Origin of the sequence: Streptomonospora salina, from assembly GCF_014204715.1 — a bacterium.
Classification (GTDB): domain Bacteria; phylum Actinomycetota; class Actinomycetes; order Streptosporangiales; family Streptosporangiaceae; genus Streptomonospora; species Streptomonospora salina.
Genome location: NZ_JACHLY010000001.1, coordinates 1,450,315 through 1,507,985 on the forward strand (window position 1 = coordinate 1,450,315; position 57,671 = coordinate 1,507,985).

The following is a 57,671-nucleotide window of genomic DNA, read 5'->3' on the forward strand; positions in this document are numbered from 1 at the left end:
CTGCTCCAGCCTTTCCTTGGTGTCGGCGTCGATGAGCGCCCGGAGGACGCCGTCCAGGTTCCCGTCGAGGACCTGGTCGAGGTTGTAGGCCTTGTAGCCGACACGGTGATCGGAGATCCGGTTCTCCGGGAAATTGTAGGTGCGGACGCGCTCGGAGCGGTCGACGGTGCGCACCTGGCTCTTGCGCTCGGCCTCGGCCTCGGCGTCGGCGCTGGCCTGGGCCTCGGCGTAGAGGCGGGAGCGCAGGACGCGCATCGCCTGGTCCTTGTTCTGCAGCTGGCTCTTGCCGTTCTGGCACGAGACCACGAGGCCGCTGGGAAGGTGGGTGATGCGCACCGCGGAGTCGGTGGTGTTGACGCTCTGGCCACCGGGGCCCGAGGAGCGGAAGACGTCGATGCGCAGGTCGTTGTCGTGGATCTCGATCTCGACGTCCTCGACTTCGGGCACGACGAGGACGCCGGCGGCCGAGGTGTGGATGCGGCCCTGCGACTCGGTGACCGGCACGCGCTGCACGCGGTGCACCCCGCCCTCGAACTTGAGCTGGGGCCACACGCCCGTGCCGGGATCGGGGGTGCCCTTGTTCTTGAAGGCGATGGTGACGTCCTTGTACCCGCCGAGGTCGGAGAGCGTGGAGTCGATGATCTCGGTCTTCCACCCCTGGCGCTCGGCGTAGCGCAGGTACATGCGCACGAGGTCGCCGGCGAACAGCGCGGACTCTTCGCCGCCCTCGCCGGCCTTGACCTCCACGATGATGTTCTTCTCGTCGGCGGGGTCGCGCGGGATGAGCAGGTGGTGCAGGCGCTCGATCAGCTCCTCGCGCGTCTGTTCCAGCTGCCGGGCCTCGTCGGCGAAGGCGGAGTCCTCGCCCGAAAGCTCGCGTGCCGTGCCGAGGTCGGACTCGACCTGCATGAGTTCGCGGTAGGCGGCGATGACGGGTGTGAGCTGGGAGTAGCGCTTACTCAGGGCGCGCGCCCTCGCTTGGTCCGCGTGCACGGCAGGGTCGGCGAGCTGCTGTTCCAGTTCGTAGTACTCGCCTAGGAGGTCGTCCAGCTTCACGTTCGAATATCCAGCTTCCGTCGATGGCCGTCGGTGGCGTCGTGGCGGGGTGCGCGTCCGCTGCCCGGCGGCCCGGGAGCGGCCCCACCGGGTCGGACAGGGCCCACTACGAACAGCGGCGCCGGTCGCGCGGCCGAGGTTCGCCCCCGGCTGCGCGTTCCGACGCCGCGTGCGGAAGCTACTTGGCGCTGCGCTTGCCGAAGCGCTTCTCGAAGCGGGCGACCCGGCCGCCGGTGTCCATGATCTTCTGCTTGCCCGTGTAGAACGGGTGGCAGGCGGAGCAGATGTCGGCCCGGATCTCACCCGATGCGGCGGTGCTGCGGGTGGTGAAGGTGTTGCCGCAGGTGCAGGTGACCTGGGTCACGACGTAGTCGGGATGGATGTCGGCTTTCACTTGGATCTCCTCGCTATTGGCGGTCGCCGGGCGCACTCGGCAGGGCGCTGGGCTGCCGTTCTGACGGCGTGAACCGGTACCGCGGCGGTCGATATACCAGTTTGCCAGACCTTCGAACAAGAACCGACCAGCGGCTATTCCGATCCCGTCGTGCGGCAGCCGGATCCCGCGGCCGCAGCGGTCCGGCGGGGCGCCCCGGGGGGGGATTCCCGCAGTACCGCCGGGCGGCCGCCTCGCTGACGGGTGCGGGCACCGGCCATCCGCCCCCGGCCGCCTCCATCGGTGATGGGGGTTTGTCGAGGGACCTGCGGCTGGGGAGGCATCCCCGGGAACCACAAGCATCGCCGCCACCACAGAGGTTGCGGCAATGGGGCGCAACCTCTGTGGTGGCGGCGCAGAAACCGGCCGAAACCCGGAACACGACACGGCGCCGCCTCCCGGGCGGACCGGGAGGCGGCGCCGTGTTCACGTCCGGGCGCGTTCGGCGGTGCGGCGACCGCCGGCGCGGGGCGCCGGTACCGGGGAAGGCGGCTAGGACCGCCCCTTGCCTTCGGTCTCGTTGGAGCCGCCCACCGTGGTCTTCTGCACCTGCAGCAGGAACTCGGTGTTGCTCTGCGTGTCCTTCATCCGCTCCAAGAGCAGTTCCAGCGCCTGCTGGGTGTCGAGGGCCTGCAGCACGCGGCGGAGCTTCCAGACGATGTTGAGCTCCTCGCCCGACATCAGGATCTCCTCCTTGCGGGTACTGGAGGAGATGACGTCGACGGCCGGGAAGACCCGCTTGTCGGCCAGGCCGCGGCTGAGCTTCAGCTCCATGTTGCCGGTGCCCTTGAACTCCTCGAAGATGACCTCGTCCATCCGCGAGCCGGTCTCGACCAGCGCGGTCGCCAGGATGGTCAGGGAGCCGCCGTTCTCGATGTTGCGGGCCGCGCCGAAGAACCGCTTGGGCGGGTACAGCGCCGTGGAGTCGACACCGCCGGAGAGGATGCGCCCGCTCGCCGGTGCGGCCAGGTTGTAGGCGCGTCCCAGCCGCGTGATGGAGTCGAGCAGGACGACCACGTCCAGGCCCATCTCGACCAGCCGCTTGGCGCGGTCGATGGCGAGCTCGGCCACCGTGGTGTGGTCCTCGGCCGGACGGTCGAAGGTCGAATGGATGACCTCGCCCTTGACCGTGCGCTGCATGTCGGTGACCTCTTCCGGCCGCTCGTCGACGAGCACGACCATCAGGTGGGTCTCCGGGTTGTTCTCGGTGATCGCGTTGGCGACCGACTGCAGCACCATGGTCTTACCGGCCTTGGGCGGCGAGACGATGAGGCCGCGCTGGCCCTTGCCGATGGGCGCCACGAGGTCGATGATCCGCGTGGTCTGGATGTTGGGCTCGGTCTCCAGGCGCAGCCGGTCCTGCGGGTACAGCGGAACCAGCTTGGAGAACTCCTGGCGGTTGCGCGCCTGCTCGGGAGTCATCCCGTTGATGGTGTCCAGGCGCACCAGCGCGTTGAACTTCTCGCGCCGCTCGCCCTCGCGCGGCTGGCGCACCGCGCCGGTGATCGCGTCGCCCTTGCGCAGGCCGTTCTTGCGCACCTGGGCCAGGGAGACGTAGACGTCGTTGGCGCCGGGCAGGTAGCCGGTGGTGCGGACGAACGCGTAGTTGTCGAGGATGTCGAGTATCCCCGCGACCGGCAGCAGCACATCGTCGTCGCTGACGACGGGCTCGGAGTCCGGGCGGTCGCGGCGCCGGTCGCGGCGGTCCCGCCGGCGCCCGCGGCGGCGCCCGCCGCCGAAGTCGTCGTCGCCGCCCTGACCGGACTGGCCGCCCTGGCCGGACTGCTGACCGCCCTGACCGGACTGGCCGCCCTGGCCGCGGTTGCCGCCGCCCTGCTGCTGACCGCTGTCCTGGCTCTGCTGCTGGTTGTCGCCGCCGCCGGAGTCGTCGCGGTTTCCGCCGCGGTTGCGCCGGTTGCGCTGGCGCTCACGGCCGCCGCCCTGGCCGCCTTGGCCGGACTGGCCGCCTTGGCCGCCCTGGGAGTCGGACTTCTGGGAGTTGGATGTCTTCGTCACGCTACTCGCGGGGGTCGAGGGGTCGGTACCGTCCGAGGGCCGGTTCTGGTCTGCGGAGTCCTCACCGCGCTTGCGCGGGGACCTGCGGCTGCGAGCCGGCTTCTCGGAGCCGTCGGCCTGCGCGGACTCGGGTCCGCGCCCGCCCGGCTCGCTCTTGGCCGACTCGTTCTTGGCCGGCTCGCTCTTAGCCGACTCGCTCTTGGCCGGATCGTTCTTGGCCGGCTCGCTCTTGGCCGGCTTCGCCGCGGGTGCGCTCTGTCCGGCGTCGTCCTGCTGCCCGGCGCCCTTGTCGGTGCGGTCTCCGGACTGTTTGGCAGCGCCTTCGGACGGTTGCGCGGACACGGGACCGCCCTGCTTCGCCTCGATGGCGCTGATGATGTCGTTCTTGCGCATCCGCCCCGTACCCGTAATACCGAGACTCGACGCCAGCCGCTGCAGTTCGGTCAGCTTCAGCGCCGACAGGCCGGTACCGCCGGAACGGCTGGGCGACCGGGACTGCGTGCTCTTTCTGGACGATGTCGCGGCGTCGCCGGCATCCGCAGCGGACGCGGCCGTCTCCTGCTGCTGCTTGCTGACCGCCGCGTCCGTGTGGAATTCGGTGGTGTCGCTCACTAAGGGTCCTTCCCAAGGAGCGGGCTCTGGCCGTCATCGTGTCGCTGACGGCCGGCCCGGTGGTGCGAACCGGCGGGGGCCGGGTCGGGCATGCCCCACGCGGATGTGTCGGGAACCGTGGATCCCTACCCGATCGCGGCGGGCTCTGGGTACAGCCAGACGTGAGGGCGATGAGTCCGGTAGTGCCGCCCGTGAACCATTCTGCCGCCCTCGTCGGGCGAGTCGGCGGCACACTCAGGGTGGACGGATTCACGGGAGCGCCGCGAACTCAACACAGTGTGAACCGCGTGCAGTGATCGCATGGCCAAGACCACGTACACCTTGGACGCGGGAAACACTGTGGCGGATGAGCACACGCCCCGGATCGGGGCATCTGGTGCTTCACCCAGCCTAACATCACCGGAGCCCACAGCTATTCCTTGACACAGGTCCATGAACGGGGAGTTTCGATCCACGCTCCTGCCGGATCGATGGCTAAGGGGCGTATGTGCCAATGCTTACCCGCCCGCCGTCGGACTGAATCAACCAGGTCGTCACTGATTTCCGGCACACCCGGCGATTCCGCGGACGTAGCGGCGCCGTCCGCGGGACCGGCGTCGGCCAGCACGAGCACGGTGGGGCCTGCCCCGGAGACCACGGCCGCCAAGCCGTCGCGTTCGCGCAGTTCACGGGCGATACGCAGGCTCTCCGGCATCGCCGGCCGACGGTACCGCTCGTGCAGCCGGTCCTCGGTGGCCTCCAAGAGCAGCTCCGGATGGCCGGAAACGGCCGCGACCAGCAGCGCCGCACGCCCGGCCGTGAACGCCGCGTCGGCGTGGGGCACCGTCTCCGGCAGCAGGCCCCGCGCCTGCTCGGTCGACACCCGTTCGTCGGGGACGCACACGATCGGGCGCAGCCGCGCCGAAGCCGCCACACCGGCCGCGCACCAGTCCTCGCCGCCGCGCCAGGCGACGGTGAACCCGCCGTAGACGCACGGCGCCACGTTGTCGGGGTGGCCCTCGATGTCGGCGGCGAGCCGGAATACGCGGTCGCGGTCCAAGCGCAGGTCCTGCGGGTCCCTGCCGCTCAGCAGGGCGGTCGCGGCGATCACGCCGGTGACGATGGCCGAGGCCGAGGAGCCCAGTCCGCGCCCGTGCGGGATGCGGTTCCTGCAGTGCAGCCGCAGGCCCGGCATCGGCTCCCCCGCCTGTTCGAACACCGCCCGCATCGCGCGCACGATCAGGTGCGAGGAGTCCAGCGGTACCTCGCCGGCGCCCTCGCCCTCCACGTCGACGACCAGCCTGCCGTCACCCGTGATCCGGACGTCGGCCTCGTCGTAGAGGCCCAGCGCCAATCCGAGCGAGTCGAATCCGGGGCCGAGGTTGGCACTGGTGGCGGGGGTGCGCACATGCACCCCGGCGGGGCGCGTCTGGGGCATGCGGAAACTCTTTCCGTGGCTCGGGGCGTCGGGGGACGCGGACCCGCCGACGGCGGCGCACGGCCGCCGCGCGGGTGTCGCGGCGCAGCGGACCGGCGGGTCAGGCCAGCCCGAGTGCCGAAGCCGCCGTGGGGGCGTCGACGGGCACGGTCGTGGCGGTCGAGGCCCCGGCGATCGCCCAGTCGGGGTCCTTGAGGCCGTTTCCGGTCACCGTGCACACCACGCGCGTGCCACGCTCGATGTGGCCGGATTCGACCGACTGGAGCAGTCCGGCGACGCTCGCGGCGGAGGCGAGCTCGACGAAGACGCCTTCCTCGGCCGCGAGCATGCGGTAGGCGGACAGGATCTTGCGGTCGGTGACCGAGGCGATGCGGCCGCCGGACTCGTCGCGCGCCTGCTCGGCGTAGACCCACGAAGCGGGGTTGCCGATGCGGATCGCGGTGGCGATGGTGCGCGGCTTCTCGACGGGCGCGCCGTTGACGATCGGCGCCGCCCCGCTGGACTGGAAGCCGAACATGCGCGGGGCGGCGGTGGAGACGCCGCCGTCGGCGTACTCGCGGTAGCCCATCCAGTAGGCGCTGATGTTGCCGGCGTTGCCCACCGGCAGGCAGTGCACGTCGGGGGCGTCGCCGAGCGCGTCGACGACCTCGAACGCCGCGGTCTTCTGCCCCTGCAGCCGGTAGGGGTTGACCGAGTTCACCAGCGCGACCGGGTAGTCCACCGAGAGCTTGCGGGCGAGTTCGAGGCAGTCGTCGAAGTTGCCGTCGACCTGCAGCAGCTTCGCGCCGTGCACCAGCGCCTGGGCGAGTTTGCCCATGGCGATCTTGCCCTGGGGCACCAGTACCGCGCAGGTCATGCCCGCACGCACCGCGTAGGCGGCCGCGCTGGCGCTGGTGTTGCCGGTGGAGGCGCAGATGACGACCTTGGCGCCGTCCTCGGCCGCCTTGGTGATGGCCATGGTCATGCCGCGGTCCTTGAAGGAACCGGTGGGGTTGAGGCCCTCGACTTTGAGGAACACCTCGCACCCGGTCAGCTCGGAAACGCGCTTGGCCGGAACGAGCGGGGTTCCGCCCTCGTTCAGGGTGACGACCGAGGTGTTCGCTGTAACGGGGAGACGGTCGCGGTACTCCTCGACGACTCCCCGCCACGCCCGTGCCATGCTCACGACAGGGCCCTTTCGAGAGAAACGGGTGGATGCATCAGCCGATGCCGCGGGCGGGAGCGCGCCGCGGCGCGCGGTTCCCCTGCGGGTGTGCGCGTCGGCCGCGGCCGACGCCGGTCGGAACCGGACGCGCGGCCGCGGCACCGCCACCGAGTCTAGATCCCGGCGGGGACCGCGCGTGCATCCGACGCCCACTCGTCTCAGCTGTTGGGACGGCGTTTTCGGGGCGCCGCCCCGCCCCCGCGCACCGGGCGCACCGGGCCCGCCGCAGGACGGCCCCGCACGTGCCGGACCGGCGCGCGGAGGCGGGATCAGACGTCCTCGGAGAACGCCTCCACACGCATGAGACTGGCCACCGAACGCACCATGTCCAGCTCCCGCAGCCGCTCGACGGTCTCGGCCAGCGCGGAGTCGGGTGCGGGGTGGCTGACCAGCACCAGCTGGGCGTCCTCGCCCGAACCCTCCTGGCGGACGTTCTTGATGGAGACCCCCATCTCCGCGAAGACCTCAGCGCAGCGGGCCAGCACACCGGGACGGTCGGCCACGTCCAAGGAGATGTGGTACCGGGTGACCGTGTGGCCCATGGAATGCACAGGCAGCCCGGTGTCGTGGGCGCCCTCGCCCGCCGACGTGCCCGCCAACCGGTTGCGGGCCACGGCGACCAGGTCGCCCAGCACCGCGCTGGCCGTGGGCCCACCCCCGGCGCCGGGGCCGTAGAACATCAGCCGCCCTGCGGACTCGGCCTCGACGAACACCGCGTTGTAAGCCTCGGTGACCGCGGCCAGCGGGTGCCGGCGCGGCAGCATCACCGGGTGGACGCGCACGCCCACCGACGCGCCGTCCTCGGCGCGCTGGCAGATCGCCAGCAGCTTGACCACGCAGTCCATGGCCTTCGCGCTGGCGATGTCGCCGGCGGAGACCTCGGTGATGCCTTCGCGGTGCACGTCGGCCGCCGTGACGTTCTGGGTGTGGAACGCGAGCCTGGCCAGGATCGCGGCCTTGGCCGCGGCGTCGAAGCCCTCGACGTCGGCGGTGGGGTCGGCCTCGGCGTAGCCCAGGGTCTGGGCCTCCTCCAGCGACTCGGCGAAGCCGGCGCCCTGGGAGTCCATCCGGTCGAGGATGAAGTTCGTGGTGCCGTTGACGATACCCAGCACCCGCTGGACCCGGTCGCCGGCCAGCGACTCGCGCAGCGGGCGCAGCAGCGGGATCGCGCCGGCCACCGCGGCTTCGTAGTAGATGTCGACGTTGTTCTCACGCGCCGCGGCCAGCATCGTCGCGCCGTCCTCGGCCAACAGCGCCTTGTTGGCGGTGACGACGGACTTGCCCGCCTTGACCGCCTCCAGGATCAGCGACCGGGCGGGCTCGATGCCGCCGATGACCTCGACGACGAGGTCGATGTCGGGCCGTGTCACCAGCTCCGTGGCGTCGGTGGTGAACAGCCCGGGGTCGACGCCGGTGCCGCGCTCGCGCCCGAGGCGCCGGACGGCGATGCCGCCGACCTCCAAGGGTGTTCCCACCCGTGCGGCGAGTTCGGACGCCTGCTGGTCGACCAGCTGCACCACTTCCGCACCCACAACGCCGCATCCCAGCAGCGCCACCTTCATCGCCATAGAGGGGTGACTCCCACTTCTGTCACGTCGTGTCCGTCCGATTCGTCCGCCGCCGGCCCGGCGCAGGTACCCGGCCCCGTCAGCCTACGTCCAAGCGGAGGAGGTCCTCTTCGGTCTCCCGGCGCACGAGCGTCCGCGGGACGCCGTCGCGCACCGCGACCAGGGCCGGGCGCGGAAGATGGTTGTAGTTGCTGGCCATGGAGAAGCAGTAGGCACCGGTGGCGGCGACGGCGACCAGGTCGCCGGGGCGCACGTCGGCGGGCAGGTGCAGGTCGTGGACGATGATGTCGCCGCTTTCGCAGTGCTTGCCGACCAGGCGGGACAGCACCGGCTCGGCGCCGCTGGTGCGCGAGGCCATCGTGCAGGTGTACTCCGCGCCGTACAGGGCGGTGCGGATGTTGTCGCTCATGCCGCCGTCGACGCTGACATAGGTGCGGATGCCCTCGACGTCCTTGACGGTGCCGACCTCGTAGACGGTGATGCCGGCCGGCCCGGACAGGGCGCGGCCGGGCTCGACCGCGATGCGCGGCACGGCCAGCCCGTGGGCGTCGCACTCGCGCTGCACGATGGACAGCAGGCTTTTGGCGATGGTCCCGGGATCCAGCGGCGTGTCGTCGGAGACGTAGGCGATACCCAGTCCCCCGCCCAGGTCCAGCTCGGACAGCTCGACTCCGGTATCGCGGTGCACGCGGGTGAGGAACTCGGTGACGCGGCGCGCGGCCACCTCGAACCCGGCGGTGTCGAAGATCTGCGAACCGATGTGGGAGTGCAGACCGACGAGTTCGATGTGCTCGCAGGCCAGGACGCGCCGGACCGCCTCGGCGGCGGCGCCGGTGCTCAGCGCCAGACCGAACTTCTGGTCGTCGTGGGCGGTGGCGACGAACTCGTGGGTGTGGGCCTCCACACCCGTGGTCACGCGCACCAGCGCCGAGGGGGTGCTGCCGCGCTCGGCGGCGATGCGCTCCAAGCGCTCGATCTCGTCGAAGGAGTCGACGATGATGCGGCCGACTCCGGCCTCGACGGCGCGGGCGAGCTCGGCCTCGGACTTGTTGTTGCCGTGCATGCAGATGCGCTCGGGCGGCATCCCCCCGGCCAGCGCCACGTTCAGCTCGCCGCCGCTGCTCACGTCGAGCTTGAGGCCCTCTTCGTGCACCCACCGGACGACGGCCTTGGTGAGCAGGGCCTTACCGGCGTAGTAGACGTCGGCTTCGGCGTCGCTGAAGGCCTCGCGGTAGCTGCGGGCGCGCCGGCGGAAGTCGTCTTCGTCGAGCACGAACAGCGGTGTGCCGTATTCGGCGGCGAGGCGGCGCACCCCCGCGCCGCCGACGGTCAGTTCGCCGTCGGTGTCGTCGCGCCGGGCGGTGGCGGGCCAGACGCGCGGGTCCAGCCCCATCAGGTCGCGCGGCGGGGTGGGAGGGTTCTCCTCGGGCAGCACCTCCGCGTGGCGCGGTCCGGCGGGGTGGGCGTAACGGCTCATGGTGTCAGCGCTCTCGACGTGTCGGCGTTGTGGCGGCGTTCGTTCGGGGGGATCTCCGCGTCGACCGGGTTCCCGGGGTTTCCGGGACGCGCCGCGGCGCGCTCGCCGGAGTGCTCACAGCCTTGTGGGCGCGGGCACGCCGAGCAGGCGGAGTCCCGCGCGCAGGACACCGGCCGCGGCGGCGCACAGCCGCAGCCGACCGAGCTCCGACGCCGATCCCCCGCCCGCGGGTTCGCCGGCGGCCTCGACGGCGAGTCCGCTGGAACCCCGCCATTCATGGTAGGCAGCCGCCACACCTTCGAGGTATCTGACCAGCATATGGGGTTCGCCGCGCCGCCGGGCGGCGGCGAGGACCAGCGGACCGTCGTAGAGCGCACCCGCCAGGTCGGCGCCCGTCCCGTCCGGCTCCACCGCGGGACCGGGTGCGGCGGCCGCCGCTCCGGGGGCCGCCGCCTGCGCCTCGCGCGCCCAGCGCAGTGAGGAGACGGCGTGGGCATGGGCGTAGCGCAGCGCGAATGCGGGGTTGGCGCGGGTTCCCAGGGCCCAGGCGCCGGGGTGCTCGGCGGTGGGCACGGCGGGCAGTCCGGGGCCGGTGTCCTCTCCGGGGCGCGGGCGGTCGGCGGCCGCACGGCAGGAGGCCACGCGCGCGTCGGCCTCGCCGACGACCGCGAGCAGCCGCGCGGCGGGGGTGCCGCTCCCGGCGCCGTCGATGCGGGGATCGCGCCAGGAGACGTCGCCGGGAGCCGCACCGGAGGCGTCGGCGCCCGCGGCTGCGGCGGGCGCGTCGGGGACGGCCTGTATCCGGCGGCGCGCGTCCGCGCGCGCCAGCTGCCGGACCTCGTCGGCGGTGGCGGCGCCGTCCAACGGGGACAGGGCGGGGGCCGGCACGGGCGCGGTGCCCGCACCGTCCGGCGCGCGGCCGGGTTCGGGGACGGAACCGGCCCCGTCCAGGCGGCCCAGGCTGCGCAGGTAGTCCAGATAGCCGCCCAGGTACGCGGAGCCGTCGGCGGCGGCCGTGCCCGTCATCGCCGCCCGGGCGTCCGCGGCGACGTCGATCGCGACGAACCCGCCGCGTTCGACCCGGGCGCCGTCGATGCGGGAGGCGCCGCGCAGGAGTGCGGCGGCGGCCTCGGCCACCTGGGGCGCGCCGGTACCGAGGCGCCCGGCCAGGCGCAGCGGCAGCGCCGTCGCGTAGCGGGCGGCGCCGGCGGGCGCGGAGGCGCGCCGGGGCTCGGCCGGGGGGACGGTTTCCAGCGGGCACTCGGCGGCCGCGGCCACGGCGCGGCGCAGCAGCGCGTCCACGCGCCGGGGAGTCGCGCCTTCGGCGCGCCACCAGCGGTCGGAGGGGTCGAAACCGTCGTCGGCCACGGGTCAGCCGGCCTGTTCGGCCCGGCTGTTCTCCGCGAGCTCGCGGACCAGCCGGATGAGCTCGGTGGGGTCGAACGGCTTGGTCAGGTAGGCGTCGACGCCGAGTTCGCGTCCGCGCCGGATGTCGTCCTCCTGGGCGCGGGCGGTGATCAGCAGCACCCGCATCCCGCGGGTCGCGGGGTCTTCGCGCAGCCGCGAGGCCGCCACCCAGCCGTCGAGCCGGGGCATCATGATGTCCAGGGTGATCACATCCGGCCGGATCTCGCCCACGCGGGCGAGGCAGTCCTCGCCGTCAACAGCGGTGTGCACCTCGAAGCCTTCGAGCTGCAGGTTGACGGAGATCAGCTGCCTGATCACCTCGTTGTCGTCGACCACCAGTACCCGTGCCACACCATCACCCACGTGCGCGAGACTAGCGCCCCCGCGCCCGCCTCCGCTGGCGATCGGCCAAGCCCGCGGCTGTTGCACGATCCACCCTGCCGCGCCTGCTAGTCTGGATTCCGCACAGCGCCCCCTTAGCTCAGGGGATAGAGCAACGGCCTCCGGAGCCGTGTGCGGAGGTTCGAATCCTCCAGGGGGCACCGGCGCTTGCATCTTTCGACCAGCGGATTCGCTTATGCGGCCGCTGGTCTTTTCATGCCGTCCCGTGTCACCTGAGACCGGCTTTCGCGGATCTGTATGACCCCGCAGTGGACAGGACATTCGACGAAAATAACCGCGAATCGGGCGGAAATTCGACACGTTCCGCACCGCTTTTAGGTCAGCGACCTGTGGCGATTCGGGCAGATAGAACCCGAGACGCCCGGTTCGGACGTCCCGCTTCCGCGCCCGGCGCCGGCCGGCGGGGCGGACCGCGGCACCCGTGACGTCCGCGCGCTCCCGGATCGCAGCAGCCGACCCGACGCTCGCGCCGGGGACGACCGGCCGCCGCTGCGAACTCCCCGGCCGGTGCCGGCGGTACCGGACCGGTGCCGCGCACCCCAGCTCTCCGGTGTGGGCCACTCCTCCCGGCGGTGTGGCCAGGCTCTCGTACGCGCAGCGTGACTCTACACCTCACGTGAAAGTAGGCTTGCGGTCGCGCCGGATCCGCCGCGGCCTGTCGTACGCCGCCGCCCCCGACTCGCGGTCCGGCCGTGCTCGATCCCGCTCGTATACGGCAACGGTGCCGCTCACGGGCCCGCACCCGGTGCGGAGCCCCGGCGGGAGTCACGTCCCGACCCGCTATCGCATCCGACCACCGCACCCCGCTGTGTGCACGGCACAGGGGCGCATGCCGCCCTGCGCCGGACACGTTGTGTGCGCCCAGCAGAGATTGGTTCCATGCCTGCCCAGCAGACCCAGCGGACCGCCCGCATTCGCGGCGCGGCCCGGTCCCTGTCCGTGTCGCGACTGCGCACCGAGGTACTCGCGGGCCTCGTCGTCGCCCTCGCCCTGATCCCCGAGGCCATCTCGTTCTCGATCATCGCCGGCGTCGACCCCCGCGTCGGACTCTTCGCCTCCTTCACCATGGCGGTCTCCATCGCCTTCCTCGGCGGGCGCCCGGCCATGATCTCGGCGGCGACCGGGGCCATGGCGCTGGTCGTCGCGCCGCTGGCGCAGGAGCACGGCGTCGACTACCTGCTCGCCGCCACCGTCCTGGCCGGCGTCTTCCAGGTGGTCCTGGGGCTCCTCGGGGTGGCCAAGCTGATGCGGTTCGTCCCGCCCAGCGTGATGACCGGGTTCGTCAACGCCCTGGCCATCCTCATCTTCATGGCCCAAGTGCCGCACTTCGCCGGGGAGGGCTGGCCGGTCTACGCCCTCATCGCGGGCGGGCTGGCGATCATCTTCCTGCTGCCGCGCCTGACCACGGCGATTCCGGCGCCGCTGGTCGCCATCGTCGTACTGACCGGCATCGCCGTCGCCTCCGGGGTGAAGGTGCCCACCGTCGGCGACATGGGCGAACTGCCCTCCAGCTTCCCGGTCCCGTTCCTGCCCGACGTGCCGCTGAGCATGGACACGCTGCGCATCGTCGCCCCGTACTCCCTGACCCTGGCGCTGGTGGGGCTGATGGAGTCCCTGATGACCGCCAAGCTGGTCGACGACATCACCGAGACCCGCTCACCCAAGGGCCGCGAGGCCCGCGGCCAGGGCCTGGCCAACATCATCACCGGCTTCTTCGGCGGCATGGCCTCCTGCGCGATGATCGGCCAGACCATGATCAACGTGCGCTCCGGCGCCCGCACCCGCCTGTCCACGCTCATGGCCGGCGTGTTCCTGCTGATCCTGGTGGTGGTGCTGGGCGACGTCGTCGCCGTCATCCCCATGGCCGCCCTGGTCGCGGTCATGGTGTTCGTGTCCATCGCCACCATGGACTGGCACAGCATCGCCCCCGCCACCCTGCGGCGCATGCCCTGGACCGAGACGGCGGTCATGGTGGTCACGGTGGCGGTCGTGGTGGCCACGCACAACCTCGCGATCGGCGTGGTCGTGGGCGTGCTGACCTCGACGGCGCTGTTCGCCCGGGGGGTGGCAGACCTGTCCGGCGTCACCAGCGTGCTCGACCCCGACGGCGGCGTGCGGGTCTACTCGGTGCGCGGCGACCTCTTCTTCGCCTCCAGCAACGATCTGACCGCGGAGTTCAACTACACCGAGCAGAATGTGAACCGGGTGGTCATCGACCTCTCCCGCGCGCACATGTGGGACTCCTCGGCGGTGGCGGCGCTGGACCACGCGGTGGACAAGTTCGCCAAGCACGGCATCGACGCCGAGATCGCCGGACTGAACATCCCCAGCGAGGAACTGCACAAGGACCTGTCGGGCACGCTCAACTCCGCGCACTGAGGCGCGTGGTCGGCGCCGACCGCGGCGCCGACCACGGCACGCGTCCACGGCCGGGCTCCCCGCGGGGAGCCCGGCCGTTCGCCGTCGGCCGGTCCCGCGACCGCGTGCGGAGACGGGACCGGCCCCCGGCATCAGCCGGCGGCGGGCCCTCCGCCGCCCGCACGCGCATCGCCCATGCGGGAGCGCAGGGCCTGCTTGTCGATCTTGCCGACTCCGCTGCGCGGCAGCTCGCCGACGACGTCGATCCGCGCCGGGACCTTGTAGCGGGCGATCCGCTCTTCGAGGAAGCTGCGCAGCTCGTCGGCGCCGGGCGCGGCCCCGGGAACGGGCACCGCCACCGCCGCCCCGGCCTCGCCCCACACGTCGTCGGCGATACCGACCACGGCGCACTCGCGCACGGCGGGATGGGCGGCGAGGACGGCCTCGACCTCCGCCGGGTACACGTTCTCCCCACCGGTGATGTACATGTCCTTGACCCGGTCGACGATGCGGAAATAGCCGTCGCCGTCGACCTCGGCGGCGTCGCCGGTGTGCAGCCACCCTCCGCGCAGCGCCGCGGCGGTCTCGGCGGGGCGGCCGCGATAGCCCGGGGTGACATTGGGGCCCTCCACCAGCACCTCGGCGGGGCCCGGTCCGGTTCCGGCGGTGCGCACGTCGGTGAAGAACGCCGCCACACCGGCGCTTCCGGCCTTGCTCCCGCAGTCGGCCACAGGCAGCATCAGCGCACCCGGGGCCGCCTCGGTCAGCCCGTAGCCCTGCACGAACGCGAGGCCGCGGGCCCGGTAGCGCTCGATGAGCGGCGGCGGCACCGGCGCCCCGCCGCACATCAGCAGGCGCAGGCCGGACAGGTCCGCGCCGCTCCAGTGGTCCGAGCGCGCGATGCTCTCGTACATGGTGGGAACCCCGAACATCACCGTCACGCCCGCGTGCTCGATGAGGTCGAGGCTGCGTTCGGCGTCGAACCGCTCCTCCAGCAGCAGGCGCCCGCCTTTGAGCAGCACGGGCAGGCACAGCATGTTCAGCGCCGCCGTGTGGAACATCGGCGCACTGACCAGGGCGGTATCGGTACTGGCGAGGTCGGTGTCGACGACCGAGTTGACGCAGTTCCAGGTGACGTTGCCGTGGGTGAGCACCACTCCTTTGGGCCGGCCGGTGGATCCGGAGGTGTAGAGCAGCAGGAACGGATCGTCGGCTCCCACGGGCCGGTCGATCTCCCCGTCCGGCGCCGCGGCCAGCTCCCGCTCCAGGTCCGCGTCGCCTCCTGCTTCCTCTCCGCCGCCGGCGAGGAGGACGTCGCCCACCGGCCCGGCGTCGGCGAGCGCCGCGGCGTCGCCCCTGCGATCGGCGTCGGCGACGAGCAGGGCGGGGGCGCTGTCGGCGGCCAGCGCCTCCAGCTCGGTGTAGGCCAGGCGGGTGTTGAAGGGGGTGAACACGGCTCCCAGCAGTGCGGCGCCGAACATCGTCTCCAGAAACTCCGGCCGGTTGGCGCCGAGGTAGGCGACGCGGTCGCCTCGGGCCACCCCGCGCCGCTCCAGCGCGCGGGCCGTGCGCCGGGAGCGTTCGGCGAGTTCCCTGTAGGCGGTCGTGCGGCCGTCGTGCACGACCGCGGTGCGCGCGCCGGCCGCACGGGCGCGCCGAGCGGGCCAGGATCCGATGCCGTGGTTGCGCATTGCGGTCTCCCCGGAACGTGGGTGGCGGGTGTCGCCAGAGGCGGGCGGGCGTCGGACGGCTACCGGCGGATCACACCCGCCGGAGGTCGCGTTCGGAGGTCTCGGGGGTCAGCAGCACCGCCAGCGTCGCCAGCAGCGCCATCGCCGCGAGGTAGAGGCCCACGGCCGCCGAACCGCCCTGGGTCGCGAACAGGGCGGTGGCGACGATGGGCGCCAGTCCCCCGCCGAGCGCGTTGCCCACCTGGTAGCCGGTGGAGACGCCGCTGTAGCGGACGTGCGTGGGGAACAGCTCCGACAGCAGCGCGGACAGCGGGCCGTATTGGGCGGAGACGACGATGACGGCGAGGCTGCAGGCCAACAGCGCCCAGAGGAACGTCTCGCGCTCGAACATCGGGAAGAACAGCAGCACGAGCACGATCTGGGCGAATCCCCCGCCGATGAACACGCGCCGCCTGCCGAGCTTGTCGCTGAGCGCCGACCACCCCAGGACGGCGGCCAGTTGGACGGCGCTGGCGAGGATCACCACGACCAGCAGCGCGTTGCGGGAGTAGCTCAACTCGGTGGTGCCGTAGGACAGCGTGTACACGAGGACGATGTAGCCCAGGCCCGTGGACGCGGCGGTCGCGAACGCGGCGCGTACGATGCCCAGCGGGTGGCGCAGCAGGAGCTCCGACAGCGGCGCGGACCGCGGAGCGTCCTCGTCCTGCCGGCGCTGGTGCCGGTCCTCCTCGAACAGCGGGCTCTCGTTGACGCTCCGGCGGATGACGTAGCCGACGGCGAGGAGCACGACGCTGGCGAGGAAACCGAGCCGCCACCCCCATTGGGCGAACGCGTCGGCGGCCGTGGTCGAAGCGACCAGCATGACGAGGTTGGCGGCGATCGCCCCGGCGGGCACGCCGAGCTGGGGTGCGGCACCGAAGAGTCCGCGCCGTCCGGGCGGCGCGTGTTCGACGGCCATGAGCGCGGCGCCGCCCCATTCGGCGCCCACACCCAGCCCTTGGGCAAGCCGCAGCACGACGAGCAGGATCGGCGCGGCGGCGCCGATCTGGGCGTAGGTGGGAAGCAGCCCGATCAGGACCGTGGCCACACCCATGACCAGTAGCGACACCACGAGCATCCGCTTGCGTCCGAGGACCCGGTCGCCCAGGTGGCCGGCGACGATCCCGCCGATGGGCCGGGCGGCGAACCCGACGGCGAAGGAGGAGAGCGCGGCCAGTTGGCTGGCGAGTTCGTTGTCGGACGGGAAGAACTGGGGGCCGAAGACGAGGGCGGCCGCGGCGCCGTAGAGGAAGAAGTCGTACCACTCGATGCTGGTTCCGATGAAGCTGGCGAGCGCGATCTTGCGGGCCTCGCGGTGCCGAGTTGGGCTGTTTTCGGGAGGTGTGCTGGTCACGGCGTCTCCGTTCCAGACGGGGGGATGTGCCCCTGTGCGCGGGCCGATGCCGGGACGGAGGGCGGGGCGTGCCCTTTCGTCCCGGCGGCCGGATCCGCCGGGGTCAGCCGCGTGCGTAGCGGCCCAGGCCCGGACGGAAGGTCTTGTCGTCGAGGAACTGCTCCATGCCGTGGCTGCGCCCCTGTTCGGGGTCGCGGAACTGCGACTGCTCCAGCTTGGCGTAGAGGTAGTCCTCGGCCTGGTCCCAGTCCATTCCGGCGGCGAGCCTGTAGCCGGTTTTGGCGGCCTGGAGGACGACGGGGTTCATTCCGGCCAGGTGCGCCGCGAGCTCGCGGGTCCGCTCGCGCAGGCGCTCCCCCGGCACGGCCTCGTTGACCAGGCGCATCCGCTCGGCCGCCCGGCCGTCGAAGGTCTCGCCGGTCATGATGTGGTACAGCGCGTCGCGCTGGGGGACGACCGCCGCGAGCGCCCGGCTGACCACGCTGCCGGGCGGAATGCCCCAGTTGATCTCGGACAGGCCGAAGCCGGCGTCCTCGGCGGCCACGGCCAGGTCGCAGGCCACCAGCGGGGTGAACGCGCCGCCGAAGCACCAGCCGTTGACCATGGCCACGGTGGGCTTGGAGTACGTGGACAGCCGGCGCCACTGCCACTCCGCTGCGGTGCGCCGCACGCGCTTCTGCAGCGCGGGGTCGCCGGTGGCGTCGACGTCGCGGAAGTACTCCTTGAGGTCCATGCCGGCGCTCCAGGAGTCGCCCGCTCCGGTGAGGACCAGCACGCGGCAGCGCTCGTCGCCCTCCAGCGCGTCGAGGGTGGCGACCATCTCCTCGTTGAGGCGCGGGTTCATCGCGTTGCGCTTGTCGGGCCGATTGAGCGTCACCCAGGCGATGCCCGCGTCGAACTCGACGAGGACCGCCTCGCCCCAGGGCGGGGACGCGTCGCCGTTGTGGGCGGCCCGGTCCGCAGACTCCATGGCAAACTCCTTGATATAAGGGACCTTGAGATCTATGTAACAAGAACCTTGATACCGTGTCAATCATGATCGATTCCGCTCCTGCTCAGGTCACAGCCGAGGAATCCGAGCCGCGCATCATCTACCTGGTGAAAAGGATCGAGATGATCGCCCGGGCGCACCTGGACGGCGTCACCCGCGAGCAAGGGCTCACCACCCTGCAGTACACGGCCCTGAGCGTGCTGCGTGCCCAACCCGGGCTCTCGGCCGCGCAGCTGGCCCGGCGCTCCTTCGTCAGCCCTCAGGCCATGACCGAGATGGTCGGCGCACTGGAGGCCAAAGGCATGATCCGCCGCGAGCCCGACCCCGGAAACCGGCGCGTACTCCGCGCCTACCTGACCGACACGAGCCGCACCGCCCTGCACGCCTGCGACCGCGGCGCCGACCTCCTGGAGGAGCACATGCTGGGCGGCGTTTCCGCACAGGAGCGGGCCGCCCTGCGCCGGACCCTCGCCGCCTGCGCCGCGGAGCTCGACACGTTCGCCGGGGCCCCGGCCGCGCCCACCTGACGCCGGGCCGCTCCCGGCCCGCGGCCCCGCCCGCCCGGCCGGCCGACCCCGCTGGGATCCGGCCGGGCGCGGACGTGCGCCGGTCTTGTCCCGAGTGCCGGGCGCGCCGTATTTTCGTGGCACCCGCGGTCCCGGGGAGTTCAGCCGCTGTCACGAGAGAAGACGACATGGAAACCGCCCTCACCCCGCTGGAGTTCGCCCGCCGCACGCGCCGGCTGCATCCGCGGCGCGAAGCGGTCGTCGACCAGAGCGTGCGGCTGACCTACGAGCAGTTCTTCGACCGGTGCGACCGGTGGTCGGCGGCCCTGGAGCGGATGGGCGTGGGCAAGGGCGACCGCGTCGCCTACATCGCCCCCAACACCCACGCCCAGCTGGAGTCCTTCTACGCAGTCCCGCAGCTGGGCGCGGTGCTGGTGCCGATCAACTACCGGCTCTCCGCCGAGGACTTCGTCTACATCGTCAACCACTCCGGCGCCACGGTGCTGTGCGCCCACTCCGACCAACTCGCCGTGGTCGACGGCGTACGCGACCGGATGCCCGGCGTCGAGCACTTCGTCGCGCTGGAGGGTTCCGGCGAGGGCTGGCAGGACTACGAATCGCTCGTCGCCGCCACGCGGCCGGAGTTCACCCGGCCCGAGATCGCCGAGACCGACCTGCTGACGATCAACTACACCAGCGGCACCACCGCGCGCCCCAAGGGCGTGATGATCACCCACCGCAACGCCTACATGAACGTCGTCGGCACCCTGCTGCACCTGCGCATCGGGCTCGGCGAACGCTACCTGTGGACGCTGCCGATGTTCCACGCCAACGGGTGGACCTACACCTGGACGGTCACCGCCGCGGCCGCCGCGCACGTGTGCCTGCGCGCCATCGACCGCTCCCGCGTGTTCGAACTGGTCCGCGAGGAGGGGGTCACCTGGATGTGCGCCGCTCCCACGGTGCTGATCTTCCTGGCCAACACCCCCGAGGAGGAGCGCGGCGCGGTCCCGCCCGGCGTGCACGTCGTCACCGCCGGCGCCTCCCCCGCCGCCGACACCATCGAGCGGCTGGAGGGCACCTTCGGCTGGTCGGTCACCCACGTCTACGGGCTCACCGAGACCACGCCGTTCATCACCGTGTGCGAACCCCGGCCCGAGCACACCGGGCTGGACGTCGACGAGCGCGCCGCCGTCAAGGCCCGCCAGGGCGTCGAGCTGATCACCTCCGGTGAGCTCAAGGTCCTCTCCTCCGACGGCGGCGAGGTCCCTTGGGACGGCGCCGCGGTCGGCGAGATCGCCGTGCGCGGCAACGTCGTAATGGCCGGCTACTACAAAGACCCCGAATCCACCGAGAAGGTCATGGGCGACGGCTGGTTCCGCACCGGCGACGCCGCGGTTACCCACCCCGACGGGTTCGTCGAGATCCAGGACCGCATCAAGGACGTCATCATCTCCGGAGGCGAGAACATCTCCTCGGTCGAGGTCGAAGGCGTCCTGCTGCGCCACCCGGCCGTTCAGGAGGCCGCGATCGTGGGCGTGCCGCACGAACGGTGGGGCGAGACGCCCAAGGCCTCGGTCGTCCTGCACGACGGGGCCGCGGCCACCGAGGAGGAGCTGATCGGCTTCGCCCGCGACCGTCTCGCGCACTTCAAGGCGCCCACGCGGGTGGAGTTCGTGGACCAGCTGCCCAAGACCGCCACCGGCAAGATCCAGAAGTACGTGCTGCGTGAGGGCGCATCTGCGGTCTCCCGCCAGTAGTGCGCCGGGCCCGGCCGCGGCGGCCGGGCCCGGAACGACCGGTGCGGGCGGCCCGCACCCGCCCGCGGCCGCCGCACCGCACGGGTACGGCGGCCGCGCGGATCAGGCCTCGCCGGCCACGTCGATCACCAGCTTTCCGGTGGTGCGGCCCGTCTCCCCGGCGCGGTGCGCGTCGGCCAGGCGGTCCAGCGGAAAGACCTCGCTGACGTGCGGCCGCAGCCGTCCCGACTCCGCGAGATCGGCCACGGCCGTCATCCCGGCGTGGTCGGACTCCACCAGCATGGGCGCGGCGCGCACACCGCGCTTCTCGGCCTCGTCGAGGAGGCCTTCCGGCGGGATCGGCAGGATCGTCACCATCGTTCCGCCGCTGCGCAGCACACGCAGCGAGCCGAAGGCGGTGTCGCCGCCGATGGTGTCGAGCACGGCGTCGACCTCGCCGACCGCCTCGGTGAAGTCGGTCTCGCGGTAGTCGACGGGCTCGTCGACGCCGACCCCGCGCAGGAAGTCGTGCTTGCCGGAGCTGGCGGTGCCGAAGACGCGGGTGCCCAGGGCCGCGGCGATCTGCGTCGCGAAGTGGCCGACGCCGCCGGCGGCCGCGTGGACGAGCACGCTCTGGCCCTCCTCCAGGTGGGCGGTGTCGATCAGGGCCTGCAGGGCGGTCAGCGCCGCCAGCGGCATGGCGCCGGCCTCGACATGGGTCAGCCCGTCGGGCTTGTGGGCGAAGGAGCGCGCGGGGCCGGTGACGTACTCGGCGAAGGAGCCCGCCCCGTGGGGGTAGGGCAGCATGCCGAAGACTTCGTCTCCGGGCTCGAAGACGGTCACCCCGATACCGACGGCCTCCACCACGCCGGAGACGTCCCACCCCAGGACATAGGGCGGGTCGCCGAGGAACAGGCGGTCGGCCCGGTGCTTCCAGTCGGTGGGGTTGAGTCCGGCCGCGTGGACCCGCACCAGGATCTGCGAGGGGCCGGGCCGGGGGACGTCGAGTTCCACTTCGTGGAGCACGTCGGGTCCGCCGTGGGTTTTCTGGGACATTGCGCGCATGGTTGTGGCGGTCATTCGCTCAGCATCTCGTGCCCCGGCGCTGCGGCAAAACGGCTGGGCCGCGGGCGTGCGCGTGTCGCAGGCGCGGACGGACGCACGACGGCTCCCGCAACCGGGCGCGACGGCGGCGGAAACGGCGCCCTGCCGGCGTCCGTTCCGGCCGCCGGCAGGGCCCGGCGAGCGGGGACCGGTCCGGTTCCCACCCGGACCCGCCCCCGTGTCTGGCGTCCGCTCGCCTCACCCCCGCGTCACGGGGGCACGGCCGACGATAGATCCCCCCTGCGACATTCGGCGCCCGCATCCACAGAGCGGCCGTTTCGGGCGGGCGCGGCTCGGGGCGGGCGGCACCCGCCCGCCGCCGCGTGCATTCCTATCGCGCGGGCGTTCCGGTACCGTTCCACCGACCGGACCGGCCGCAGCACGGCGGTGTCCGGCACCGGAACGGCTGCGCAGGACGCCGCGGCGCGCCCGCTCGACTCCCGATGTTCGCTCGGGGTTGGCCCCCTGCTCATCCGCCGCCGGTACCTTCTGCGCGCAGTGCCTAGGGAGTGGAGTAATCGGTGGCAGAGCGGCTTGTCTTGCACATCGGAGTGCAGAAATCCGGAACGACCTATCTGCAGCAGATGATGCAGGACCGCACACAGGAGCTCGCCGCGCTCGGCGCGCTCTATCCGGTTCCGCCGCGGCGGCGAGCGGGCGCCACGCGGGTCAACTACCACGAGACCGCCACCTACGCGCTGCTGGGCGGCGAGTACTCCTGGGTGAGCGAGGAGCGCTCCGCCAAGGAGCGCGCGTGGTGGGAGAACCTGCAGAAGCAGGTGCGGTCGTGGGAGGGCACCGCGATCGTCTCCGCCGAGGCGCTGTCAGTGGTGCGCGCCGAGGCCGCCCGCACGACCGTCGACGCGCTGGGCGCCGCCGACACGCGGGTGTTCATCACCGCGCGCGGGCTGGGCAAACTGCTGCCGTCGGTGTGGCAGCAGCACATCCGCAACGGCAAGTCCAGCAGCTTCCATTCCTACCTGCGCCAACTGTCGCGCCAGCGCGACGCGGGCTGGGATCCGCTGGAGGAGGACCACTCCACCCACCTGTGGCGCGCGTTCGCGCTGGGGCGCCTCGCTCGGCGATGGGCCTCGATCGTGGGCACGGACAAGGTGACGGTCATCAGCAATCCCGGATCGCCCGCCGACCGGCTGTGGCACCGGTTCCTGGAGGCGGTCGAACTCGGCGACACCTCGGCGGTCCCCGCCCCCGACGACGCCACGACCGTGCACAGCGGGATCACCGCCCCCGAGGCCGAAGTGCTGCGTACGCTCAACTCCAACCTCTCCGGGGCGGAGTGGTCGCCGGACGACGCCCGGCGGCTCCGCGCCCGGATCATCGAGGGCTTCGCCCAGCGCTCCGAGCGCGGACCGCGGCTGGGCATCCCCGCACCGTTCCGCGCGTCGGTGGAGTCCTGGAGCCGCGCCGACATCGAAGATCTGCGCGAATCCGGGATCCGCGTCGTCGGCGACCTCGACGAGCTCGCCTACTCGGCCGACGCCGAGCCGCCCGAACCCGCCGCGAACGACGTCGCCGAGGCCGCCGGCAGCGCGGCGGCGACGGCCGCGGAATGGTCGCCGGGGCTGAAGAGTCCGCTGTCCAAGGCGGTTTGAGGGCCGCCCGGCCCGCGCGGCCCCGACGGGCGCGTAGGTGCACCTACTCTTCGGCGACGGCTTCGATCAGCACCGCTTGGGCCGGGAAGAGCCGGGGCATCGGCACACCGAGGTACCGCAGGGCCGCTCCGGTCAGCACCGGGGCGGGGGTGTCGGCGTGCAGCCACGCGGGCGCGCCCGCGTGGCCTCCGGCGGGGTCGCCCAGTTCGGTTCGGTGGTGCAGGGTGTAGTGCCGCTGCGGGTCGAGGCCGGGCAGGGCGGTGCGGCCGGGCTGCTCGGCGGGCGCCGTCTCCAGGCGCGCGAAGCAGTAGAGGGCGCGCTCGCCCGTCTGCGAGACCACACCGTGCAGCAGGGCGCCGGGGTCGGTGTCGTCGCTGCGTACGGTACGGCCGGTGTGCAGCAGCGGCCGGAACTCGCGGACCAGGCCGGACCACGCGGTCAGCGTGGCCAGATCCGCGCTCGCGCACGATTCGAACTCCACGCGGGGGTGGCGCTCGCGCAGCGAGTCCAGCAGGGCGTAGAGGGCGCGGGTCTGGCGGTGCACGCCGGGGACCCGCCCGGGACCCTCCTGCGGGCCGCCCGCTCCCTCGGTTCCGCCCCGACCGGGTGCACGCCTTCGTACAGGTCACGGTTGTGGTCCCACTTCACGTACCGGACGGGATAGCGCTGCAGCAGCGCGTCGAGCCGGTCGCGGACGTGCTGCCAGGTGTCGGGGCGGGCGATGTTCAGCACGTACTGGTGGCGCCACGAGCGGCCGGACCCGCCCGCGGGGTGCAGCAGCCGGTCGGGGCCGCTGCGGACGAGGTCGGAGTCGAGGTTGGCCATCTCCGGCTCCACCCACAGACCGAAGTCCATGCCCAGCGCCTGCACATGCTCCACGATCGGGTCCAGGCCCTGCGGCCAGGTGTCGGGGTCGACGCTCCAGTCGCCCAGGCCGCTGCGGTCGCTGCGCCGCCCCCGGAACCAGCCGTCGTCGAGCACGAAGCGCTCCACCCCCACCGCGGCGGCGCGGTCGGCCAGTGCGCGCAGCCGGTCCAGGTCGTGGTCGAAGTAGACCGCCTCCCAGGACGGCCGCGTGGGCGCCGGCGCCCTCGGGCAGCCGCTCGACGAGGTACTCCTGGTCCCCGCTCCACGCGACGTGCACGGCCCAGACTTCGCCCGTGCCGAACCCGAATCCGCGGGTTCCGGCGGCCATCAGCAGCGGGCTGTCGTGGCCGGGGCGGCCGCGCAGGGCGCGCCGCAGCACCGTGCCGTCGGCCATGTCGCGGCGCTGCGGGCTGCGCTCGCGCACCCACCGGCCGGTGAGGTCGAGGACCTCGTCGGCGCGGGCCGGCAGCGGGAGCAGTACGCGCAGTCCGGCGAGGTCGTAGGGCTCGCCGGGGCGTTCGGGGGTGGGGGAGTCCGCGCCGGCCGGTGCGAGGTCGGCCGCGGCGGTGGCGGTGGCCCGCAGCACCCCGCAGTCGTCGAGGCGGTAGCGCATCTCCACCGCGAGGCCGGTGCGGGGATCGTGCAGGTCCAGGACGAGGGTGTCGGCGGACGGGTCGGATCCGGTGCGGTGGCCGCGCCCGCGCGGTGGCCGCCCAGCCCCGGGGTTCCGGCCCAGGCGTCGGCTTCGGTGGGCAGCACCGTGAACCCGCGCGGAGTGTCGGGGGCGCTGCCGGGCACCGCGGGCACGGAGGTGGTGCGCAGGTGCTCGGCCAGTCCGGGGGTCACCGGCCCGGGGTCGGCGCCCCAGCGCAGCACCTCGGGCAGCCCGCCGCCGGCCCTGGGTGCGAGGTCGACGACCAGTCCCGTCCCGGACCGGCGCAGGACGGCCACAGGCTGGACCGGAGGACTCGAAGCGGTCACGATGCGCCTCCACACGGCGTCTGGGGAGCGGCGGGCCCGTACCCGACCCTAGACCAGCGCACCGCCCGGCGGGGCGGCGGGCGAAGCCGGGCCGGCCCTCGCGCGTCCCGACCGCACGTACCCGTTGCGCCGCGTCCTACGGTTCGATGATCGCCGCTCCGCCGGATCCGTAGGGGGCCGAGCGCAGTTCCAGCGAGACGATGCCCGTGCCCTCCGGCATCTCGAAGACCACGTCGGTTTCCGCGGAACCGCCGGGATTCAGATCGTCGCTGCAGTACGTGTCGCATGCGGCCCACGCCGCGTCGGCGTCGTCGGCGTACTGGTTCCCGTCGGCGTCGTAGGCGTAGGAGCCGCCCCAGTCGAAGTAGGCCGGGGCCGAGGACTCGTTGGTGATCCGGACGTTGACGACCACGTACTCGCTGCCCTCGGCGGCCCGGTCGGTGGTTCCCGCACCGTCGGTGATCACGCCGTCGTCGTCCACATAAGCTTCGTCGACGTGCATGGCGAAGACTCCGTCGTTTCCGGAGAGCCCGGCGAAGGCGTCCAGCGGCGGAGCGGATCCGGGCGGTGCCCCCTCCTCGCTCGGCGCGGCCCGCCCCCGGGGCCCAGGCTCCCCACCGGACTGGGGACCGGCTTCCGGAGGCGCCGACTCCGCAGGCGCCGGATCCGACCCGCCGCGCTCCGACTCGACCGCCGACGGCGAACCGGCCGCGGGCCTGGCCGCGTCGTCCCCCGCTGAACAGGCGGGCACCCCGATCAGCGCCGCGGACATCGCAACGGCGGCGAGGAGTTTCGGGTCCATGGTCGCTCCCCGAGCTCTCGAAGGCCGGGGACGGAAGTGGTGCCGGGTCTCGATGCAGGATCGCGGCCCGGCCCCGGTGCCCGCAGCGGGAGCGCGTCCGGCGCCCCGGGTACCCGAACGGAATCGGGGACGGAGACAGGCGCGAGCTTCGGCGTCCTCGGGCCGGTATTGAAGCCGGTGCTGCGGCGGCGTGTGGAAACCCGCCGCCGTGCGTGGCCGGTCGGTCCCTACGTAGTCGGGCTCCCGCGGGATCGCGGGGCCGAGCGGACCTTCGCCCCTCCCTTTCCCGCTCGGCCCCGGCCTGACACGGGCCGGGGGCCGTTTCGGGCGGGACCGCCCGTCGCTGTGCACCGCCAGCGGGCACCGGAGCGGCCGACCGGGCCCGGTACGCGGCGCACCCCGGGGAGGGCGGTCCGCGCTCTGCCGCGCGGGCCAGGTAGCGTGCGGCGTGGTGACCGGCGCGGTGGGCGCTCCGCGGGCAGCGCCGCAGCGAAAGGCCGTGCCGGGCGCCCACGGGGAGGAGGCGCCGATCCCGGTGTCGGCCGCCTCGGCGCCACTACCGAAACACCGCGAGGAGGGTACGCATGGAACTCGACATGGTCGTCGAGATCCCGCAGGGGTCGCAGAACAAGTACGAGATGGACCACAAGCTGGGCCGCATCCGGCTCGACCGGACCCTGTTCACGTCGACGCAGTACCCCGCGGACTACGGCTACATCCCCGACACGCTGGCCGAGGACGGCGAGCCGCTGGACGCCATCGTGCCGCTGGAGAAGCGCTCCTTCCCCGGCTGCTACGTGCGGGTGCGCCCCGTCGCGGTGTTCTGGATGCAGGACGAGCGGGGCCCCGACGCCAAGATCCTGTGCGTTCCGGTGGGCGACCCGCGCCAGGACCACATCCGCGACCTGCGCAACATGCCGGAGTTCCAGCTGCAGGAGATCACGCACTTCTTCGATATCTACAAGCGGCTGGAGCCGGGCAAGAGCTCGGAGGTCCGCGGTTGGCAGGACCGCGCCTCCGCCGAGGAGACGGTGGAGGCGGCTCAGCGCCGGGCCGAGGAGGCGGCGGGTGAAGCCGCCGCGTCCGCCGAGGCTCCCGCGAGCGCCGAAACCGAGGCGCCGCCGCTGTAAGGGCGGCCCCGGATGAGGGGACCGGCCCTGCGGTGCGGCACCGGACGGTCCGCGCGGGCCCGTGCGCCCCCCGGCGCGCGGGCCCGCGGCGTGCGGCGACGCGACCGGTCGCGCGTAGCCCGCATGCCCGCTCGCCGCGACCCGCGCAGTGCTTCTCCCCCGCTGTTCCCGGAGGGGTTCCGAGGTTCCCGGTTCTAGTCGAGCACGCCGTCCCACAGGGGGCGGGTTCGGGCGCACGGGTCGTCGACGACCGTCGATTCGGGCGCGTCGAAGCGCATGAGGGGGCGCCGCCGCCGATCCCACCGGGGCCAGTCGAGCTCGCCGGTGGAGGCGAAGCGGACCCAGGCGCCGTGCATGTCGTCGGCGATCTGCTGCGGTGCGTCCGGGCCCGCGAGGTTGCCGCCGTCGGCCAGGTTGTCGAAGACGAACGGGATCTCCAGGGCGTGGCACGCGCCCAGTCGGCCGCCGAGCCGCGGAGAGGGCCAGGCGAACTCGTAGCCGTAGGTGCGCCCGCTGCCGCCGGAGGCGGCGCGCGCGTCCAGCAAGCGCGAGGCGGGCATCCGGAAGACGGCGTCGGTGCCGATTCGGGAGAGGGCGTCGCCGGGGGTCGGGGCACGCTGGATGTAGGCCTCCACGGCCTCGGCGGAGAGCCCGAGCCCCGCGGCCTGGGCGGCGACGTGCTCGGGGCGGATGTGGTCGATCAGGCCGGGCACGGCCAGATAGAGCCGGTACTCCTCGGTGGTCGTTCCGATGAGGAGGTCCTTGTCGGCGGCTTCTCCCGCGCGCAGCGCGTCGATCGGGCGGGCGGTGAGCAGCTCGCCGTCGACGACCGGTGAGAACGGAAGCACGCCGAAGGCGGTCAGCCGCTCGCCCCAGAGCCCGGTGTCGGCGTCGCCGCGCAGCTCGGCGACGATGCGGGACTGCTCCTCCTGCAGCCGCTTCACCGGCACGTCGGCCAGTTCGGCGCGTGCGGAGCCCGCTCCCAGGCGCTCGGCGAGGACCCGTGCCACGGTCCGGGCGTCCTCGGCGTGCAGCGTGTTGTGTCCGGCGCCGGATTGGGCGACGGCCCGGCGGAACAGCGCGCGGGCGCGGGGGACGGCCATCAGGGTGGCGACGCTCATGGCGCCCGCGGACTCGCCGAAGATCGTGACCCGGTCGGGGTCGCCGCCGAACGCGGCGATGTTGTCGCGCACCCACTCCAGTGCGGCGATCTGGTCGAGTATCCCGCGGTTGGCGGGCGCGTCGTCGAACAGGGCGAACCCTTCCGCGCCCAACCGGTAGTTGACGGTGACCGCGACGACGCCGCTGCGGGCGAAGGCGCGCGCGTCGTAGCCGGGTTCGGCGCCGGAGCCGTTGGTGAACGCGCCGCCGTGGATCCACACCATGACCGGCAGTCCGCGCTCGCCGGTTCCGGGCGTCCACACGTTGAGGTTGAGGTACTCGTCACCGGGGATGCTGCGCTCGGGCAGCGCTTCGGCCATGCCGGACTCGTAGGGCGGGTGGGGCGCCGTCGGACCGTATTCCACGGCCTCGCGCACTCCCGTCCACGGCTCGGGCGGGCGGGGCGCCGCGAACCGCGCCTCCCCCACCGGCGGCGCCGCGTAGGGGATGCCGCGGAAGGCGCTGATCCCGCCTTCGACGGCACCGCTGACGCGACCGGACGCGGTCGTGGCCAAGGCCTCCATGAGCGCTCCCCACTGCGGTTGCCGGGCGGGCCGACGTCCGGCGCGCCCCCGTAGTCGTTCCTACGCAAACCGACCAGTCGGTGTCAACCGGGGCCGGGGGCGGGGTTTGCTCCCCTGGGGCGGGGTGACCCGCACGCGGATCCGTGTCTAGCCTTGCGGTGCGATGCGGCTGCCGGAACCGCGGCCGGGAGCCGACGAACAGCCCCCTCTCCGTGCGCCCGACGACCGCCCCCGACCGCCCCGGCCCGCGAACCGACGGGGCCGGCTGCGTGCGCACGCGTGCCCACCGATGCCACGAGGAGTACGCCGATGCCCCACGACGCGCCGTCGACCGACAACGCCCGCACAGCGTGGGCGGCTCTGGAGCCCGTCCACATCCTGGTGTACTTCGCCCCCGAAGCCCAGGCCCGCTACTCCGCCATCGGGCTGGAGGATCGCGCGACGAACTACTTCGCCGCGCGATCGGCGGCCATGGGCGCCGTCGGCCCCGGAACGGTGGCGGCGACGTTCTACAACTTCAACCCCGCGGCGGTGCGCTCGGTCATCCCCCGCGCCTGGTCGACGGCCTCGCCCGAGACGGTACTGGAGGCCCGCAACGACGCCGTCGACCAGGCGCTGCGCCGTATCCTCGGCGACGGGGCGGTGGCCTCGGAGGCGGTGCAGGAGGCCGCCGAGCTGGCCCGCACGGCGGCGCTGGCGGCCGCCGACCTCCCGCACGGCCGGCCGCTGTTCGCCGGCCACGCCGGCCTGGAGTGGCCCGGCGATCCGCACATGGTGCTGTGGCACGCCGCCACCCTGCTGCGGGAGTTCCGCGGCGACGGCCACATCGCGGCGCTCATCGACGCCGGGGTCAGCCCGCTGGACGCACTCGTGACGCACGCGGCCACAGGCGCGATCAAGCTCTCCTTCCTGCGCAAGAGCCGCGGCTGGAGCCGGGAGGACATGGACGCCGGCGTGCGCGGCGCCGTCGAGCGCGGCCTGGTCTCCGTCGACGAGGAGGGCACGCTGTCGCTGACCGACGCCGGCCGCACCCTGCGCAGCGCTCTGGAGGAGCGCACCGACGCCCTGTCGGTCGCGCCCTACGCCGCGATCGGGGCCACGGGCTGCGCGCGCCTCGCGGAGCTGGCCGAGTCCGTCGCGGAGCCGCTCAAGGCCGAGGGCATCCTGCCGGGTGCCCGGAAGGGATGAAGCTCAGGCGTGGGCGGACGTGCCCGGTCCGCCGGATCCGCCGGGTCCGGCTGAAAGCGATCTCGGGGTTTCCGCGTTCTCCGGCACTGCGCCGGTAACGACCCTGCGCCGGGCGGGACCGCCCTGTCGCCACCCGCGTACCCGACAGGCGCCGCGGCGGAGGCGCCGGCGGGGGCCGGCCGCGCACGCGCGACCGGCCCCCGCCGGACCGTGTCAGCGCCGGGCCTCGCGGATGCCGTCCATGTGCTCCTCCCCCCATTCCCCCAGCGGCCGCAGCGCCCGGTCGAGCTGGGCCCCTTCGGCCGTGAGGCTGTAAACCACCCTGGGCGGTACCTCCTGGTGGATCTCGCGGTGCACGACGCCGTCGTTTTCGAGTTCGCGCAGCTGCTGGGTGAGCACCTTCTCGGAGACACCCGGCAATTCGCGCCGCAGCTCGCCGGTCCGGCGCGGCTCGACGCTGAGCGCCCAGAGGATGAGGGGCTTCCACTTGCCGCCGACGACGGTGACGGCGGCGTCGAGCCCGCAGAGGAATTCGGCCATGGGGCACGCTCCCGGGTTGCACTGACCTGAAAGTAAGTACCGCACAAAATAGTGGGTACTTGTCGCATGTGGTGTACCGCCCCGAGGCTTTCCGTATGACGAATTCACCTTCACCGCACACGCAGTCCCCGGCCGTTTCGGTGATCGGGCTGGGCCCGATGGGCTCGGCTCTGGCACGCGGGTTCCTCGCCGGCGGCGTGCCCACCACGGTGTGGAACCGGACCCGCGCCAAGGCGGAGGCGCTGGCCCCGGAGGGCGCCGACGTGGCCGCCGACCCCGCCTCGGCGGCCCGTGCCGCCCACACGGTTGTCACGTGCCTGCGCGACCACGCGGCCACGCGCGAACTGCTCGCATCGCTTCCCGACGGGGCGCTTTCCGGGCGCACCGTGGTGGTACTCGCCTCCTCGACCCCCAACGAGGCCCGCGCGACCCGGGCCTGGGCCGACGCGCAGGGCGTCGACCTGCTCATCGGCGCGATCATGGTTCCGACCCCCCTGATCGGCACCGGGAACGCGCTGATCCTGTACAGCGGCGGACGGGATCTGCTGGACCGGAGCCGCCCCGTCCTGGAGACGGTCGCGCCCCGATCGGAGTACGTCGGCGACGACCCCGGATCGGCCGCCCTGCTCGACACCGGCATGCTCGACGTGTTCTTCGCGGGGATGACCGGGTTCCTGCACGCGAGCGCGATGGCGGCTGCGCAGGGGTCGAGCGCCGCGGTGTTCGCGCCGTGGGCCAAAGAGATGCTCGCGATCCTGCCCGCCACCTTCGACGGCCTGGCCGCCGATGTCGACGCCGGGCACCATCCCGGCCACCGGGACAACCTGGCCATGGAAGAGGCCGCGCTCGGCCACATCGTCCACACCAGCCGCGAGTCGGGACTGGACAGCCGGCTCCCCGAGCTCATGCACGGGCTGGCGCGCACCGCGGTCGAGCGCGGACACGGAGCCGACGGCTGGTCGCGTGTCGTGGACGTACTGCGCGCGGCACCCGAGCGGGAAAGCGCGCAGGGCGGGTGACCGCCGGGCGCCCGGGGCGGTGCGGCACGCTCCGGTCGGGTTCCTCGTAGGCTGCTCGGGTGCGCATGAGTGCGGCGAGTGAGCAGGGGCTGGGGACGGCCAACGAGGACCGGGTGCGCACCGGCGACGCGTGGGCGCTGGTGGTCGACGGGGCGACCGCGGCGCCGGGGGTCGACACCGGGTGCCGGCACGGCGTCCCGTGGCTGGTGGACCGGCTGGCCGCAGCGCTGGCCGCGGAACTGTCCGCCGACGGTCCGGCGCCGCCGGCCGACTGCCTGGCGGCGGCCATCGGCTCGGTCCGCCGCGCGCACGGCGGGGACTGCGATCTGGACAACCCCGACAGCCCGTCGGCCACGGTGGCCCTGGCCCGCCCCGAGCCGGCCGGTCCGGGCACTCCGCCCGGGCCGCGCCGGGTCGAGTACCTGGTCCTGGCCGACTGCACGGTGCTGCTGGCCGAGACCGACGGGGAGGTCGCCGCGGTCACCGACGACCGCGTGGATCGCCTGCCCGGCGGCCGCCCCTACAGCGCCGAGCTGGTGCGCGCCCACCGCAACGCCGAGGGCGGCTTCTGGGTCGCGGGCGCTGTGCCCGCGGCGGCCTACCGGGCGGTCACCGGGGTGTCGCGCACCGCGGGGGCGCGCTTCGCGCTGATGACCGACGGGTGTGCGCGGCTCGCGGACGTCTTCGGCCACCCGTGGCCGCAGGTCTGGCGCTGCCTGGAGTCCGGCGGCCCCGGTGCCCTCGTCGCCCGGGTGCGCACCGAGGAGGAGCGCCGCGGAGTGCCCGGCGGCAAGCGCCACGACGATGCGACGGCGGTCGCCGGCGCGTTCGATCCGCAGGCCGCCGCCCCGGACGTCACGGCCGGCGGGTGAACGGCCGGGGAACGCAGGAGTCAGGACTGCGCCGTGCGCAGCGCGGACGGGTTGTCCCAGCGGTCGACGGGATCGCCGGGCCCGGAGAATCCCGGCCGGCGCTTCTCCATGCCGGCGGTGTCGCACACGTCGGCGACGAAGCTGCGGAACTCCTCGCAGCCCTCGAAGTCGAGCGCGAGGACCTGGTAGCTGTCGGCGCGCCCGCAGACGGTCTCGATGCGCAGCTCGGGCAGACCGTGCCGGTCGTACCCGAACTCCAGCGACTGCGGTACGCCCGTGTGCGTGCGCAGCTGCACGCTGGCGATGTCGGCGAGCCGGTAGCACCGGGTCACCGCGCACTGTCCGCGCCGACCGCGCCGGTAGTGCAGCCCGGACTCGTCGAGGACGAAGCGCACGCGGCCGTAGGGGGCGCGGCCGCAGGGGGCGCGCGTGCGCCACGCGAGCAGGATCATCACGGCCAGGCTGGTGACGGCGGCCGCTGCGCTGCTCCATACGACCGCGTCACGGATCCCCCACAGTGCGCATACGGCGAAGAGCGCGACGCCCCCGGCCGCCACCTTGCCCAGCTGCTGCCAGAACAGGCGCGTGTCGTCGGTGTAGGTCCGTGTGCGCGCAACTCCCACGGGTCGGCTCCCTCACCGTGTTCCTCGTTCACGAGGCCGGTAGTACCAAGGGAAACGTACCTGATTTGCCCCTGTTGGGGGAGTACAGGACCTTCGCCGGACTTCGACCGCGCCGGACCGTAGGATCTGCCTACCGGCGAAGCGCGCCGGCCGCGCGATCCCGCCTCGCCGCATCCACCGCAGCGGGCGGACACCGCACACCGCACGGAGGGACACCGCCGCCATGGCCGACGACAGTACGCATCCGACCGCGCCGCAGGACAGGGCCGCCGACGACGCACCGGTGCTCAGCGAACGCGACGGCAGCGGCGTCCTGCGGCTGACCCTCAACCGCCCCGAGCGGCTCAACGCTTGGACCCCGCAGATGGGAGAGCGGCTGTTCGCGCTGCTGCGCGAGGCCGACGCCGACCCGCAGGTGCGCGCGATCGTCGTCACCGGCGCCGGCCGCGCGTTCTGCGCCGGCGCCGACATGGAGGCGCTCAGCGGGATCAGCGGCACCCGTGTGGAGATCGACGGCCGATCGATGGCCCTGCCCGCCACGCTGGGCACTCCGGTCGTCGCCGCGCTCAACGGCCCCGCGGCCGGTGTCGGGCTGGCGCTGGCGCTGTTCTGCGACGTGCGCTTCGCCGCCGACGACGCCAAGCTCACCACGTCCTTCAGCCGGCGCGGCCTGGTGGCCGAGTACGGGGTCGCCTGGCAGCTCCCGCGCCTGGTGGGCCAGGGGCGGGCGATGGACCTGCTGCTGTCGTCCCGTGTCGTCCTCGGCGCGGAGGCCCGGAGCATGGGGATGGTGGACTTCAGCCTCCCCCGCGCAGACGTCGTCGCCGAGGCCCTGTCCTATGCGGGAACGCTGGCACAGGAGTGCTCGCCGCGCTCGATGGCGGCGATCAAGGGCCAGGTGCTGCGCGCCCAGAGCAGCGGGCTCGACGACGCCGCCGACGAGGCCGCCGGCATGATGGCCGACGCGTTCGCCTCCGAGGACTTCGCCGAGGGGATCGGCAGCTACCTGGAGAAGCGCCCCCCGCGGTTCCCCGGGCTCGGGGACCGGGAGTGAGGCAGCCGACACGCCGCTGACCGCCCCGACACGCCGCACCGGCCGCGGACGCCTTTAGGCTCGATGCATACCATCCGGTCGGTCTGCGGCGGTGCCGCCCCGTCCGGCAAGCCCACGTTGGGAGACAGCACCCCTATGCGAGCCATCCAGATCACCGAGTTCGGCGGCCCGGAGGTCCTGAACCTCACCGAGCTCCCCGAACCGGAGCCCGGCCCCGGCGACCTGCTCGTCGAGGTCGAGCGCGCGGGCGTCAACTACGCCGACACCCACCGGGTCGAGGACACCTACCTCTCCAGCTCCGGTCTGCCGCTGGTCCCCGGCAGCGAGGTCGCCGGACGCACCTCGGACGGGCGCCGCGTGGTGGCCATGGTCGACAGCGGCGGCTACGCCGAGCGCGCCCTGGCCTCGCCGCACACGGCCTACGACATCCCCGAGGGTGTCGACGCCTCCACCGCCCTCGCCCTCCTCATCCAGGGCGCCACCGCCTGGGTGCTGCTGCGGCACAACGTGCACCTGGCCGAGGGCGAGTCCGTGGTCGTGCACGCCGGCGCGGGCGGCGTGGGCTCCTTGGCGGTGCAGCTGGCCAAGGCCTTCGGCGCCGGCCGGGTCGTCGCCACCGCCGGCAGCGAGGACAAGCGCGAACTGGCCCTGGAACTGGGCGCCGACGCGGTGGTGGACTCGCGCGCCGACGACATGACCGCCGCCCTCGTCGAGGCCAACGAGGGCCGCCGCGTGGACACGGTGCTGGACATGACCGGCGGGCGCGTCACCGACGAGAGCCTGCACGCGCTGGCGCCCTTCGGCCGGCTCGCCTTCTACGGCATGGCCTCCCGCGAGGCTCCCAAGCCGATCCAGCTGCCCAACCTGATGCGCCATTCGGCGACGGTCAGCGGAATGTGGCTGCCGCACGCCTTCCAGCTGCCGGGCAACGTCGTCGGCCGCGCGATGGCCGAGATGTTCGACCTGGTGCGCACCGGGCGGCTGCGCGCCGTGCTCGGCGGCGACTACCCGCTGGACCGGGCCCGCGCCGCCCACGAGGACCTGCGCTCGCGCGCCACGCAGGGCAAGCTGACGCTGGACCCGACCGCCTGAACGGCCGCCGGGGGCCGGCCCTTCACCGTTCGGTCCCCTCCGGCGGGCTGAACGCTCCGTCTGCCGCGAGGTTTCCGCCCGGACCGGCGGGGCCGGTCCCCGGCGGCGGCCTCGCGGCGGATCACCCGATCCGGCCCCACCCGGGGCCACTGCCTTTTCACTCACCGGCGGCGACGCCGCACAATGGAGAAGTGGCACGTGGCAAACTGCGCATCTATCTGGGCGCCGCCCCCGGCGTAGGCAAGACCTTCGCCGCGCTGAGCGAAGCGCACCGGCGCCGCGACCGCGGCACCGACGTCGTGGTGGGGCTGGTCGAAACCCGCGACCGCCCCCGAACGGCCGAGCTCCTCGACGGCCTGGAGCGGCTGCCGCCGCCGGCCGGCGACTCCTCCCCCGGGGAATTCGACCCGGACGACCTGCTGCGGCGCGCCCCGCAGGTGGCCGTCGTCGACGACTTCGCCCACACCAACGCGCCCGGCACCCGAAACGCCAAGCGGTGGCAGGACGTCGACGAACTCCTCAACGCCGGCGTCGACGTCATCACCACGCTCAACATCCAGCACGTCGAATCGCTCAACGACGTCGTCCAGCGGATCACCGGGGTGCGCCAGCACGAGACCATCCCCGACGAGATCGTCCGCCGCGCCGACCAGATCGAGCTGTGCGACATGTCGCCGCACTCGCTGCGGCGGCGGATGTCCCACGGCAACATCTATCCCGCGGAGAAGGTCGACGCCGCGCTGTCCAGCTACTTCCGCGAAGGCAACCTCACCGCCCTGCGCGAGCTCGCGCTGCTGTGGGTCGCCGACCGCGTCGACGAGGGCCTGACCCTCTACCGCGGCGAGCACAAGATCCGCCAGACCTGGGAGGCCCGCGAACGGGTGGTGGTGGCTCTGACCGGCGGCCCCGAGGGCGAAACCCTGATCCGGCGCGCCGCCCGTGTGGCCGCGCGCTCACGCGGCGGCCGCCCGCAGCCCAGCCACCTCATGGCGGTGCACGTGGTCCCCGGCGACAACCTCGCCCACCCGCTGCCCGACGTCATCACCGAACAGCGCCGGCTGCTGGCCGAGCTGGGCGGCACCTACCACCAGGTCATCGGCGACGACGTCCCCACCGCGCTGCTGGAATTCGCCCGCGGCGTCAACGCCACCCAGATCGTTCTGGGCTCGTCGCGGCGGCGCGCCTGGCAGTACATCTTCGGCCCCGGTGTCGGGGCGACGGTCGCCCGCGAGTCCGGCGACATCGACGTGCACATCGTCACCCACGAAGAGGTGGGCCGCGGGCGCAGCCTCCTGCCTCCCCTGGCGGCCAGTGTGAGCCGGGCCCGCCTGGTCTGGGGCTGGATCATCGGCGTACTCGGCCCCGCGGTGCTGGCGGGTGCGCTGCATCTGCCGGCGACCGACGGCGTGGGGCCGACCACCCACGTGCTGCTGTTCCTGGTCTCCACCATCGCCGCCGCCTTGGCGGGCGGGCTGTGGCCGGCGCTGATGTGCGCCGTGTGGAGCACCGTGCTGCTGGACCTGCTGTTCACACCGCCGCTGTACGCCCTGGGCATCGGCGGCCCCGGCGACCGCCTGGCGCTCGGGGCGTTCGTCCTGGTCGGGGTACTGGTGGCGTTCGTCGTGGACCTGTCCCGGCGCCGTGCGCTGCAGGCCAGCCGCTCCAAAGCCGAGGCCAGCACGCTGAGCCTGCTCGCCGGCAGCGTCATCGACGGCCAGGAGCCGCTGCCGGCCCTGCTGCGGCGGATCCGCGAGACCTTCGGGCAGCACTCGGTCGCGCTGCTGCGCCAGGAGGACGACTCCGGCGAGTGGACCCGGCTGGAGTGCGTCGGCGAGGGCCCCTGCGAGTCGCCCGACCAGGCCGACGCCCTCGTCTCCGTCAGCGACTCCCTGGCGCTGGCGCTGCGCGGCCACATGCTGCCCGCCGCCGACCGCCGCATCCTCAGCGCCTTCGCCACGCACATCGGCATCGCACTGGAGCGCCAGCGCCTGGCCCACGACGCCGCCGAGGCCAAGCGCCAGGCCGCGCGCAACCGGATCCGCACGGCGCTGCTGGCGGCCGTCTCCCACGACCTGCGCACACCGCTGACCTCGATCAAGGCCAGCGTCTCCAGCCTGCGCTCGGTCGACATCGAACTCGACGCCCAGGACCGCGGCGAACTGCTGGAGAACATCGAGGAGTCCACCGACCGGCTCAACACCCTGGTCGACAACCTGCTGGACATGAGCCGGCTGCAGACCGACACCGTCCAGCCCAAGATCCGCGCCGTGGGCCTGGAAGAGGTCGTACCCGCCACGCTGATCGGCATCCCGCCGCACACCGTGGAGGTGGACGTACCCGACAACCTGCCGCGGTTGCGCGCCGACGCCGGCCTGCTGGAGCGGGCGGTGGCCAACGTGGTGCAGAACGCGGCGCGGCACAACCCGCCCGGACGCCCGCCCATCCGGGTGTCGGCCAGCGCCCTGGGCGACACCGTGGAGCTGCGGGTGGCCGACCACGGGCCCGGGGTGCCCGACGAGCACAAGGACCGCATATTCGAGGCCTTCCAACGGCTCGGCGACGCGCCGCAGGGCACCGGCATCGGGCTGGGCCTGGCTGTGGCGCGGGGATTCACCGAGGCGATGGACGGTACGCTGACCGCCGAAGACACCCCGGGCGGGGGCCTGACCCTCGTGTTCATGCTGCACACCACCGCATCCGACCCCGCACTCGGCGGCGGGGCGCATCCGGCGGCGGACGCGGCCGCCGAGGGCGCGCCGGCTCCGGGGGCGCCGGAGGCCTCCTCCCCGGACGGCGCGACTCCCCGGACGGATCCCCGGACGACCGAAGACGACTAAAAGGTGTGACGATGCGGATCCTGGTCGTCGACGACGACGCGCAGATCATCCGGGCGATGCGGATCAACATGCGGGCGCGCGGCTACGAGGTCGACACCGCCGGCGACGGCGCCTCGGCGCTGCAGGCGGCGGCCACGCGCCCGCCGGACGTGGTGCTGCTGGACCTGGGCCTGCCCGACATGGAGGGCGGCGAGGTCATCGAAGGGCTGCGCGCGTGGACGTCGGTGCCCGTCATCGTGCTGTCGGCGCGCCACTCCTCCAGCGAGAAGGTGCGCTCGCTGGACGCCGGCGCCGACGACTACGTCACCAAGCCCTTCGGAATGGACGAGCTGATGGCGCGCATCCGCGCCGCCCAGCGCCGCTCCGTGCAGGCGGAGGAGGCCCCGGTGGTGGCCACCGCCGCATTCACGGTCGACCTGGGGGCCAAACGGGTCACCCGCGGCGACGAGGAGGTGCGGCTGACGCCCACCGAGTGGCACATCCTGGAGGTGCTGGCCCGCAACGCCGGGCGGCTGATCAGCCAGCGGCAGCTGCTGCACGAAGTGTGGGGCCCCAATTACCAGAGCGAGACCAACTACCTGCGGGTGTACATGGCCCAGTTGCGCCGCAAGCTCGAACCCGACCCGGCCCACCCGTCCTGCCTCATCACCGAGGCGGGAATGGGCTACCGGTTCGAGAAAGGATGACGCCGGAGGCGCGGCGCGGCGCCCGGATCCGCCCGGTGACGGTCGTCCCGTCGCCGGCCGGCGCGGAGCCCGGCCGCGGCTCCTGAACCGGCTACCGCCGCTTCACCTCGCGCCCAGCTCCACGAGCATCGCGAAGTGGGCGGTGTGGACGCGCTTGCGGTTGGCCGCGGCGACGGCGAAGAGGGGGGCGAACGCCCGGCACCAGGCCATCAGCCGCTCGTGGGGGACGCCGATGCCCGCGGAGAGCACGGCCGCGCGCCGCTCCACCTCCTCCAGGCTCTCGGCCCGCCACACCGCCCACTCGACGGCGTCGGCGGCGCTGTCGCCGACGCAGGCCCGGGGGTCGACCGCGACCAGGCCGCGCTCCGGACCGCCGAGGAGGACGTTTCCGGGATGCAGGTCGCCGTGCAGCGGCACCGCGCTGTCGTCGTTGTCGCCGTAGGAGAGGTCGCGCGCGTGTGCGTGGCCCCGGTGCACCGCCGACGGCGGGATGACCTCGGCGGCCGGTCCGGTCCGGCGCTCGCGCTCCCACATGTCGAAGATGAAGTTGATCCGGCTGTTGAGCGGGTGCAGCTCGCCGAGGTCGTTGCACGGGACGTCCGCCGACTGCAGGTCGGCGATGAGCGCGGCGATGTCGGCCATGTCGGGGACCTCGCCGCTCAGCGCGACGGTACGGCCGGTGCCGACGGCCTCCAGCAGCAGGGCGCTGTGCTCGGCGTCGACCTCCCAGACGGCCGGTACCCGGCCGGTGTCTTGCCACAACCGCAGCAGGCGCGCCTCGGGGGTGACCAGTCCGGGGTCGGGAGAGATCTTGAGTACGCCGCGCGCGCCGCCGGCCGTGCGGCAGAACAGCACCACCGACGTGCGTACGTGCGGCGCGGACCGCTCGACGGTGAGGCCCCACCGCCGTGCCAGTTCGTCGACCCGTGCGGGCAGGCCGGCCAGCCAGTCGACGGCGCCGGTGCCGAACCTGCGGACCAGCCGCTCCGTCTGCTTCTCGTCGACCAGCTGCTGTGTGGCGTCGTTCATGGGTCCACCTTGTGCATCGGCCCGGCTCTGGGGGTACGTACGCGTGGCCCGGCGTGGTCGCCCCGGTTCCGGGCGCGCGGCTGGAGCCGCCGCACGCACCGGCCGGACCGGCCCGCAGACCCGGCCCCGCTCCCGTGCGGTCGAGGGATGTGCGCGCGGTGCACCCGTGCGGCGGCGACCGGCGGTCGCGGGACCGGCCGGGATGTGCGGCCCCGCGGGACCGGGCGGCGCAACCGCGTACCGCGCACCATCGGACCGGTCACCTCCGCAGCGGTCGGGGTAGTCGGGGGTGGTAGGGCGCCGGGCGGCAGCGGGGAGCACCCGGAACGACCACGTTCGGCAGCGGGGCGATCACGTTACCGCATCAGCGTCGCCCCCGGCGGGCGGGTGCGGGGTCCGATCGGGCCTGACCGGCACCCGCGCCCGCCCGCCGAACGCCGTACCCGGACCGCGGGCGGCCGGCTCACGCGACCAGGCGCGCCTTGGCGGCACGGTGTTGGGCGAGCAGGCTGTCGACGACGATCTCGGAGGGCCACAGCGGGGCGGTGACCGAAGTCGCGCCCATCTCGTGGAGGCGGTCGTAGTCGCGCCCTTCGACCAGCCGCCAAGCGGCGACCGCGACGTTGTCGCGGCCGTTGCGCCGCAGGCGCTCGACGGCGTCGCCGACCGACGGCGCCCAGGAGTTCAGGTAGCCCACCTGCACGGGCGAGCCGAGGCGGCGGCTGAGCATGCGGGCGGCGTCGGTGACGACCCGGCGCTCGTCCTGGCCGGTGCTGCCGTCCGCGGCGAGCACCACCCCGTCGCCGGAGACCCATCCGGTGTCGACGAGCCGGCCCGCGAGATCGCCCACGATCGAGGGGACGGCCCCCAGCGGCGGCGTGGGGCAGGCGTCGAACCGGCCGTCGAGGTCGATTCCGGCGAATGTGCGGGAGCTGGCGAGGTCGCCGCCGGCGACGAAGGCGGGCACGACCACCATCGGGCCTTCGACCGAGTCGACGGCCCGGTGGACTTCGCTTCCGGATCCGAACGCCGGAACGACGGGGGCTTCGCCTCGCCGGGCGACGGCGTCGGCCAGCCCGCGGAGAGCCTCTTTGCGGCCGGTGTCCCGGGAATCGTCCGCGACGAGCACCATGGTCGGCACCATATCCATCTCCTTGAAATCGCCGAGAGCGCCGATCGGGGACGGATCCCCGGAGAACGGCGGTTTCGCCCGAATGACCTCGTGTAACGCAGGCGAAAACTGAGTACGGGGGCGCGGAGGAACTACCGAATTGAGGGGGGTGAAGTACGCAGCCGGATCTCCTTGCTTCGACGATTCGCCGCAGGACCGCTTCCGTACGGGCCTTGCATACGCTCGCACAACATAAGATGCTAACCGTTCGGGAAGCGCTTTTCCATAGACGGAACCGTCGCGCGCGTCACGTTGCTGCGCCGCACTTCGGCGGCGGGACCGGCGTGAATCACCGCCGCCCCTGGACACGAGCCCGGGAGTTCTCTACGGAAGTCGCCCGATCCGGGAATTGCGGACGACACCGCAAAGGAGAACCGACCGCGCCCTGCAGTCCCATTGACCGCACCGATACTTTTTGCGCCGATGCAAATGCAAATGCAAACAATCGGCCACCCAAGCGGGATTCCCGGGGATTCGGGGTCGCGCCGCAGGTGGGAGCCGGTTCCCGGGGGTCCGGCCTGCAGAATGGCCGGGCACCGGCGGAGCAGACCTCATGGTGGAGGAACGCCTCGGCCACACGTCCGTCACCACCACCGAGCGCTACCCGCGATCGACCGATGCCGGGACCCGGCACGAATGCGTCGCGGGGCCTCCTGACGCCTGGACACCGGCAGGACGCACGTTCGCCACACCGGTTTCGCCGCAGCGGTGGCGGATTCGCGCGCACGCGTGTCCGGACTCGTCGATGGGATGGGGCCCGCGTCAGTGGCGGCCCCACCGTGCCGAGGGGAGGCCGCGTGGGCGACTCCCCGGCTCGGTCCCCCGGTCTGAGAGCACGGTCCAACCGTGTGCCCCGGCGATGAGCGGCGCCGCGCAAGGTGGGTGAAGCCTGCGACACGACTCCGCCGGCGACCGGTGCAGACCGCCGGAGGCGTTGTGCCCGCACCCGGCTCCGGTTACCGTGTGCCGCGTTCCGGACCCCGCTCCGCAGCGGGTCCGTCCCTCATCGCCGTCTGACCGCCGAAACAGGCACACGTGCCCGGAGGATCGCGGGCAGGTTCCCTGTGTCCGCAGCGTGACCGGCGACGCCTCAAGCGGCCTCCGCTGTCGTGCGCGGGTGCTCGAGGGCAATACGGTAAGACGCGGGTGGAAGATCCGTTTTTGGCTACGTCCGCCGCGCGCCGCAGGTAATCGAACCGGGGGACCCTTGAACAACGATCCGGAGAACCTCTCCCACACCATCGAGCGCATGGCGCGCGACCTGCTGGACCAGGGCTCGGTGCAGACCACGGTCGGGGGCATCACCGAACTCGCGGTCTCCGAGATCGAGGGGACCGCCCACGCGAGCATCTCGCTGGTCCACAAGAGCGGCTCGATCACGACCCAGGCCGCCACCGACCCCGTGACCCACGAGATCGACCGGATCCAGTACCACGTCGGGCAAGGCCCCTGCCTGGCGGCGATCTGGGAACACGACATCTTCACCATCGACGACATGGACACCGAGACCCGCTGGCCGGAGTTCGTGGAGGGGGCCCGCGGGCTGGGCGTGTGCAGCATGCTCGCCTTCCGCCTCTACACCCACCGCGACACCCTCGGGGCGCTGAACCTCTACGGCACCGAACCGGCAGCCTTCACCGAATCCTCGCGCGAGACGGGCCAGCGGCTGGCCGCCCATGCGGCGGTGGCGCTGGCCGGCGCGCAGAAACAGGAGCACCTCACCACCGCGCTGGGCAGTCGCCAATACATCGGGGAAGCCACCGGCATCCTGATGGAGCGCTACAAGGTCTCCAGTGATCAGGCCTTCGCGATGCTGGCCCACATCTCCCAGAACCTCAACGTGAAGCTGCGCGATTTGGCCGAGGACCTGGTGCGCACCGGCGCGCTCCCCGAGCAGCAGACCGACCGCCCCAAAACGCGACGCGCCAAGCCCGGCACCTAGCGTTCTCCCATGCCGTGCGCGTTCGCCGACGAGGCGCGTGAGAACGGCCCGCGGTACCTCCGGGTGCAACCCGGCCGGGACCGCCGTGGCCACCTCGTCCGGGAACAGGTTGTCGGCCGCTCGCACGCCGGCAGGGGCCGGTCGGCCCCTGCCGGCGTGCGAAGTCCAGTGACACCAGCGAAGCACCGGTCGGCGTCAGCCGGCGATGGTGCCGACCCTTCTCAGGACCTCTCGCGGGTCCATACGGTCCTCGCCGACCAACCGGCGGGCCACTTCGGTCAGGTGCGCGTTGTGATCGCGCGCGTAGGCGCGCAGCGTCTGGAACGCCCGGTCCATGTCGAGGTCCCCGGCATGGGCGAGCACCCCTTTGGCCTGTTCGATGGTGATACGGCCGTTGAGCGCACTCTGCAACTGCTCGGTGAGCACCTCGCCGCGGCGGATCGCGCGCTCCTGCAGGATGCCCATCGTGGCGACATCGGCCAGGGCCCGTGCGACGCGCGCATCGGCCTCACCCAGCGCCCCGGTCCGCCGGTTGAACAGGTTCAACGTCCCGATGGTCTGTCCGCGCAGGCGCAGCGGGACCGCGTGCACCGCAGAGAACCCTTCCTGCCTCGCGTGGGGGACGAAGGCGGGCCACCGCTGTGCGGCATCGGACAGATCGGCCACGGTGACCGTCTCGCCGCTGCGGAAGGCCTCCAGGCACGGGCCCTCATCGGCCTGGAGCTGGAACAGCTCCAGCAGCCGTGTCTGCTCGGTGGAAGAGGCCAGCAGCTGCAGGCTGCCGCGCTGGTCGGTCAGCAGGATCCCGGCCGTCGAGGCCTCCAGCAACTCGACGCAGTGCCCGGCGAGCTGGTGCAGCATCTCGGGGATGTCGTAGTCGTCGACCAGCGTCGCGGTCACCTGGACGAACGCCTGCAGCAACCGCGATTCCCGCTGCTGGTGCGAGGGTGCTGCGCTGTTCATTGGCCCTCCTTGGTGCGGCCGACGTCCGCTTCTCGAGAATAGCCGAGTGCCCGCCCGCCTCCCCATCCGCATTGCGGGGTCGGACCGTCTGCCGTCTCAGCTGTCGAGTTCGGTGGGTGCCAGGCGGCGGGCGACGATGTCGGCGGCGACCGATTCGAGGCCGCGCGCACGCGCGAAGGCGTAGGCCCGTAGCCGGTCGAGCGCGCTCGCGGCCGAGACATCGAGCGCGGCCAGGACCATCCCGGTCGCCTGGTGCACCTGCTCGCGGTCGCGGCTCAGGGGCAGACCGGCGTTCTCGATCGTGTCCGGATCGGCCGACATGCGTCCCAGGACCAGTGCCACGATGTCCACCAGATGCAGGGCGGTGGCCAGTTGCACCGACGCCAGCCATCCCGGCTGCACGCGGTACAGGTCCAGCGAGCCCAGGCTGATGGCACCGCTGAGTACGGGAAGAGCGAAGAGCGCGCCTACCTGCCGTTCGGCGATCTCGGCGGCGAAGACGGGCCAGGAAGCCGCCGCCGAGGCGGCCAGGTCGGGGGCGAGCACGGGCACGCGGCTTTCGAAGGCCTCATAGCAGGGCCCCTCGCCGAGGCCGAACTGCAGGGACTCGATCCAGGTGCTGACGTCGTCGCTGGCATACAGCATCTGGCGGCTGCGCGCACTGGCGACCACCGAGATCGAGGCGCCGTCGATGCCCAGCAGTTCCACACAGGCCCGCACCACTACCGCGACGGCTTCGACGCCGCTGGCATCGTCCCGCAGCGCCGCGTCGACGTCGGTTCGCACACGGCTCAGCGATTCCGCGGGAACCCCGGTGCCGCTCACCGAGCGGCCGCCCGGGGGCGAGCGGCTGGCATCGGCCACCTCCGCACTATCGAGGACGGCGTCGAGACTCCGCCGGGATCCGCCCCGACCGGTGCGTCGCAGCAGGAGCAGTCCGCTCCAGACTATGCGCCTTGCGGCGACCGGCCGCGCTTCGGCGACGCTTTGCCGCCTCCGACACCGCAGCCGGCCCGCCCGCGCCGCCTGCCGCCCCGCCGCCTGGTGTGAACGGCCGGGCCAGACGCCCCGCGCAGGGAAGCGATCGCACGGCACCGGCCATGAGCCGCGGGTCGTGGACGGAGGTATCGCTCGACGCCTGTTGCCCCTCTAACCCGATGCAGGGCGGGGAACCGTCGCCTGCGCATCAGTGCCGATCGGGCCCCTCCTCCTCGGCTGCGCGGCCCAGGCCCGTGTACCGGGACCGGCCGGTACACGGTCGCGGGCGATCGTGCCGCGTGCCGGAGGCTCTCGCCGGCTGATCCCGCTGCCGGACCGGTGGCAGCCCGATCTCGTGACCTGGGTCTTGTCCGGTCTCAGCCCGCGCTCGCCAGTAAGCGGTCGCCTGCGCTTAACATGTCACGACTCCCCTGGCAAGGGACGTGGCACCACCGTTGGCGCTACCCCGTGCACCACCGCCGTGCGGGACACTGGGTGCGGATCCGGCAGCATGACTTGCCAGGAGCGCACACGCCTCTCAGAATGTGAAATCAGGGACGCGACCTGGTCATACGCTTCGTCCGGACCATGCGCGCCCCCGTAGTGCGGCCGCACGGCGGCGGCCGGATCCGGTCAGCGGCGACCGTCCGGCACACGGTCACCGGCGCTGCCGCGCGCACGACAACCGACGGCGCCCCCTCGCATCGCGCACGACCACGACTGGAGACCACAATGGCGATCCACCCGCGCGTGCAGACCCTGGCCCAGGCCTTTCTGCGCAACGTGGACAGCGAAGCGCCTGGACTGGTCCAAGGCCTGTACCTGACCGGTTCGGTGGCACTCGGCGACTTCCGCCTCCACGCCAGCGACGTCGACTTCGTCGTCGTCACCGCACGCCGCGCCACCGGCGCCGACACCGAGGCGCTGCGGCGGTCCCACGCGCGCACCCGCTCCGAGATCTCCGCGCCCCAGTTCAACGGCATCCACGTCACCTGGGAGGACCTCGCCGACGATCCCGCCGACTGCGGCCCTGTGGCCTCGGTGCTGGGCGGCCGGTTCCGGCCGCGCGCCGGCGCCGACGTCAATCCCGTGACCTGGCACGTGCTCTCCGAGCGCGGCGTCACCGTGCGCGGGCCGCTGCCGGTCGAGCTGGACGTGTGGGACAACCCCGCGAGCCTGCGCGCCTGGTCCTTCGGCAACCTCGACGAGCAGTGGCGGCGCTGGCGGGCCGCGGCCGGCCGCATCGTCAGCCCGCGCGGCCTCGCGGCGCTGGGGTCGCTCGCGCCGTCGTGGAGCGTCCTGAGCGTCAGTCGGCTGCACTTCACCCTGCGGACCGGCGAGATCACCTCCAAGTCGGCCGCGGGCATGTACGCCCTGCACGCGTTCCCCGAGCGGTGGCAGCGCATCGTCAACGAGTGCCTGCGCGTGCGGCGCGACACCCGGCTTCCGTCGCTGTACCAGAGCGCGCTGGACCGCAGGCGGGCGGCGCTGGACTACATCGAGATGGTTCTGGACGACGCCCTGCCGCAGCCGGCCTGACCGGAGCTTCCCGCCTCCGCGCCCGGATAACCTGGAGGCCATGAGCAAGCGCCCCATCGTCCTGTTCGGCGATCCCGTTCTCGTGACCCCCACCACCCCCGTGACCACCTTCGGCAAACAGACCGAGGCACTGGTCCGCGACCTGCTCGACACCGTCGACGAACCCGGGCACGCCGGTGTCGCCGCCACCCAGATCGGGTCGGGGCTGCGGGCGTTCAGCTACAACGTCGACGAGCGGATCGGCTACGTCATCAACCCCGAGATCGCCGAGCTGTCCGAAGAGGTCCAGGAGGGCGAGGAGGGCTGCCTGTCGGTGCCCGAGCTGGGCTTTCCGACCCGCCGGGCGATGCACGCCGTCGTGACCGGCGTCGACCTGCGCAACGAGCCGGTCACCGTCGAGGGTGAGGGCCTGATGGCGCGCTGCCTGCAGCATGAGACCGATCACCTGGACGGCAAGCTCTACCTGGACCGCCTCGACCGCGACACCCGCCGCGAGGCCATGCGCGCCGTGCGGCGCTCGGAGTGGTTCCTGGGCGCACAGCCGGATCCGCAGTCGGCCGCGCCGAAGCTGCCCAGCGGCCTCGGCGGAATCTCCTGACGTTCCGGCGGCGCTGCGGCGGGGCGAGCACGCCGCCGCGCGCGGGCTGCCGTACCCGCACGGGGTAAGGGCCGGGTAGGCTCAGCGCCACCCGCTCGTCAGTTCAGAAACGATCTCGTATCGTCTGCTCGGCATCGCGCGGCCCCCACCTCCACCCCCGCCGCGCGCCCCGTGTGCCCCGTACGGCCGGTCCGCGACCGACATCAGGTGACTTCTATGCGCAAATCAGCACTTCAGCGAAAACGCGGCGCCCTCCTGCTGCCCGGCCTCGCCGCCGGTGCCATCCTGCTGCTCCCCGCGACCACGTCCTATGCCGAACCCGGCGACGACGATCCCAGCATCGACGAGCTCAACGAGCGCGCCGAATCCCTTGAGGAGGAGTACGACACCGAACTGCTGCAGTACGAGGACGCCCAGGAAGACGCCGAGAAGGCGCAGCAGCGGCTCGGCGACGTCGAGGACGAACTCGGCGACTACCGCGAGAACGTCGCCGGTCTGGCGGCGGCCCAGTACATGGGCAGCGGGATCGACCCCGCGGTCGAGGTCGTCATGAGCAGCGCCCCCCAGGACATGCTCGACAACGCGGCGATCGCCGGCCAGGTCTCCGCCAACCACGGCGAACGGGTCGCCGACCTCGCCGAGATGAAGCAGAAGCGCCAGGACGCCGTCGACGAGGCCGACGCGAAGCTGGAGGACGCCGAGGAGCTCGTCGAAGAGCTGGAGTCCCAGCGCGAGAACGTCCTGGACAAGATCGAGAAGTACGAGGAAGAACAGGTCCCCGAGGCTCCCGATGAGGGGGCCTCCGGCGGCGGGGGCGGCTCGGGCGACGGCAGCATCCCCTCCAGCGCCATGGGTCCCGGCTGGGACGGCGCGACGCCGCGTATGGCCGCGATCCGCGACGAGATCGTCCGCGAGTTCGGCGCGCCCTACCCGGTGGGCTGCCTGCGCCCCGGCGACTCCGGCGAGCACGGTTCCGGCCGCGCCTGCGACTTCATGATGAGCGCCGGCGGCGCGTCGCCGTCAGCGTCCGACCGGGGGCTCGGCCAGAGCATCGCCGACTACGCCCAGGCCAACGCCGACCGGCTGGGCGTCATGTACATCATCTGGGAGCAGCGCATCTGGCACTCCGCCAACCCCGGCGCCGGCTGGGAGATGATGAACGACCGCGGCAGCGTCACCGCCAACCACTACGACCACGTGCACATCTCGTCGTACTAGAACGCCGGACGTGCACCGGTCGGAGCCCCGGTCCGCACCGAGCGCGAGGGTTTCACCGGCACAGTGCTGGAAATCGGGTGGAACCCCGCGCTCGTTTTCGGCGAACCCGCCCCTGCGACGTGCTAGCCGCGTTCGCGGTCGGCCGGAGCGGGCCCACCGCCCCCTGATCGGCCGCGTACTCGGCGCGGGCGGCGGGCCAGGGCGACGGCGGCCGGGAGGCAGGCGGCCAGGACCGCCCCCATAGCGGCGAAAGCGGGGCCGTACCCGGCGGTCTGGATGACCACGCCCAGGATGAGCGATCCCAGCCCCGTCCCGGCGTCGTAGCCGATGTTCCATACCGCGCTCGCCGTGCCGTAGGCGCGGGATCCGGCCCGGCGGAACATGATGACGATGGTGTCGTTCTGCACCGCGCCGAACCCCGCACCGAACAGGCCGGCGCCGGCGACGGCGGCGGCCGTCCCCAGCGGTCCGGGACCGGACCAGGCTCCGCCGGCCGGCCACAGCGCCGCGGCGGTGCAGGCGATACCGGCGACCGCGGCGACGCTGCCGTAGACCAGCAGGACCGGGCGCCGGTGGCGGTCGCTGAGGGTGCCCGCCGCCCACCGGCCGCACACCGCCAGGACGCCGAAGGCCAGCAGGGCCGTGAAGACCGTGGTGGAGGATTCGGACAGCGGGATCGACAGGAACGTGACGATGGCGCTGGAGGCGACGGCCGGTACGAGCATGGCCACCAGCGGGACACCCAGCGCCGCGTAGAGCCGGAGTCCGGCGGGCGCCGCGCCGCCGGCGCCGTCGCGGTCCGCGGCCGGTGCCGCGGCGCCCGCCGTTTCGTCGCCGGCCGTTTCGTCGCGGGCCAGGATCCAGATGCCGGCTGCGGCCGCGGCGCCCAGCACCGGACCCGCGGCGGCGATCCAGAACACCGCCGCGAACCCGAGGTTGAGCGCCGCCCATACCCCGGTCGACAGGAAGAACACGTTGGGTACACCCACCGCCAGGCCGTAGTAGCCGGTGGCGCGGCCCAGCTGCTCGGGCGGCACCAGCCGCGCCGCCAGCGCCGATCCGGCGACGGTGGCCATGCCGAAACCGATACCGCGCACGGCCGAAACTGCCAGCAGCGGTCCGATGTCGGCGGTCGCCAGCAGCAGCGGCGCGGGCACGCCCAGCAGCAGTGCGCCCACCGGGAAGGTCCAGCGGTAGCCGCCGTGGTCCAGCAGCCAGGGCATGGCGAGCTGGGTGAGCACCGTGGTGAGCATGAAGACGGACGTGGTGGCGCCGGCGCCCACTTCGCCCGCGCCGCCGCGTGCGGCCCACAGCGGAACGACGGGCAGCAGCAGCACGAAACCGGCGAACGTCAGCCCGGTCGCGAGGATGAGCAGGCGGAACGCCCATCCGTTCAGCCCGAGATGCGACCTCGGCGCGGTCGTATTCATCCGGACATCCGAGGAATGGTTCTGCATCGCTTCCTTCTACCGCACACGCTGCGGCGCATCGGTTCGCTCCAGCTCGTCCGTTCGTTTCGCGCCCGGCCGGGCCCTGCGGCCGCTCAGCCGCCGCTACCCGCGCTGGGGGCGGTCTCCCCTCCCCCGGGCAGCCTGCGCGCGAGCCACTGCGCCAGACGCTCGGCCCGCTCGGGGGTCATCGCGCGTTCGGCGTGGCCCATGCCCGGTTCGATCCACAGGTCCTTGGGGCCGGGCGCGGCCGCGTGGATGCGCTCGGCGTGCTCGACGGGGAAGTAGGTATCGGCGTCGCCGTGCACCACCAGCAGCGGCGCCGCGAGGTCGGCGGCCATCTCGGTGGGGTCGGGCGGGACCGGGTCCCACTGGCTGTCGATGACCCGCACCTTGCGGGCCGCCCGCAGGAACCACCGGCCCAGTGCCCGTTCGACGCCCAGGTGGAGCAGCCGCATCCGCCGGGTACCCCGGTAATACCACAGGCCGGGCCCGCTGACGGCGGCGACCGCGTCCACGCCGCCGAAGCCGGCGGCGTGGCGCACGACCACGGCCGCGCCCATGGAGAACCCGACCGAGGCGATGCGGGCATAGCCCTGTTCACGCAGGTGCGCGCATACGGCCTGCAGATCGTGCACCTCCAGGTTGCCGACGGTGCACCTGCCGCCGGAGGAGCGGTGGCCGCGGAAGTCGAACCCCAGTACGTCGCCGACCGGCAGCAGCCGCTGGGCGATCATCCGGTTGGCGGGATTGCGCCAGGTGCCGGTGAACCCGTTGGCGAGCACGACGGCCGTGGTGCGCTCGGCACCGCCGCGGATCAGGGCCGCGTCGAGTTCGATCCCGTCGGAGGTGGTGATGCGCCGTCGTTGCGGTGCGGACGGCTGGTCGGAGCGGTCGATCGCGTCAGTCACCCGACCATCCTGCCCGACGCCGCCGACCCGTGGCGGGGCGGCCTGCACGAATCCGCCGGGAGGCACGGGCCGTCCGGTCGCGCCCTCACCCGGACGGCCAGGCGGCCATCGCGGTGTCGGCGACGGCGTGCAGCTCTGCTCGGGAGGCGCCGTCGCACGCCTGCTGGGACATGCCCTGGATGACCGCCGAGTAGTACACGGCCACGGACCGGGGGTCGGCCGCCGCCGAAACGTCGCCCGCCTCCTGCCCGGCCGCGATGCACCGGGCCAGCGCCGCGGTGGTTTCGGCGCGGCGCCGGCGCAGGTCCTCCTGGACGTCGGCTTCGTCGGGACCGCAGTTGGCGGCGGCGGTGATGACCAGGCATCCGGGCGGGTGCGCGGGGTCGCCGTAGGCGTCGGCGGCGGCGGAGAGCACCGCGGCCACGGTCGCGCGCGCCCCGCCGCCTTCGGTGAGGGGCGCGGTGACCGCTGCTCCCTCGGTCTCCTGGTAGCGGTCGACCGCTTCCAGGAACAGGGCGCGCTTGGAGCCGAACGCCGTGTAGAGGCTCGGCGGCGTGATGCCCATCGCCTCCGTGAGGTCGCTGACCGAGGTGGCCGTGTAGCCCCGTCCCCAGAAGACCTCGACGGCACACCGCAGCGCGGCGTCGCGGTCGAAGGAGCGCGGGCGTCCTCGTCGTTCCGTCATGCCTTCATTCTATATCGCACGCTATGGTATTTTCTTTTTCATAGCGCTCGATATAAAAATTGCCACCGAGGAGGTACGGCATGAGTCAGGCACTCGGCACCCCGACGGCGCTGGTCACCGGCGCGAGCAAGGGGATCGGCCGCGGCATCGCCGAGCGGCTGGGGCACGACGGTGCGCTGGTGGCCGTCCACTACGGAACCGACGCCGCCGGAGCGGACGAGACGGTCGAAGCGATCCGCGCCGAAGGAGGGGACGCGTTCGCCGTCGGCGCCGACCTCGCCTCCCCCGGCGGCGACGCGGACCTGGCCGCGGGGCTCGCCGCGGGCCTGGACGAGGCCGGCGCCGACGGCGCGCTCGACGTCCTGGTGAACAACGCGGGGATCGGAGCATCCACGGGACTGGAGGACATCACCCCTGACGAGTTCGACCGGCTGTTCACGGTCAACGTGCGCGCTCCGCACTTCCTCACCCAGCGCCTGCTCCCGACGCTTCGGGACGGCGGGCGGATCGTCAACATCTCCTCCGGCGCCGCCCGCATCGCGATGCCCGAGATGCTCCCCTACGCCATGACCAAGGGGGCGCTGGAATCACTCACCCATCAGCTGGCGCAGCGCCTGGGCCCGCGGAGGATCACCGTGAACGCCGTCGCGCCCGGGATCGTCGAAATCGACCGCACCCGCCGGCAGATGCGGGAGAACCCCGGCATGGAGGACTACGGGAAAACCGTGAGCGCGCTGGGGCGCCTGGGCACGCCGACCGACGTCGCGGGCGTCGTCGCCTTCCTCGCCTCCGCGGACTCGGGCTGGGTCACCGGACAGGTCCTCGACGCCACCGGCGGCTCCCATCTGTGAGCCGCAGTCGCCGCCGCGCCCGCCTACAGCGCGCGGGCGCGGTGGCGGCGGCCGCTGCCGCTCAGCAGCAGCGACCGCAGCTCCAGGCCGATGTGCAGGGCGATGGGAATCAGCAGGCTCCCGGTACCGAGGTAGACCACCATGAACAGCGCGCCGAGCAGGCCGGGGCCGACGAGGCCCCACCACCCCTGGTAGAGGTGGGCCAGCGCGAACAGCAGGCACGAACCCGCGGCCGCGACCCACACCGGCAAGCCCAGCGCGGCCCCGAAAGCCACGAGCAGTCCCCGGTAGAGCAGTTCCTCGCTCACTCCGGCCGTCACCGCGAGCGCTGCGGCGGTCAGCCGCTCGCGGCCGCCGCGCGGCGCGAGCACCGCCAGGCTCTGCGCGGGGTCGGGGATCGGCGGCAGCGGCGCGGGGGCCGGGGTGCCGGACGCCTTCCGATCCCGGGTGAGCAGCCGGATGATGATCAGTGCCGCGACGAACCCGACCACGGCCGCCAGCAGCGGGAACCAGGCGACGGGCGCGCGCAGGCCCAGGTGGGCGCGGTCGATCCCGGGGTCCGACAGCACGATGGCGGCGATCGCCGCCACCCCGGCCAGGTGGACGCCGATCGCCAGCCGGTAGAACCGGAGCAGGGCGCCGGGGTCGCGCTCGCGGGTGCGCCGCAGCCGGGCGAAGGAACGCCATCCCAGCAGGGGCTCGCCTACGGCGGCGTGTGCGACCAGCAGGAACGCCAGAGAGCCGGCGACGAGTCCGAACTGGGGAACGCTCTCGGTCCAAAGCACGCGTACACACTAGGAGATCTCAGCGCAAATTCCGCATATTCCGGACTGCTTCTCCACAGGTCTGCGCACCGGCCGGCGGGCCGCGAGCGGCCCGCAGCCGCAGGCGTTCCCGCATCCCGGCCCTCCGCCCGCACCGCACCCCCGCCCCGGTGCACGCCGCGAACGCCCCTTGTGATATCGGCCGCGACGGGTGACGGTAGATGGTGTCCCGTGTCACATCGGCGCGGATTCGGCGTCTGATCCGCGCGGCCGCCCTGCGGTGCCGGACCCGCAGGGCGGCCGCGCGGCCCGGGCCGACGGGAACCGCGGTCCGGCCGAGGAAGGAAGGCGGCAGAGCATGGCGGACAGATCCGGTCCAGCGACCACCGGCAGGGCTCCCAGGGCCGACCACCCGGCGCAGATTCGCAACGTCGTGCTGGTCGGCCCGTCCGGAGCCGGAAAAACCACCCTGATCGAGGCGCTCTTGCACGCCTCCGGCTCCACGTCGCGCATGGGGCGTGTCGAGGACGGCACCACCGTGAGCGACTACGACGGCGTCGAGGTGCGCCAGAAGCGCTCGGTCAACCTGTCCGTGGCGCCCGTCGTCTCCGCCGGAGCCAAAGTGAACCTCCTGGACACGCCGGGCTACGCCGACTTCGTCGGCGACCTGCGCGCCGGTCTGCGCGCCGCCGACGCCGCGCTGTTCGTCGTCTCCGCGGTCGACGGCATCGACGGGCCCACCCGCCTGCTGTGGGAGGAGTGCGCCGCCATCGGCATCCCGCGCGCCGTCGCGGTCTCCAAGATCGACCACCACCGGGCCGACGTCGACGGCGTCGTCGAGCAGTGCCGCGAAGCCTTCGGCGACAGCGTCCTGCCCGCCTACGTACCCGAGTTCTCCGGGGACGGCGAGAACCGCACGGTACGGGGCCTGATGGGCCTCATCTCCGGCCGCTACCACGACTACTCCGCCGGCGCCCGCACCGAAGCCGAGCCGCCCCCGGGCCTGGCCGAGCGGGCGGCGCCGATGCGCGACGCGCTGATCGAGGGGGTCATCCAGGAGAGCGAGGACGAATCCCTCATGGACCGCTACATGGCGGGCGAGGAACTCGACCCCGCCGTGCTGATCGCCGACCTGGAGTCCGCGGTCGCGCGGGCCGGCTTCTACCCGGTGCTCGCCGTCTCCGCGCTGCGCGGCGCAGGCGTGCCCGAACTGCTGGAGGAACTGCCGCGCGCGACTCCCGCACCCACCGAACTGCCGGTACCCGAGGTCGCCACGGCCGCGGGCGGCACGGCCGGCGGACTCTCCTGCGACCCGGACGGCACGCTGCTGGCCGAGGTCGTCAAGACGATCAGCGACCCGTACGTGGGCCGCGTCAGCCTGGTGCGGGTGTTCAGCGGAACACTGCGCCCGGACACCGTCGTGCACGTGTGCGGGCAGGGCCTGGCCGACCGCGGGCACGAGGACCACGACGTCGACGAGCGCATCGGCGCGCTTCTGGCGCCCTCGGGCAAGCACAGCGAACCGGTGGGCGAGATCGTGGCCGGAGACGTGTGCGCCATCGCGAAACTGACCCGCGCCGAAACCGGCGACACGCTCTCGGACAAGGAGCGCCCGCTGCGCATGCCGCCGTGGATGTTCCCGGACCCGCTCCTGCCGGTGGCGCTGCGCGCGTCCTCCACATCCGACGAGGACAAGCTCGCCCAGGCGATCTCCCGCCTGGCCTCCGAAGACGTCACACTGCGCGTGGAGGTCAATCCCGAGACCCACCAGCTGGTGCTGTGGTGCATGGGCGAGGCGCACCTCGGCTCGGTGCTGGACCGGCTGTCCTCGCGCCACGGGGTCGCGGTGCAGACCGACGAGATACGGGTGCCCCTGCGCGAGACGTTCGCGGAACCGGCCGAGGGTACGGGCCGCAACGTCAAGCAGAGCGGCGGCCACGGCGAATACGGCGTGTGCCGCATCCGGGTGGAGCCGCTGCCGTCGGGCTCGGGCCTGGAGTTCGTCGACCGGATCGTGGGCGGGGTGGTGCCGCGCCAGTTCATCCCCTCGGTGGAGAAGGGCATCCGCGCGCAGATGGCCGGCGGTATGCAGTCGGGCTACCCGCTGGTCGACATCCGCGTGACGCTCTACGACGGCAAGGCGCACTCGGTGGACTCCTCCGACATGGCGTTCCAGAAAGCCGGGCGGCTCGCGCTGCGGGACGCCGCGGAGAAGTGCCGGATGTCCGTGCTGGAGCCGCTCGACGAACTGGCGGTGCTGGTCCCCGACGCGTACCTGGGTGCGGTGATGAGCGACCTGTCGGCGCGGCGCGGCCGGGTGATCGGCACCGAGCCGATGGCCGACGGGCGCACGATGGTCCGTGCCGAGGTGCCGCAGCTGGGGGTCACCCGCTACGCGATCGACCTGCGTTCACTGTCGCACGGGACCGGCACGTTCACCCGGTCCTACCTGCGCCACGAGGCACTGCCCGACCAGCTGGCCCGGAAGTACACCCGGGAGATGGCCGGCTCGGCCTGAGCGGCACCGGCCGTGCGGTCCGGGGCGGCCGGGGCGGTGCCGGCCCGGGCCGCCCGCAACCGCCGTGCATCCGGTGGGGGCGGTGGACGGCGCGCTCATAGCAGCCGGCCGGGCCGGGACCGGTCGGTGAGCGCGTGGAACCGCCAGGTGTTGACGGGGTGGCTGGACAGCAGGTTCACCAGCATCACGAACAGCCCCTGGTCGGTGTGGGCGCGCGCGGCGATCGCGCCGAAGTCCACCTCGCGGTAGAGGTACTTGCCGGCGGCGAGCACGCGCAGGCCCTCTTTGCCTTCGGGGCAGAACTCGACGGCGTGGTTGTCGGCCGTGTACTCCTGGGCCCGGCTCAGGGTGGCGCCGAGCCCGGGGATGATGTCGGCGACCGAGATCCCGAACTGCCGCCAGTAGGAGACGTGCCCGGCGGCGATGTGGCCGACCTCGTGGCCGATCACGAACCGCAGTGCCTCCGGGTCGGCCAGGCGCCCGCCCACCTCGAACAGGTCGCTGTAGACGACCACGAAGCGGCGCGAGCCGTGCCCGGATGCGAAGGCGTTGATCTGCCCGTGGCCGGGAACGACGTAGGCGTCGGGAACCTGCGGCAGCTCGAACGCGCGCGCCGCGTCGACGACCATCCGGTGCGCCTCCGGGAACTGGGTCTCGGAGATCGGCACCCCGTTGACCCGTTGGCGCGCGTACAATTGCCCGCGTACGAAGAACACGAGGAGCGGAACGGCCAGCACGAGCAGCGGCTGCCCGGTGGATTCGCCGTCCACGGCCCGGTTGACCGCCCCCAGTACCGCCAGCGCGGTCACCGCCAGGCACACCAGAAGCGCGGTGTTCTCCTTCGGGTGCCGCAGCGCGCGCGTTCGCCGCGGTTCGCCCCAGCGCATCAGCAGCATCCGGCGGTGCTGCGGCCACATCGTCCGCTTCTGCGGCAACAGCCCCATGTGACTACGCACCGCCCAGCCGCCGACGCCCCCGGTCCCCGCGCCTTACGTTACAGCCGGTACGGCGGGTCCTGGGGCGGGTCGGAGTCCGCGTCGCCGGACGGGCCGTACGGATCGGGCCCGTCGGGCTGCTGGGCGTCGGGCCGCTGGGGATCGTAGGGACCGGGCGGATAGCCGCCGGAGGCGTGGTCGGCGGCCGGGGGATACCCCTCGCCGGCGTGGCCGCCCGCGACGTTCCCCTGACCGGGGGTGCCCTCCGCGGGGGTGCCGCCGGGGGGCGGGCCCGCAGGCGGGTAGGCCGGTCCCGGCGCATGGCCCTCGGGCGTGTAGCCGCCCGACGCGTAGCCGCCGGAGTCGGGGCCGCCCTCGGTGGAGTAGGGCACCGCCCCCGGCGGGGGCGGCGGAGCCGCGAGGGGCGGGCCCTGCGGCGGAGGCGCGGAGATGGGCGGGCCCTGCGGCGGCGGGGCCGAGGACGGCGGCATCGGCGCGCCCGCCGGGGGCGGCTCGGGCGGGCCGTAGTCCGACAGAGCGGGCGCGTCGTCGCCATCGCCCGGGTAGCGGTCCGTGCCGGCGTAGGCCGCGGACGCGCGCTCGTCGTCGCTCGGGGCCCCGGGGGCCTCCGCGCCGCCGGTCCCGGCGGCCGGAGCCGGCGGCGGGGCGGGCTCGCCCCCGAACGGCGCCGGCTCGCCCCCGAACGGCGCCGACTGGTGCGCGGTGGGTGCGACCGGTTCCGGCCCGACCGGCGCCGCGGGCCGGCCCTCGCCCTCGGGGTGCGCCGCGGCGAAGCCGTCGAAGCTGCCGGCGGCTGCCGGCGGCGGAAGCGCATCGGCGTGGTGGACGGGCTCCTCCGGTGCGCCCGAACCGCTGTAGGCGCCGCTCATGGAGGCCTGCCCGCCGGTCGCGCCTGCACCACCGCTCGACTCGGGTGTGCCCAGGTAGGTCAGCGCCCCCAGCGACAGCGCGGCCAGCCCCGCCCGCAGCGTCGACTCGCGGTCGGGGGCGAAGAACGCCGAGTGGGTGGCGGGAACCGCCATCATCTTCTCGTAGGGGGTCTCGCCGGGCGCGGCCTCCCACACGTCGTGCGGAGTGGAGCCCAGGAACCAGTAGACGTAGGGAACCGGTGCGGGGTCGCCGGGCAGTCCGTAGTTGGAGAAGTCCTCACTGGCGGTGACGGGCTCGGGCAGCTCGACGACGCGCTCTTCGCCGAAGTAGGCGCGGTGGACCGAGACCACCTCGCCGGTGGCGTCGGGATCGTTGGCGGTGACTCCGGTGTCGCGGGCCACGGTGATCTCGGGGTCGCGCTGCGCGCCGGAGGCGGCCGCCTCGGCGCGGACGATGCGGTCGATCGCCTCGTGCAGGCGCTCGGACACGGCCGGGTTCAGCGCCCGGGTGTCGATCTCCAGGTAGGCGTCGTCGGGGATGACGTTGGTCGTGGTACCGGCGCGAAGCACACCCACCGTCACCACCGCCATTTCGCTGGGGCTGATCTCGCGCGCCACGATCGTCTGCAGCCGGTTGACGATGTTGGCGGCGATCAGCACCGGATCGACCGTGCTCTCCGGGCGCGCGGCGTGCCCGCCGGCCCCGAACACCCGCACCCGCAGGTTGGTGGTGGCGGCCATGACCGTGCCCGCACGGTGGGCCACCATGCCCGCGGGCTGCGGACCCAGGTGCTGGGCGAGGACGACGTCGGGGCGGCCGAAGCGGGTGTAGAGGCCGTCGCGCAGCATGGCGGTGGCGCCGTCGAGG

At 73.1% G+C, this 57,671-nt stretch carries 47 protein-coding genes, 1 tRNA gene and 1 pseudogene (2 of these 49 only partly in view); 19 read left to right on the forward strand and 30 right to left on the reverse strand.

Translation table 11 applies throughout. The features are described 5' to 3' along the window. The 9 genes from prfA to HNR25_RS06525 form a co-directional block, all read right to left on the reverse strand. Window positions 1-1,056, reverse strand: partial view of a peptide chain release factor 1 gene (prfA, locus tag HNR25_RS06485; RefSeq protein ID WP_184633806.1) — the 5' portion only. 12 nt of this gene lie to the left of the window's left edge; the window shows 1,056 of its 1,068 coding nt (coding positions 1-1,056); its start codon is at window positions 1,054-1,056; its stop codon lies off the left edge, out of view. 178 nt (window positions 1,057-1,234) lie between these two features. Then, on the reverse strand, window positions 1,235-1,450 hold the full coding sequence (gene rpmE / locus HNR25_RS06490) for a 50S ribosomal protein L31 (RefSeq protein ID WP_184633807.1): 216 nt from the start codon (window positions 1,448-1,450) through the stop codon (window positions 1,235-1,237). A 531-nt stretch (window positions 1,451-1,981) separates the two neighbouring features. Further along, window positions 1,982-4,117, reverse strand: coding sequence for a transcription termination factor Rho (gene rho, locus HNR25_RS06495; protein WP_184633808.1), 2,136 nt, complete (start codon window positions 4,115-4,117; stop codon window positions 1,982-1,984). A gap of 412 nt (window positions 4,118-4,529) precedes the next feature. Then, window positions 4,530-5,534, reverse strand: a complete 1,005-nt coding sequence (gene thrB / locus HNR25_RS06500; RefSeq protein ID WP_184633809.1) for a homoserine kinase — start codon at window positions 5,532-5,534, stop codon at window positions 4,530-4,532. A 100-nt stretch (window positions 5,535-5,634) separates the two neighbouring features. Next, a complete protein-coding gene (gene thrC / locus HNR25_RS06505; protein ID WP_184638910.1) occupies window positions 5,635-6,693 on the reverse strand; it encodes a threonine synthase in 1,059 nt (352 codons plus the stop codon). Window positions 6,694-7,007: 314 nt separating this feature from the next. Continuing rightward, window positions 7,008-8,306, reverse strand: coding sequence for a homoserine dehydrogenase (locus HNR25_RS06510; protein WP_184633810.1), 1,299 nt, complete (start codon window positions 8,304-8,306; stop codon window positions 7,008-7,010). A 79-nt stretch (window positions 8,307-8,385) separates the two neighbouring features. Continuing rightward, window positions 8,386-9,783 carry a diaminopimelate decarboxylase gene (gene lysA, locus HNR25_RS06515; protein WP_184633811.1) on the reverse strand — a complete coding sequence of 466 codons (1,398 nt, stop codon included), beginning with the start codon at window positions 9,781-9,783 and terminating at the stop codon, window positions 8,386-8,388. A gap of 114 nt (window positions 9,784-9,897) precedes the next feature. Beyond that, window positions 9,898-11,151: a DALR anticodon-binding domain-containing protein gene (locus HNR25_RS06520; protein ID WP_184633812.1), complete on the reverse strand. Its 1,254-nt coding sequence runs from the start codon at window positions 11,149-11,151 to the stop codon at window positions 9,898-9,900. 3 nt (window positions 11,152-11,154) lie between these two features. Continuing rightward, window positions 11,155-11,553 (reverse strand): response regulator transcription factor, encoded by a 399-nt coding sequence (locus HNR25_RS06525; protein ID WP_312862389.1) that lies wholly within the window; start codon window positions 11,551-11,553, stop codon window positions 11,155-11,157. Window positions 11,554-11,660: 107 nt separating this feature from the next. Here HNR25_RS06525 and HNR25_RS06530 point away from each other — a divergent pair. Further along, window positions 11,661-11,732: transfer RNA gene (locus HNR25_RS06530), tRNA-Arg, on the forward strand. A 739-nt stretch (window positions 11,733-12,471) separates the two neighbouring features. After that, window positions 12,472-13,971, forward strand: coding sequence for a SulP family inorganic anion transporter (locus HNR25_RS06535; RefSeq protein WP_184633813.1), 1,500 nt, complete (start codon window positions 12,472-12,474; stop codon window positions 13,969-13,971). Window positions 13,972-14,102: 131 nt separating this feature from the next. On the opposite strand, the gene HNR25_RS06540 is transcribed toward HNR25_RS06535, so the two are convergent. From HNR25_RS06540 to HNR25_RS06550, 3 genes are all read right to left on the reverse strand, one after another. Next, a complete protein-coding gene (locus HNR25_RS06540) occupies window positions 14,103-15,641 on the reverse strand; it encodes an acyl-CoA synthetase (RefSeq protein WP_184633814.1) in 1,539 nt (512 codons plus the stop codon). Window positions 15,642-15,711: 70 nt separating this feature from the next. Further along, complete coding sequence (locus HNR25_RS06545) at window positions 15,712-17,034, reverse strand: MFS transporter (protein WP_184633815.1); 1,323 nt, start codon at window positions 17,032-17,034, stop codon at window positions 15,712-15,714. Window positions 17,035-17,137: 103 nt separating this feature from the next. Beyond that, a complete protein-coding gene (locus HNR25_RS06550) occupies window positions 17,138-18,004 on the reverse strand; it encodes a p-hydroxycinnamoyl CoA hydratase/lyase (protein WP_184633816.1) in 867 nt (288 codons plus the stop codon). A 65-nt stretch (window positions 18,005-18,069) separates the two neighbouring features. Between HNR25_RS06550 and HNR25_RS06555 the strand changes: the two genes are divergently transcribed. Both HNR25_RS06555 and HNR25_RS06560 read left to right on the forward strand, forming a co-directional pair. After that, window positions 18,070-18,552 carry a MarR family winged helix-turn-helix transcriptional regulator gene (locus tag HNR25_RS06555; protein WP_184633817.1) on the forward strand — a complete coding sequence of 161 codons (483 nt, stop codon included), beginning with the start codon at window positions 18,070-18,072 and terminating at the stop codon, window positions 18,550-18,552. Between the two features lie 167 nt (window positions 18,553-18,719). Next, window positions 18,720-20,291 carry a long-chain-fatty-acid--CoA ligase gene (locus HNR25_RS06560; RefSeq protein ID WP_184633818.1) on the forward strand — a complete coding sequence of 524 codons (1,572 nt, stop codon included), beginning with the start codon at window positions 18,720-18,722 and terminating at the stop codon, window positions 20,289-20,291. A gap of 102 nt (window positions 20,292-20,393) precedes the next feature. Here the strand turns inward: HNR25_RS06560 and HNR25_RS06565 are convergent, their stop codons facing one another. Continuing rightward, entirely contained in the window at window positions 20,394-21,335 is a 942-nt protein-coding gene (locus HNR25_RS06565) for an NADP-dependent oxidoreductase (protein WP_184638915.1), read from the reverse strand. A gap of 560 nt (window positions 21,336-21,895) precedes the next feature. Between HNR25_RS06565 and HNR25_RS06570 the strand changes: the two genes are divergently transcribed. Next, entirely contained in the window at window positions 21,896-22,987 is a 1,092-nt protein-coding gene (locus tag HNR25_RS06570) for a hypothetical protein (RefSeq protein ID WP_184633819.1), read from the forward strand. Between the two features lie 43 nt (window positions 22,988-23,030). Here HNR25_RS06570 and HNR25_RS26790 read toward each other — a convergent pair whose 3' ends face one another. The 4 genes and pseudogenes from HNR25_RS26790 to HNR25_RS06580 form a co-directional block, all read right to left on the reverse strand. Next, the gene (locus HNR25_RS26790) at window positions 23,031-23,468 is read right to left on the reverse strand and encodes a GH36 C-terminal domain-containing protein (protein ID WP_312862714.1); all 438 of its coding nucleotides are present in this window, start codon (window positions 23,466-23,468) and stop codon (window positions 23,031-23,033) included. After that, window positions 23,426-24,025 (reverse strand): alpha-galactosidase, encoded by a 600-nt coding sequence (locus HNR25_RS25720; protein WP_312862715.1) that lies wholly within the window; start codon window positions 24,023-24,025, stop codon window positions 23,426-23,428. Before HNR25_RS25720 ends, HNR25_RS26790 begins: the two co-directional genes overlap by 43 nt. A gap of 106 nt (window positions 24,026-24,131) precedes the next feature. Beyond that, window positions 24,132-24,848: pseudogene (locus HNR25_RS27025) on the reverse strand (glycoside hydrolase family 36 N-terminal domain-containing protein); the annotation flags it as partial. A gap of 123 nt (window positions 24,849-24,971) precedes the next feature. After that, entirely contained in the window at window positions 24,972-25,637 is a 666-nt protein-coding gene (locus HNR25_RS06580; RefSeq protein ID WP_184633820.1) for a DUF4352 domain-containing protein, read from the reverse strand. Window positions 25,638-26,221: 584 nt separating this feature from the next. Here HNR25_RS06580 and HNR25_RS06585 point away from each other — a divergent pair. Beyond that, a complete protein-coding gene (locus tag HNR25_RS06585) occupies window positions 26,222-26,767 on the forward strand; it encodes an inorganic diphosphatase (RefSeq protein WP_184633821.1) in 546 nt (181 codons plus the stop codon). Window positions 26,768-26,961: 194 nt separating this feature from the next. On the opposite strand, the gene HNR25_RS06590 is transcribed toward HNR25_RS06585, so the two are convergent. Continuing rightward, window positions 26,962-28,452 (reverse strand): carboxylesterase/lipase family protein, encoded by a 1,491-nt coding sequence (locus HNR25_RS06590; protein WP_184633822.1) that lies wholly within the window; start codon window positions 28,450-28,452, stop codon window positions 26,962-26,964. A 309-nt stretch (window positions 28,453-28,761) separates the two neighbouring features. On the opposite strand from HNR25_RS06590, the gene HNR25_RS06595 reads away from it, so the two are divergent. After that, window positions 28,762-29,640: an SCO6745 family protein gene (locus HNR25_RS06595; protein ID WP_184633823.1), complete on the forward strand. Its 879-nt coding sequence runs from the start codon at window positions 28,762-28,764 to the stop codon at window positions 29,638-29,640. Window positions 29,641-29,853: 213 nt separating this feature from the next. On the opposite strand, the gene HNR25_RS06600 is transcribed toward HNR25_RS06595, so the two are convergent. Then, the gene (locus HNR25_RS06600) at window positions 29,854-30,180 is read right to left on the reverse strand and encodes a winged helix-turn-helix transcriptional regulator (RefSeq protein WP_184633824.1); all 327 of its coding nucleotides are present in this window, start codon (window positions 30,178-30,180) and stop codon (window positions 29,854-29,856) included. 95 nt (window positions 30,181-30,275) lie between these two features. On the opposite strand from HNR25_RS06600, the gene HNR25_RS06605 reads away from it, so the two are divergent. Both HNR25_RS06605 and HNR25_RS06610 read left to right on the forward strand, forming a co-directional pair. Beyond that, window positions 30,276-31,199: an NAD(P)-dependent oxidoreductase gene (locus tag HNR25_RS06605; RefSeq protein ID WP_184633825.1), complete on the forward strand. Its 924-nt coding sequence runs from the start codon at window positions 30,276-30,278 to the stop codon at window positions 31,197-31,199. A 65-nt stretch (window positions 31,200-31,264) separates the two neighbouring features. Beyond that, complete coding sequence (locus HNR25_RS06610; RefSeq protein WP_221457447.1) at window positions 31,265-32,071, forward strand: protein phosphatase 2C domain-containing protein; 807 nt, start codon at window positions 31,265-31,267, stop codon at window positions 32,069-32,071. Window positions 32,072-32,091: 20 nt separating this feature from the next. Here the strand turns inward: HNR25_RS06610 and HNR25_RS06615 are convergent, their stop codons facing one another. Continuing rightward, window positions 32,092-32,694, reverse strand: a complete 603-nt coding sequence (locus tag HNR25_RS06615; RefSeq protein WP_184633827.1) for a hypothetical protein — start codon at window positions 32,692-32,694, stop codon at window positions 32,092-32,094. Between the two features lie 223 nt (window positions 32,695-32,917). Between HNR25_RS06615 and HNR25_RS06620 the strand changes: the two genes are divergently transcribed. From HNR25_RS06620 to HNR25_RS06635, 4 genes are all read left to right on the forward strand, one after another. Then, window positions 32,918-33,748 carry an enoyl-CoA hydratase-related protein gene (locus HNR25_RS06620; RefSeq protein WP_184633828.1) on the forward strand — a complete coding sequence of 277 codons (831 nt, stop codon included), beginning with the start codon at window positions 32,918-32,920 and terminating at the stop codon, window positions 33,746-33,748. 135 nt (window positions 33,749-33,883) lie between these two features. After that, the gene (locus HNR25_RS06625; protein WP_184633829.1) at window positions 33,884-34,840 is read left to right on the forward strand and encodes a quinone oxidoreductase family protein; all 957 of its coding nucleotides are present in this window, start codon (window positions 33,884-33,886) and stop codon (window positions 34,838-34,840) included. A gap of 191 nt (window positions 34,841-35,031) precedes the next feature. After that, window positions 35,032-37,677, forward strand: coding sequence for an ATP-binding protein (locus tag HNR25_RS06630; RefSeq protein WP_184633830.1), 2,646 nt, complete (start codon window positions 35,032-35,034; stop codon window positions 37,675-37,677). A gap of 11 nt (window positions 37,678-37,688) precedes the next feature. Next, window positions 37,689-38,363, forward strand: coding sequence for a response regulator (locus HNR25_RS06635; RefSeq protein WP_221457448.1), 675 nt, complete (start codon window positions 37,689-37,691; stop codon window positions 38,361-38,363). 102 nt (window positions 38,364-38,465) lie between these two features. Here the strand turns inward: HNR25_RS06635 and HNR25_RS06640 are convergent, their stop codons facing one another. Together HNR25_RS06640 and HNR25_RS06645 are read right to left on the reverse strand one after the other, a co-directional pair. Beyond that, window positions 38,466-39,392, reverse strand: coding sequence for an aminoglycoside phosphotransferase family protein (locus HNR25_RS06640; protein ID WP_184633832.1), 927 nt, complete (start codon window positions 39,390-39,392; stop codon window positions 38,466-38,468). Window positions 39,393-39,855: 463 nt separating this feature from the next. Continuing rightward, window positions 39,856-40,536 (reverse strand): sirohydrochlorin chelatase, encoded by a 681-nt coding sequence (locus tag HNR25_RS06645; RefSeq protein WP_184633833.1) that lies wholly within the window; start codon window positions 40,534-40,536, stop codon window positions 39,856-39,858. 1,234 nt (window positions 40,537-41,770) lie between these two features. Between HNR25_RS06645 and HNR25_RS06650 the strand changes: the two genes are divergently transcribed. Next, a complete protein-coding gene (locus HNR25_RS06650) occupies window positions 41,771-42,505 on the forward strand; it encodes a GAF and ANTAR domain-containing protein (RefSeq protein ID WP_221457449.1) in 735 nt (244 codons plus the stop codon). A gap of 195 nt (window positions 42,506-42,700) precedes the next feature. Here HNR25_RS06650 and HNR25_RS06655 read toward each other — a convergent pair whose 3' ends face one another. After that, a complete protein-coding gene (locus HNR25_RS06655) occupies window positions 42,701-43,468 on the reverse strand; it encodes a GAF and ANTAR domain-containing protein (protein ID WP_184633834.1) in 768 nt (255 codons plus the stop codon). Window positions 43,469-43,564: 96 nt separating this feature from the next. Then, window positions 43,565-44,332, reverse strand: a complete 768-nt coding sequence (locus tag HNR25_RS06660) for a GAF and ANTAR domain-containing protein (protein ID WP_312862390.1) — start codon at window positions 44,330-44,332, stop codon at window positions 43,565-43,567. Between the two features lie 846 nt (window positions 44,333-45,178). Between HNR25_RS06660 and HNR25_RS06665 the strand changes: the two genes are divergently transcribed. The 3 genes from HNR25_RS06665 (at window position 45,179) to HNR25_RS06675 (ending at window position 47,801) form a co-directional block, all read left to right on the forward strand. Beyond that, window positions 45,179-45,985, forward strand: coding sequence for an aminoglycoside adenylyltransferase domain-containing protein (locus tag HNR25_RS06665; protein WP_184633835.1), 807 nt, complete (start codon window positions 45,179-45,181; stop codon window positions 45,983-45,985). Between the two features lie 40 nt (window positions 45,986-46,025). Then, window positions 46,026-46,583: a peptide deformylase gene (def, locus tag HNR25_RS06670; protein WP_184633836.1), complete on the forward strand. Its 558-nt coding sequence runs from the start codon at window positions 46,026-46,028 to the stop codon at window positions 46,581-46,583. A gap of 216 nt (window positions 46,584-46,799) precedes the next feature. Further along, on the forward strand, window positions 46,800-47,801 hold the full coding sequence (locus HNR25_RS06675) for a coiled-coil domain-containing protein (protein ID WP_184633837.1): 1,002 nt from the start codon (window positions 46,800-46,802) through the stop codon (window positions 47,799-47,801). Window positions 47,802-47,923: 122 nt separating this feature from the next. Here HNR25_RS06675 and HNR25_RS06680 read toward each other — a convergent pair whose 3' ends face one another. The 3 genes from HNR25_RS06680 to HNR25_RS06690 all read right to left on the reverse strand — a co-directional run bounded on the left by HNR25_RS06680 (window position 47,924) and on the right by HNR25_RS06690 (window position 50,845). Further along, complete coding sequence (locus tag HNR25_RS06680) at window positions 47,924-49,231, reverse strand: MFS transporter (protein WP_246463532.1); 1,308 nt, start codon at window positions 49,229-49,231, stop codon at window positions 47,924-47,926. A gap of 113 nt (window positions 49,232-49,344) precedes the next feature. Next, a complete protein-coding gene (locus HNR25_RS06685) occupies window positions 49,345-50,160 on the reverse strand; it encodes an alpha/beta hydrolase (protein ID WP_184633839.1) in 816 nt (271 codons plus the stop codon). A gap of 85 nt (window positions 50,161-50,245) precedes the next feature. Further along, complete coding sequence (locus HNR25_RS06690; RefSeq protein ID WP_184633840.1) at window positions 50,246-50,845, reverse strand: TetR/AcrR family transcriptional regulator; 600 nt, start codon at window positions 50,843-50,845, stop codon at window positions 50,246-50,248. Window positions 50,846-50,925: 80 nt separating this feature from the next. On the opposite strand from HNR25_RS06690, the gene HNR25_RS06695 reads away from it, so the two are divergent. Next, window positions 50,926-51,696 carry an SDR family oxidoreductase gene (locus HNR25_RS06695; RefSeq protein ID WP_184633841.1) on the forward strand — a complete coding sequence of 257 codons (771 nt, stop codon included), beginning with the start codon at window positions 50,926-50,928 and terminating at the stop codon, window positions 51,694-51,696. 23 nt (window positions 51,697-51,719) lie between these two features. On the opposite strand, the gene HNR25_RS26795 is transcribed toward HNR25_RS06695, so the two are convergent. Next, window positions 51,720-52,481 carry a CPBP family intramembrane glutamic endopeptidase gene (locus tag HNR25_RS26795; RefSeq protein ID WP_312862391.1) on the reverse strand — a complete coding sequence of 254 codons (762 nt, stop codon included), beginning with the start codon at window positions 52,479-52,481 and terminating at the stop codon, window positions 51,720-51,722. A 337-nt stretch (window positions 52,482-52,818) separates the two neighbouring features. Between HNR25_RS26795 and HNR25_RS06705 the strand changes: the two genes are divergently transcribed. Continuing rightward, window positions 52,819-54,978, forward strand: a complete 2,160-nt coding sequence (locus HNR25_RS06705; RefSeq protein WP_184633842.1) for an elongation factor G-like protein EF-G2 — start codon at window positions 52,819-52,821, stop codon at window positions 54,976-54,978. Between the two features lie 95 nt (window positions 54,979-55,073). On the opposite strand, the gene HNR25_RS06710 is transcribed toward HNR25_RS06705, so the two are convergent. Then, window positions 55,074-55,895, reverse strand: coding sequence for a M48 family metallopeptidase (locus tag HNR25_RS06710; RefSeq protein WP_246463533.1), 822 nt, complete (start codon window positions 55,893-55,895; stop codon window positions 55,074-55,076). A 77-nt stretch (window positions 55,896-55,972) separates the two neighbouring features. After that, a protein-coding gene (locus tag HNR25_RS06715; protein WP_184633843.1) for an amidohydrolase crosses the window boundary here: on the reverse strand, window positions 55,973-57,671 show its 3' portion. 488 nt of this gene lie beyond the right edge of the window; only the last 1,699 of its 2,187 coding nucleotides appear in the window; its start codon lies beyond the right edge, outside the window — the gene reads right to left on this strand; it ends in the stop codon at window positions 55,973-55,975.

Coding starts and splice junctions, on each gene's coding strand:
- thrB (WP_184633809.1), bottom strand. CDS start 5,534: ATGCCCCAGACGCGCCCCGCCGGGGTGCATGTGCGCACCCCCGCCACC.
- thrC (WP_184638910.1), bottom strand. CDS start 6,693: ATGGCACGGGCGTGGCGGGGAGTCGTCGAGGAGTACCGCGACCGTCTC.
- HNR25_RS06510 (WP_184633810.1), bottom strand. CDS start 8,306: ATGGCGATGAAGGTGGCGCTGCTGGGATGCGGCGTTGTGGGTGCGGAA.
- lysA (WP_184633811.1), bottom strand. CDS start 9,783: ATGAGCCGTTACGCCCACCCCGCCGGACCGCGCCACGCGGAGGTGCTG.
- HNR25_RS06535 (WP_184633813.1), top strand. CDS start 12,472: ATGCCTGCCCAGCAGACCCAGCGGACCGCCCGCATTCGCGGCGCGGCC.
- HNR25_RS06540 (WP_184633814.1), bottom strand. CDS start 15,641: ATGCGCAACCACGGCATCGGATCCTGGCCCGCTCGGCGCGCCCGTGCG.
- HNR25_RS06550 (WP_184633816.1), bottom strand. CDS start 18,004: ATGGAGTCTGCGGACCGGGCCGCCCACAACGGCGACGCGTCCCCGCCC.
- HNR25_RS06555 (WP_184633817.1), top strand. CDS start 18,070: ATGATCGATTCCGCTCCTGCTCAGGTCACAGCCGAGGAATCCGAGCCG.
- HNR25_RS06560 (WP_184633818.1), top strand. CDS start 18,720: ATGGAAACCGCCCTCACCCCGCTGGAGTTCGCCCGCCGCACGCGCCGG.
- HNR25_RS06565 (WP_184638915.1), bottom strand. CDS start 21,335: ATGCGCGCAATGTCCCAGAAAACCCACGGCGGACCCGACGTGCTCCAC.
- HNR25_RS06580 (WP_184633820.1), bottom strand. CDS start 25,637: ATGGACCCGAAACTCCTCGCCGCCGTTGCGATGTCCGCGGCGCTGATC.
- HNR25_RS06585 (WP_184633821.1), top strand. CDS start 26,222: ATGGAACTCGACATGGTCGTCGAGATCCCGCAGGGGTCGCAGAACAAG.
- HNR25_RS06590 (WP_184633822.1), bottom strand. CDS start 28,452: ATGGAGGCCTTGGCCACGACCGCGTCCGGTCGCGTCAGCGGTGCCGTC.
- HNR25_RS06595 (WP_184633823.1), top strand. CDS start 28,762: ATGCCCCACGACGCGCCGTCGACCGACAACGCCCGCACAGCGTGGGCG.
- HNR25_RS06600 (WP_184633824.1), bottom strand. CDS start 30,180: ATGGCCGAATTCCTCTGCGGGCTCGACGCCGCCGTCACCGTCGTCGGC.
- HNR25_RS06605 (WP_184633825.1), top strand. CDS start 30,276: ATGACGAATTCACCTTCACCGCACACGCAGTCCCCGGCCGTTTCGGTG.
- HNR25_RS06610 (WP_221457447.1), top strand. CDS start 31,265: ATGAGTGCGGCGAGTGAGCAGGGGCTGGGGACGGCCAACGAGGACCGG.
- HNR25_RS06620 (WP_184633828.1), top strand. CDS start 32,918: ATGGCCGACGACAGTACGCATCCGACCGCGCCGCAGGACAGGGCCGCC.
- HNR25_RS06625 (WP_184633829.1), top strand. CDS start 33,884: ATGCGAGCCATCCAGATCACCGAGTTCGGCGGCCCGGAGGTCCTGAAC.
- HNR25_RS06635 (WP_221457448.1), top strand. CDS start 37,689: ATGCGGATCCTGGTCGTCGACGACGACGCGCAGATCATCCGGGCGATG.
- HNR25_RS06640 (WP_184633832.1), bottom strand. CDS start 39,392: ATGAACGACGCCACACAGCAGCTGGTCGACGAGAAGCAGACGGAGCGG.
- HNR25_RS06645 (WP_184633833.1), bottom strand. CDS start 40,536: ATGGTGCCGACCATGGTGCTCGTCGCGGACGATTCCCGGGACACCGGC.
- HNR25_RS06655 (WP_184633834.1), bottom strand. CDS start 43,468: ATGAACAGCGCAGCACCCTCGCACCAGCAGCGGGAATCGCGGTTGCTG.
- HNR25_RS06665 (WP_184633835.1), top strand. CDS start 45,179: ATGGCGATCCACCCGCGCGTGCAGACCCTGGCCCAGGCCTTTCTGCGC.
- def (WP_184633836.1), top strand. CDS start 46,026: ATGAGCAAGCGCCCCATCGTCCTGTTCGGCGATCCCGTTCTCGTGACC.
- HNR25_RS06675 (WP_184633837.1), top strand. CDS start 46,800: ATGCGCAAATCAGCACTTCAGCGAAAACGCGGCGCCCTCCTGCTGCCC.
- HNR25_RS06680 (WP_246463532.1), bottom strand. CDS start 49,231: ATGAATACGACCGCGCCGAGGTCGCATCTCGGGCTGAACGGATGGGCG.
- HNR25_RS06690 (WP_184633840.1), bottom strand. CDS start 50,845: ATGACGGAACGACGAGGACGCCCGCGCTCCTTCGACCGCGACGCCGCG.
- HNR25_RS06695 (WP_184633841.1), top strand. CDS start 50,926: ATGAGTCAGGCACTCGGCACCCCGACGGCGCTGGTCACCGGCGCGAGC.
- HNR25_RS06705 (WP_184633842.1), top strand. CDS start 52,819: ATGGCGGACAGATCCGGTCCAGCGACCACCGGCAGGGCTCCCAGGGCC.
- HNR25_RS06710 (WP_246463533.1), bottom strand. CDS start 55,895: ATGTGGCCGCAGCACCGCCGGATGCTGCTGATGCGCTGGGGCGAACCG.